Below are 57671 nucleotides of genomic sequence, written 5' to 3'. Positions count from 1 at the left end.
TGGTGATAGCCCCGCTGGCGATCCCTTCAATAATTGATCTCATTTAGATTCCCTCCAGCATTCTTTCGACTTCGTCAATTCCAGCCTCTCCCTCCAGCAGCCTGGTCAGCATCTGATCCAGGAGATCATAGGTGCCTGCGGCAGCTCCCGGGTTCACCGCCGGGCGGCCGGTTTGGGCTCCGGCCAGGTCCCTGCCCGACAGACACTGGAAGCGGATCGCGGGCTTGCCTGCTTCATCCATAAGCAGAAGGTCAAACTGCATGCCTTCTTCAGTGGAGACAGGGCTCACATGGCAGTAACTGACCGGTGTCAAAGGGCCATACACGGTCACTGACTCCAAGGAGAATGGAACGAAGGTTCCTTTTTGCCCGCCATCACCTAGCACCGAATACAGCGCGGTTTGCATCGCTCCGTCGGCAAAGCCCGGATGAATTACAAACTCCCCGAGGGGGAGCTGTGAAGGCTCCGGAAGATGCAGCCTGGAAAGCGTTCCGGATTTTCCGCTGTAGAGCATGTCGATTACTCTAAGATTTGCGCCGTAATCCATGCCATGCTCCGCAAAGGTCCGGTAACACTCCTCCTGCAGGTGGCTGGCCTCTGCCAATGAGATCAGCCGGCCGATATCCAGCGCCTCCGGTGTGTTCTCCTCCGGCTTTTCCTGTTCGCCGCTGCTATAGCGAAGTGTGCAAGTGCAGTATTCCGTCCGCAGACCCGCGGCGTTCACAGAATAAATGCTTGCGCCAATCCCCTCTTCTTCCGGAACCAGCCCTACATACACTTCCTGCGCTTCACTGCCCTGCGGAAGCTCCAGTGTTCTCCGCCATTTCACATCGGTTAGAGATTGCAGGGTCCACTCACGGGTCGCCAGCTTAGCTGCCCGCCAGGCCATTTCCAGATAGACCACCCCGGGAAGCACCATGCGCCCCTGAACCACATGATCGCGGAGATACGCGTCCTGTGCAGTCAGTGTCTTTTTGTAGCATTGCTCCTCGAATACAGATTCATTGGAATCGATAACGGCATTCAGCGCCTCCGCTTTTGCACCCGGACCGCCAGGGAGCGCCTCCGTCCTATCGAACCAGTAGCGGGTGCGGTCGAACGGATAGGTCGGCAGCGAGATTTTTGCCGGTGAGGCTCCGGGATAGAGCTGCTTCCAGTTGAAAGGGACGCCGGAGGTCCATAGCCTGCAGAGCTGGTTCAGCTTGCCGGAATGCGCGAGCGACAGTAGAAAGGCTTCGCCTTCCTCATTCTCCGCGAACACGTCGCGGATTTCGCCGCCGGTGCCGACATTTCCGGTAAATATGTCGGAAGCGCCCTTTTTGCCAGCCAGGAATTGCTCCAGCTTCTTTTTCAGATCAGCAGTGTCCGATACAATAATCGCCAGACGCTCCTCCATCGTCTCCCGTCCGGTCTGAAGCGTGTAAATCAGGTCCTTCAAATTCATGAAGGATTCTTCCTCCCCGGTTTCTTGAAGGAGGGTTTCCGGCTGCCGGTAATTGCGGGCAATTTCGCTGCCAAGCTGTTCCAGCAGGTAACCGGCAATATCATCAATCGTCCCGCCGTCTGTGAGCAGTGCCGCAGGCAGCCTGACCGGATAAAGATCAAAGATCTTCTCGGTTGCAGCAATCCATTCTTCGATGGAAAGACCGTACTCTTCAATGCTCTCCATGGTGCTGATCTGCTGCGGCAGGACGGCGGATTCCAGCAGGCACGCGGTGATATCGGCGGTCACATATTTTTTGAGGTCTGCCGGACTCTTTGCAGCCGCCGTTTGGCTGCGGCCGGTACGTTCTTCGATATACCGGAGCATCTGCCTGGCGTAAGCGTTCAGACGGTCCTTGTTTTTGGCCGATAGGATGAACATTTGCTTTCCGGCTTCCCGGTCCGATACTGGCGCGGCTGCACGCTCTTCGCGCACATACTCTTCCAGGATAAGATGCACATTCGTTCCTCCGGCGCCAAAGGAGCTGACCGATGCATATCTCGGCTCCTCCCTCCGGGCCGTCCCTTCTCCGGTCACCGCAGGTTTCCATGCTTCCAGCTTGCGCTGAACGTAGAACGGCGTATCCTCGAATGCGATATTCGGGTTCAGCACCTCGGAATGCAGGGAGGGCACGAGCTGCTTGTGCTTCATTTGAAGCAGCACTTTGATAATGGAAACGACGCCTGCGGCGGATTCCAAATGCCCCACATTGCTTTTGACCGAGCCGATCGCGCAATACTGTTTGTCCGCAGTGTAGCTTCTGAACGCTTTGGTCAGCCCGCTGATTTCAATCGGATCGCCCAGCGAGGTTCCCGTTCCATGTGCCTCAATGTAGCTGATGGACCGGGGATGAATCCCCGATTTGCGCAAGGCCTCGGCAATAATACCGGATTGCGCATTCGGGTTGGGGACGGTATAGCCGTTGGTTTTCCCCCCATGGTTGATGGATGAAGCCCGGATGATGCCATGAATATTATCTCCGTCCGCAATCGCCTTGCTGAGCGGCTTGAGCAGCAGCGCCCCAACCCCTTCGCCCGGCACATAACCGTCTCCCCCGCTGCCGAAAGCGCGGCATTTGCCTTCACTGGAAGCAAAACGCTGGTTGCAGAGAAACAGATATTTATCGGGATGGATGGTTACATTCACTCCGCCTGCGATGGCCAGCTCGCTGTCCCCGCGGTAAATGCTCTCACAGGCCAGATGCAGCGCAGTCAGCGACGAGGAGCACATGGTATCAAGTGCAATACTCGGGCCGCCAAAGTTGAAGAAATAGGACACCCTGTTAGCGATGGAAGCGTAGGAGGAGCTGAGGGTCATCGTATTGCCTTTAGCCGTTTCCTCTGCGCCGAACAGCTGGTAATGACCGTACATTACGCCGACAAACACGCCTGTCTTGGTATTCCACAACGATTGGCGGGTGTAGCCGCCGTCTTCGATGGCGCTGTGTGCGCATTCCAGGAACAGCCGCTCCTGCGGGTCAAGCTGCTCGGCATCCCTTGGCGTCAGCTGAAAAAACAAAGGGTCAAAACAGTTGTATTCATCCATGAAGCCGCCCCATTTGCTGTAGACCTTCCCTTTCTTGCCCTTCTCCGGGTCGTAATAACGGCTGTGATCCCAGCGTTCCGCCGGAATCTCCGAAATGCAATCCACGCCATTCTTCAGATTGCTCCAGAACTCGTCCAGATTCCTGGCATTGGGAAAAGCGCCGCTGATGCCGATTATGGCAATGCCGTCATCCTTTTTCGCAGCAGTTCGCCCTTCCACTGGACGCCCATCCTCAGGAATCCGTTTTTTGGCCGGCTCGGTAAAGGTTCTGAACCGCTTTGGCTCTTCAGTCTTTACTTGTACCGGGGGGCTCTCAGACACAGAAGCGGCAAGCTTCTCCGGCTGCTGTCCGCCGGTACCGGACATATCCTCCAGCTGCTCCCGGTGATTGTGTACAAAGTACACGGCGAGGTCATGAAGGTTTCCGTATTCAAACATCAGCGTTTTAGGCAGGCTGGCAAAATCCTTATCGAGCAGCGCGTTGATCTCCATAATGGCTACGGAGTCCACGCCGTAATCCTCCAGACTCTGTTTGGCCTTGATCCTGTCCGGGTCCAGACCAATTACCTCTGAGAGCAGTCGCTTCAAATAATGGACGGTATAGCTCATCAGCCCTTGTTCATTCCCGGTGCCGGCTTCGCCGGACTGCTTCGAATCAGACGCAGTTGAATCAGACTGTGCAGAGGCTCCGTTTCTCAGCTTCTGAATCAATGAATAGCCCTCTTCCGGATTCATTTCCCCTTGCTTGATCATCTTCAGGATGCTGCTTATCTCAAGGTCGGCGCCTTTCATCGTATCCCTCCCATCCACTGTTGCACCTCTGCTTCGCTCAGCTCTCCAGCCTGCAGCCGGGCCAGCATATTCACAATGGCGTCTTTATTCTCCAGATCCGCCGCCAGCCCCGGCCGGCTTGCTTCCAGCTTAAAGGCTTGGCCAATTTTCTTCTTGTTGCCGGCGGCAACAATGACACTGCCGGCTTCCGTTAAGCCGCACATTAATACTTCGAAAGCGGCAACACCGGCCTCTTCTTCCATCGTCTTCATTCCTAAATAGGTGCTGTAGAATGCCGATTCACTCTCCGGAATTTCAAATCCGCCCCCGCTCCATAGCGGCCAGTTAATGGAAAGGGTCCGGCCGTTCACTTTTCCTTGGGCAGCAAGACTATTCCGGATGCGCGCATAGCGGTCCATAAAGCTGTTCGCCATGGCATAGTAGCCGATGCCCAGATCGCCAAGCTCGACGGAGATGGAAGAGAATAAGACCAGGAGAGACGGATCAAATACTCTGCTCAAAAGATCCAAGTTCAGCAGACCCTGCACTTTGGCACTCATTACGCTATGGGCTGTCTCTCTGTCAGATTCCGTCACCGGAAGCGAAGCGCCTGTTCCCGCACAGTGGATAATGCCGTCGAGTCTGCCAAAACGGCCTGCAATCTGCTTCATTACCGCCTCAACCTCCGTAGTGCTGGAGATATCTGCCTGCAGGTATAGGCCTGTACCGCCCAGCTGCCCCAGTTCATTCATAAAAGCCTCGGTCCGCGGGTTTGCCGGCTGTCTGCCTGCGCATATCACGTTCGCTCTATAGCGGCGCGCCAGATATTTGGCAAAAATCATGCCCAATGCGCCGGTTCCGCCGGGAATCAGATAAACCCCCCGCTCTTTCAGAGGCAGCGGCTCTAAGCTGTCCGTTTCAGGCACCAACGGCTTGATTTTTCTAACCAGCCGCTTTCCGTCTTCATAGCGGATTTCCGTCTGGCCTGTGCCCATGGATGAGAAAAGCTCCTGGTAGAACACTCCGTTTTGGTGGTTGCCGGTCCATGCGGCATGATCCGCCGAAACGGAAATAATCTGAAATTTATGGTGGAGCGTAATAATGGACTTCGCAAAGCCGCCCACCATTTCATGCAACGCAGTAAAGCTGCCAGGTTCCCCGTTATAGGCGAACAGCAGCTTCAGCGGCTGCTGGCCGTACACATGCATATAGGCTTTGAACAGATAAACGACGGACAACGCGCCATACTGCAGCATCTTTTCCACCATTCCGTCCATTTGGCCGGCGTTCAGGTCCTCAGCAGACACTGGCGCTTCTGCATATGCCCAGCGGTGCAGCACATGGGTCGGGTAAAAGCCGATATCCCGAAGCTCCTTCAGCATCCTGCCGTAATCTTCTTCATTGGAGGGATTAATCACCAGGCTGTTTCCGTCGCAGCCCCGGTATTCCCCGCCGGGCGTAACCCAGATGCAGGCGTCGGCACCGTCCGGCAGCTTCCCGCCGGGCAGGATATCCGTCTTCCGCTCCGCGAACACAAGCAAGTTGCGCGGCCCGGCAGCCGTTCCGGGGACAAGAGGTTCTTGTTCATATAACGGTGTGTAATATAGCAGTTCTTCCGGCTGTGTGCGTTCTGTCTTGCCTCCGAATGGACGGACGATGAAATCCTCCAGCCGCACCAGTTCCCTGCCCTCCAGATCCGTAATTGAAATATCAAAAATATTAAGTCCCTGGTTGTTATCCCCCGGCTGTTCCTTCACCCGGGTATACACGTAGCATTCGGAAGGAATCGCGGCAAAAATCCGCGTGCTGCCCAGAGAAAACGGAATATGTGTGGCTCTGCCGTCCTCATCTCTTCCTGCAGCGACCGAGCGTACTGCCCCGTCCAGCAGAGCCGGATGAAGAACGAACTCATGCAGAGTGTCTCTGTAGGTTTCATTTAAGGAGAGCCGGGCCAGGGTCTCCAGTTCTCCGCTCAGCACCTCATCGGTAACCTGGAAGGACGGGCCGTAGTCAAAGCCGATGTTTTTAAAAATACGCCCGTAGCATTCCTGTCTGTTTCTGCGGGTGAGGCAACGCCTTCTAATGGCATCCAGGTCAAACCGGCGCTCCGCCTCAGTCAAAGCATCCTCTTCAAACGCCAGAGTTCCTCTGGAATGCACGACAGCCTCTTCGCCGCCGCTGCTAATTTCATAGCGGACACCGTTGCCTGCCGGCTCCAGCACGATTTCAAGCTCCTTGAAATCTTCCGCCATGACCACCGGCTTCAGCCAGACGATATCCTTAACGGCAGTCACCTGCGCTTCACCGGCAATCTCCCCGGCAGCTCTCGCCATTTCAATATAAGCGACCCCCGGCAGCAGAATTTGCCCATTGACCACATGATCCCGCAAAAAGAACTCACTCACCGCAAGCCGCTTGCGGAATTTCTGCTCTCGCAGTGTGGACACATTGCTGTCGAGCAGGGGATGCAGCGCGGAGACCGCCTGCTTCTCTGCTGCGCCGCCGGCAGCTCCAGGTCTACCGCTGTTTGCAGATTCCAGCCAATATCTTTCTTTGGCGAACGGATACAGCGGGAGCGAGACTCTGCGCAGGCGATGATCGCCATAAATTAAGCCCCAATCCAGCGGAGCACCGAGCACCCATAGTCTTGCGATCCGCTCCAGCCGGTTCTTTGCAGCCAAAGACGCAATATAGGCCTGATCCTCCGGCGTGTTGCCGATAAAGGCCGCGCCGCTCTCCAGCGCTGCAAAAGTGTTGTTCTTATACACATTTTCAAGGCTGACGCCATCCAGAACGGATTGCAGCGCCGCTTTCAGCTCGTCCGGCGATTCGGCGACAATGGCCAGGCGTTCCTCCATCTCCTCACGGCCTGTGCCTAGAGTAAAGGCGATGTTGGACAACGTATATTCCTTGTCCAGAGGCTGACTAAGGAAGCGGTGTAAATCCCGCACCTTTTCCGTTAGGCGGTCAGCATTTTTGGCAGACAGTACAATTAACTGCTTGCCGCCAAGCTCTATTGGAGCCTGTCCGGGCACGAACTCCTCGGCAATCAGATGGACATTTGCGCCTCCGGCCCCGAAGGAGCTGATACCCGCCCGCCTTGCTCCAAGGCCGGGAGATTCTTCCCAGCGCTCAAGAGAACGCTGCACATAAAACGGTGTATCCTCAAAGCGGATGCCGCTGTTTAACTCGTCCGTATGGATGGATGGCGCGAGCATTTTGTGCTTCATTTGCAGCATCACCTTCGCTACAGACGCGATCCCTGCCGCCGATTCCAGATGCCCGATATTGGACTTGACCGAGCTGATTGAACAGAACTGCCTGTCCTCTGTGTAATGGCCGAATGCTTTGGACAGTCCGGCTATTTCAATCGGATCGCCTAGGGAGGTTCCTGTTCCATGAGCCTCAAGACTGGTAATTGTGCGCGGATGGACGCCCGATTTGCGGAGCGCCTCGGCGATTGCTGCTGCCTGGGCGTTGGGATTCGGCACAGTATAGCCGCTTGTTTTGCCGCCGGAATTCACCGCAGTCCCTTTGATGACGCCATATATGTGGTCGCCGTCCTCGATGGCTTTATGGAGCGGCTTCAGCAGCACCGCCCCGACGCCTTCACTCGCTACGTAACCGTCGCCGCCTTCGCCGAAGGCGCGGCATTTGCCTTCGCTGGAAGCAAAACGCTGGCTGCATAGGAAGACGTATTTGTTGCGGTGTATGGTCACATTCACGCCGCCCGCAATGGCCGCATCGCTCTCTCCGCTGCGGATGCTTTCACATGCCAGATGGATGGCGGTGAGCGAAGAAGAACACATGGTATCCACGGCCATGCTTGGCCCCTGAAAATTAAACAGATACGATACCCGGTTCGCAATGGAGGCGAAGGAAGAGTTCGGCGCGACAAGATTGCCCGCGGCATAGCCTTCCGTCCCGATGAGCTGGTAATGCCCGTACATGACGCCTACGAACACACCGACCTTGGAGCGCGCCAGCCGCTCACGCGTATACCCGGCGTCTTCCACCGTGTGGTAGGCGCATTCCAGGAACAACCGCTCCTGCGGATCGGTAAGCTCGGCATCTCGGGGCGTCATCTGGAAGAACAATGGATCAAATTTATCTACATCGTCTATAAAGCCGCCGTATTTCGTATAGATTTTGCCTTTCTTACCCTTCTCTGCATCATAGTCGCGGGTATAATCCCAGCGGTCCGGAGGAATTTCCGTAATGCAGTCCCGGCCGTCCTTCAGATTCTCCCACAGCTCGGATACGCTGCCCGCCATCGGGAACCGTCCATCCATGCCGATTACCGCGATATCCATTTGCTGATTGGCTAGAGAGGCACGCTCTGCAGAGAGCGGCGCGGCCGGTTTAGGCCGGAACCGCCCGACGGGGAGCGCCTCGGGTGCTTTGTCTGCCACAGCCGCCGTTTGATTGACTGCTGCGGCTGTAGTAGCATAGGCTTGAACCGGTTGGAACATCGCTGCCAGCTGCGCCGGATAATGCTTCATGAAGTACCCGGCCAGTGCTGCAACCGTATTGAATTCATAGAACAAGGTGTTCGGCAGACCTGCAAACTCCTGCTGCAAAGCTTCATTCAGCTCCAGAATCATAATGGAATCCAGCCCGAACGCATCCAGCAGGGAATCCGCGTTGAATCTTTCCTTGGAAATACCGAGCGTTTTGGCGAGCAGCGTGGTCAGATAGTCCTGCAGAGGCTCCTCCAGCGCAATACTTTCACCGGCTGCTGTTTCCATAAACGAAGTGTGATTCTCCACCACAGCGGTAACATGGGCTGTGATGCCCAGCGTGCGGGCGATTTTGCGCTGGTCGCCGTAGCCGATAAAGATCTGGGCAGCCTGCTGCTTCAGGGCCGACTCCAATATCGAGAAGGCGGTATCGCTGTCCAGCGGAAGCATGCCGTAGTAGCTGGCCAGCGCCTGTTCCTGCGCCGCCTCCATCCGGTACCGCCCGTCCTTCCATAAAGGCCAGTTGATGGAAACGGTATGGCCGGAGCGCCGGTGCTCCGCCGCAAGCCGGTTCCGGTATAATGCATAGCGGTCCATATATGCATTGGCCGCAGCATAGCTGCCTGCGCCCGTATCTCCGATCTCGGCCGAAGTAGAGGAGAAGAGTATAAAGAGATCAAGCGTCTCCCCGCTGCTGGCCAGATCCAGATTCAGCGTTCCGTCTACCTTCGGCGCCAAAATTCGCGAAAAGCCTTCCGTACTGCTGCCGGCAGCCTTAAGCGTCTCTCCGATTCCTGCACAATGAATGATGCCGTTAATTCTGCCGAAGCTTGCTTTTGCTTGCGTAATCAGCCGTTCGGCATCGCCGCTGTCGGCGGCATCTGCCCGGACATAGACTGCTTCCGCTCCCAGATCGCGCAGCTGTTTCAGCTTAGTACGCACACTTTCGTCGGCCTCCTGCCTTCCGGCAAGCACAAGCCTAGCCCCGTATCGGGCCGCCAGCTTCGAGGCGACAATCATGCCAAGCGCGCCTGTTCCGCCTGTGATGATGTACACTCCGCCCGGTACTAAACGGCTTTCTTCACCGTCGTGAAGCGGAGCCTGCACTGTAAGCTTCCTTGTCCACCTGCCTGTCCCGTCCAGTTTAATTTCTGTGCCGTTTGCCGGCTGCGGCAGGAGCAACTCCTTGAGCAGCAGCTCCCCTTCCCGCTTCTCTGTCCCGGAGTCCATGCGGATAAGGCTAAGCTGAAACAACGGGTGATCCGCCGCTATGGAGCGGGCAAAGCCGGCTGCCATTTCATGCAGCGGCAGCTGCTGTGAATCAGCACCACTGAAGGCGTAGAGGCAGCGGATTCGGGAATTGTCCTTCTGCGGCGCTGCTTTAAGCAGATTTAGAAGCGAATAAAGCCCGTGATTCAGCATTTCTTTGTTTTCAACACTGCTGTGCTGTGCGGCATGCTTCCCGGACTGCACATTCCAGGCGTGCAGGATATGGCTGACGGACAAGCCCCGGCGTGTCACGGCATTAAGCACCTGACGGTAATCCTCTTCGCTTCCCGGATGTATCGTGAAATCGCCATTATCGGCCTCGGCGTATCCGGTTCCGCTGTGAACCAGAATGCAGCGGTTCTCTTGTATACCTATCGCAGCCGCCTGCCGGCGAAGCTGCACCGCCAGAGCCGGGGAGCCGAGGATGAGCAGCGCTTCCGGTACTGCCGTAGCTTCTGCGACCGGTGTTTCAACCCACTCCGGAGCGTACAGCCTCAACTCCGGCTGCGATTGATCGCCTGTGCTAATGGAATTGAACTGCTTAATGGAAAAGCCCAGCAGCCGGACAACCACCTGGCCGTCTATCCCGGCAATTTGGATATCGTATTTGCGAGTGCCCTCATCGTCGGTTCCGGCCGTCCCTTCGGACGGTCTGGCGTAGGCGTAGCACTGCTTCGGCACGGTGCCCAGCAGCTCCATGCGGTCAAGGGCGAAAGGAACCCGCAGCGTCAGATCCCCGTCCGTCCGGTTACCGACCCAGGAAACAGACCGGACCGCCCCGTCAATCAGGGAAGGATGCAGCTCATAATCACCGTATTCCGGCTCCAGATATCCGGGAAGCGATAATTCCGACAATCCCTCAAGCTCGGAACAGTAGGCCTGCTGCGTAACCTTGAAGGCCGGGCCGTAAGCAAACCCGACATTTTTAAAAATATGGTCATAGCATTCGGCATGTCCCAGCACGGAAGTGCTTCTGGCTTTAATTGAATCAGGATCGATGCAGCCTCCTGCCGCCGGAGCCTCTTTCAGCACTTTACCCGTGGAATGAAGAATGCGTGCGCTGCCGGACTCGCTGAACACTTGAAACTCCACTTCATGTTGATCCGTCAGCTCGAATGTAATAAACACGTCCTTGCGGTCGCTCTCCAGTTCAATCGCCTTGATCCAGCGGATTTTGCTCAGTCCGGTTACCGGTACAATGCCGGCTGACGCTGCTGCAGCCCGCACCATCTCCAGATAAGCAACCCCCGGCAGCAGGACTTTGCCGCCCACAATATGATCCTTCAGGAAAAATTGCTCCAGGCGCAGCGTTTTGCGGAACTTCTCCTCTTCCATTGTGGATACATTGCTGTCCACCATCGGATGCAGCGCGGTAACAGCTTCGGCAGGTGCCAGCTTTGGTGCGATGAGGCGGTTCTCCTTGCGGGCCCAGCAGATTTCCCTGGCAAAGGGGTACACCGGCAGCGGGATGCGCTGCCCTTTCTGTCTCACATACAACGGGCTCCAGTCCACATTTATGCCGGTTAGCCAGCGCTCCATAAGCATTTCAAGATTTTCGGTATCTCCAGGCTGTGCTGATTCCGACCCATTAGCTGCGACGTCCAAGGCTTGCACGGAGGCGTTTGCTCCGGATACGGGCACATGTCCATGGAATACCGGAGCCTGCTCGGGATGATCCGCATAGCCGGCAAGCTGGCGCACCAGCTCTTTAGTATCCGATACGGCAAATGCTATACGCTCAGCCATATCCTCCCGCCCGGTTTGCAGCGTGTAGGCAATGTTATGTAGCGTCAGCGCCCTCTTCTCGCCGTTTATTGCTACATAGGCAGCAAGCCGGCGGGCTTTTTCCCGAAGCTGTACTTTTGTTTTGGCCGAGAGCACGATTACATTGCGGCTTCCGTTACCGGGCGCGCCAGCAAATTCAGGATTGTAATCTTCCAGCACGACATGTGCATTGACGCCGCCGAATCCGAACGAGCTGATCCCCGCACGCCTTGGCGCATCACCGATCTGATTCCATTCCTGAGTATGCTCCATGATATAAAACGGCGAATCCTCAAGCTCGATGTACGGATTAAGCGCATTGAAATGCACATTTCCGGGGAGCGTCCTGTGCTTCATTGCCAGTACAACCTTCAATATGCCGGCGATACCCGCAGCGGCTTCCAGATGCCCTATGTTAGTCTTGACTGCGCCAAGTCCGCAGTACTGTTTCCGTGTCATGGGCATTCCGTGCTGCTGGTGCAGCTCCTTGAACGCGCTTTTCAGGGCGTTGATTTCAACAGGATCACCAAGACTCGTCCCCGTACCGTGCGCTTCAATATATCCGATCGTATCCGGCGAAAAGCCCGCTTTGCCATACGCTTCAACAAGCACCTCGGTCTGGGCTTTCGGATTCGGCACCGTTAGGGAGCTTACCTTGCCGCCGTGATTGATCGCGGTCCCCTTGATGACCGCATAAATATAATCACCGTCCGCCTCCGCCTGGCTCAGCGTCTTGAGCAGCACAGCTCCGGTTCCTTCGCCCCGCACATACCCGTTGGCGCTTTGGTCGAAGGTCTTGCACCTACCATCCGGCGAGAGCATCCCGGCCCGGCTGAAGGAAATATGCAGTGTCGGTGCGGCAATTACATTGACCCCTCCGGCAATCGCCTGGTCGCAGTCGCCGCTGAGGATACTCTCCACCGCACGGTGCACCGCTACAAGACTGCTTGAGCAGGCCGTGTCAATCGGCTCGCTGGGCCCGCGGAAATTGAACAGATATGAAATCCGGTTGGCAAGCACACAGTGCGAGCTGCCGGTAGATGAATAGGCTTCAATTTCAATATCGTTGTCCTGCAAAATCGTACTGTAATCATTGGTGGAAACACCGACGAACAGCCCAACCTTCTTGCCGGACAGGGCCGATGCTTTATAGCCGGCGTCCTCAATCGTGGACCATACCGTTTCCAGAAAAATCCGCTGCTGCGGGTCCATCAGGTCGGCTTCGCGCGGATTGATATTGAAAAAGCCCGGGTCGAACCGGTCCGCTTCTTCCATAAACCCGCCCCAGCTTGAGACCGGCTTATTTCCGCCAAGCAGACGGTTCAGCTCGCGGTAATCCCAGCGGCTGCCGGGAATTTCCGTAATCAGATCCTTTTGCCGGCTTAAATGCTCCCAGAATGTGTCCAGATCCTTCGAACCCGGCATAGCCCCGCTGACGCCGATAATGGCGATAGGCTCACGCTTTCGTGCTGAGGTATGGCCTGCCTCCGGACTTTTCCAGCTCCGCTTGGCATGGACAGCCTCTTCCTCTTTAGCCGGCCAGTAATCAATAGCGGGTTCCACGGCAGGTATGTCCGTCCGGCTTTTGCCGAAATAATCTGTCAGCTCGGCCGTGTAGCCCTCGCACAAATACCCCGCCAGCGCCCGGACAGTCGGATATTCAAAAAAGACCGCAGGTGTGATTCTAACCTTAAATGTATCGTTGACCGCATTGGCGGCATCTGTGAATGTGATGGAGTTGAAGCCGTATTCGCTCAGATCCTGATCCGGATGAATGGCAGAAGAAGCCAGCTTCATGAGCCTGCAGAACAAATCGGCTACCGTTTCCTGAACTTTGCGGGGCAAGTCGCCGTCCGCTTTACTCGCTTCTGCTGTTCTCTCCGCATTTTGGCCTTCCAGCCCAAGAATGCCCCGGATCTTCTTGCGGTTGCCTTGAAGCATAAGCAGCTGTCCGCAGCCGCTGTTCAGTGCAGCCTCAAAGCAGGCCAGTCCGTCCGCCGATTCCAGAGGCTTCAGCCCGATTGTATTTTTGAAAAAAAGCAGCGTCTGATCATCGACCGACATGCCTCCTTCCTTCCACAAGGGCCAGTTGATGGAAACTGTACGTCCGAATCTTTGCCCGGTATCCGCAAGGCTGTTGCGGCTGGCGGCGTAATAATCCATGAACGCATTGGCAAAGCCGTAATCGCTTTGTCCGGTGTTTCCTGTAATAGCCGCAATGGATGAGAAGATAGCAAGGAACTCAAGCCGGTCGTCCCGGGTCGCCTCATCCAGGTGAACAAGCCCGGAAATTTTGGCTGCCAGCACCTCTGCAGAGGCAGCGGCATCTTTAACGCCGATTAAGGCATCGCGCGTTACCCCCGCCGTATGGATAATGCCGTGAATGGCGCCGTATGCTTCTCTGATCCTGGAAAAGGCCGACTGTACTTCATGCTCCTGCGACACATCCGCCCGCACATACAGCACCTCGGCACCGAGTGACCGCAGCAGATCAAGCTGCCGCTCCTGTTCGGGGTGAAGCACGGACCGGCCAATCAGCGCCAGCTTTGCCGCGAACTTTCCGGCCAGATGCCGCGCCACCAGCATTCCCAGCTTGCCGGTTCCTCCGGTGATGACATATACAGCTCCCCGGCGCAGAACGCCGGTGGATACCTGCTGCCCGGCTTGGGCCGGCAAAACGAACTCTGACGGTCTGCGGACATACCGGGTTCCTTGCAGGTAGCGGACCTCTGCCGCCTTTGAGCCAAGCTCCCCCGCAACGTGCCGGTAAAGCTCAGACGTACGTTCCTTTTCCATAAACAGCGTGCTGAATTGGAGCCTGGAGTTCTCAAGTGAGAGCGTCCGGTTGAATCCGCTGAGTGCGCCGAGCTCAGGAGGAATGAGATCCTCTGTTAATCCGGTTTGAATCACGCGCACCGGCTGCTTCGGTAGAGCTTCCATAAGCGCCTGTGCCAGGAATAATTGGCTCAGATAAGTTCCCGCCGCCAAACTCTTCATGTCCCCGGAATCCCCGTGTCTATCGCAAAGGATCGTCTGCAAGGTGCAGCCCGCCAGCTTCAGCTCGTTCAGCAGACGTGTGTAATCCGCCTTTTCCCCGGGGTTGATGCAATAATGCCTATCATTGTCCCGGCGGTATCCCGTTCCGGGCTCCACCACATACACTTTACCGGGATGCTGATTAATGATCGTCTGGTACAGCTGCTCCTGCCCCGTGATGATTACAATATCTCCTTCAACCGCAGTGTGCCCCTCCGTTACTTCTTCCTGCCACTCGAAACCGAAACAGAGCTCTTCCGCGCGCTGCTGCTTCCCCTGGTAGAACACCTTCAGTACGAATCGGGAGAATTTCAGCAGTACCTGCCCGCGCTCATCCGCCAGCAGCACATCAAACGCCTGCTCCCCGTTGGCGGAATCCAGCTTACGCACATAAGATACGCAGTTGGCGGGCAGCTCGCCGTAGATTTCCATTTTCTCAAAAGAGTACGGAAGCGCCACCTCCCCCTCCATCTTCTCATTGGAGCTTACAAGACCGATAACCGCCTCCAGTATGCCGTCAACAATCGTTGGATGGAGTGTAAATTCCGTGAAGCTGCCCTGCAGATGCGGGGGAAGTTCAATAAAAGCGACAGCTTCAGCCTCACCTGCAAGCAGCTCGGTCATGGATTGGAACGAAGGCCCCAGATCCAGCTGATGCTGCCTGAATTTTCTGTAGACCTGTGATCCGCTGAGCTTCATTTTGCCGCGGCTAAGTTTGTCGATATCTAACGTTAGCCTGGAAGCGGAGCAAGGTTCCGGGGAATAAGCAATCCTTCCCCGGCTATGGATAACCGTTGCATCACCAGCCCGGCTGGTAATTTCGTAGCTTAACTCCTGCTCCTCCTCTCCGGGATACAAATGGATCTGGACGGTTTGAGAGGCTTGTCCTTTATCAAGCTGGATAGGATAGCTCCAGACTACATCGCTGATACTGCGGACATGGACACCAGGCAGCGACGCTGCTGCGGCAGATAAGGCCATTTCCAGCTGGACGACGCCGGGAAGAAGCTTGTGTCCGGAAACGATATGGTCGTTCAGATAAAATTCTTCACCGGTCAGCTTTTTCTGAAAAAACTGTTCATGCACCGTTGAGCAATTGCTGTCGAGCACCGGTCCGAGCGGCAATACGCCTGCATTTGCGACAGCTGCCTGCTCCGGCTGAGCCGCCTTCAGCTCCAGCCAGTATTTGTCCCTGCGGAAAGGATAAGTCGGCAGCGGAATCCGGAAATAAGGCCGGTCGCGGTAAAGCACACTCCAATCGCAGACACAGCCCTCCAGATATAAACCGGCGATAGCTTCAAGCTCCGTCCGAAAGGCTTCCTTTGTATGGCCGGATTCCGCCTCAAGCCGGATCACCCGCTCATCGAGTCTGCGCTGATCTTCCGGACCGCCGCGTTTTTTTCCTGTACCGATTGTGGCGGAATGGCTCCCGCTGCTCAGCTCATCCGTTTTTTGCTGCAGGCCTGCCGCCAGCCCCGGAAGATCGGGAGCGATCACAGCTGCCCTTTCGGCAAAGTGGCTTCTGCCGGCGGATAGCGTGTAGGCGATATCTCCCGCATTGGCGCTGCCTGCTTCGGCGATCCAAGCCTGCAAATCCGTCAGCCTCTGAATCAGGCCCTCCCGGGTCTTCGCCGAAAAGAGAAACAGATAAAAAGGGCGTTCACTGCTATGTATGCCGTTCTTGCTCATGCGTTTAGCCTCCACTTCTCTTCCTTGTCGCTGTTACCGTTCGATGGCGTGCATGCCGCCGCTGTATTCTTCAATTACGATGTGGCAGTTCGTTCCGCTGAAGCCAAAGCTGCTTACGGCCGCCATTCTGGAGCCTTTTTTGTTTACAGGCCATTCGACAAGCTCTGTATTGATATAAAAGGGGCTGCCTTGCAGCCGGATTTTCTCATTCAGTTCACGGTAATGAAGCAGCGGCGGAATTTTCCGGCTCTGGAGCGACAGCAGCACTTTGATTATGCCGGCTACGCCTGCCGCCATAGTGGTGTGGCCAATATTGGCCTTAATTGAGCCCAGCGCGCAGTAGTGGGAGTCGGATGTAAATGACCGGAATGCCTCCGTCAATGCTTTCACTTCTATCGGATCACCGAGCGAAGTGCCGGTGCCGTGCGACTCAACGTAATTAATTTCGCCCGGATCAATGGCAAATTTCCCGTATACCGCCTTTTCGAGCTGGATTTGCGAGTTCACGCTCGGTGCGGTGATACCGTTCGTTCTTCCGTCCTGGTTGACGCCCGAGCCACGGATAATGCCGTAAATATGGTCCCTGTCTCGAATGGCCCTTCCGAGCGGCTTGAGCACAATTACGCCTGCGCCCTCGCTGAGCAGCGTGCCGTCCGCACCATTGTCAAACGGGCGGCACACGCCCTCCTCCGACAAAATCTCCATCTGGCTGCTCTGGACGATGCTGTCCGCAGTGAACATCAACCGGATGCCTCCGGCGAGAGCCATTTCGCATTCCCCGCTCCACAGGCTGGAGCACGCCTGATGCACGGCAACCAGCGAAGAAGAGCAGGCGGTGTCGATGGAAATGCTGGGTCCCTTCAAATTGAGAAAATAAGAAATTCTGGCTGCCAGAATCGAAGAGGATGTTCCGGTAAAAGCCTCGGCCGTGTTGCCAAGCCTGTTAGCCTCCAGATGCTTCGTGTAATCGCTGGGCGCGCTACCGACGAATACACCGCAGCGGGTATCCTGCATGGCCTGATCCGGATATCCGGCATCCTCCAGCGCCTTCCACGCCTCCTCCAGAAAAATCCGCTGCTGCGGGTCCATCATTTCCGCTTCACGTGGAGAGATATTAAAGAACAGCGGATCAAATTCGTCCACACTGTCCAAAAGCCCGGCCACTTTGCAGTAGGTTTTCTGGAAGGCTTTCCGGTCCCCGTCGTACAAGGAATGAATATCGAAGCGTTCCGCCGGAACCTCACTGATGCTGCACACGCCATCGCGCAGATTCCGCCATAGCTCCCGGGTATTGGAGGCTCCGGGAAACCTCCCGGACATCCCGATTATCGCAATGCCTTCTTTCGCATCAGCAGGGGCTACATGAGCGGCCTGTACGGTTTGCACTGTATTTGCAGCCATCTTTCCGGCAAAACCGAGCTTGACCTTTCCCGCCGTCTCCGGCTGCTTTACTGTTTCCGCTGATGCTGCTTTTGCAGCAGCGTCTGCATCAAGGGTATTTAAACGGAGCTGCAGTTTTGGCACCGGTGCGGAAGCTTCCCGGACCGGCTCCGCCCTGTTTGCTGCATGAAGCGGCTTCAGGGGTAGCGGCACTGCCCGCTCCAATAACTGCTCCTCCGCTGCAGCCGCTTTCTTGTCCTGCAGCGGAACCTCATAATGCGCAGAAGCCTCTGCGGTATAGTCATTCCCGCTGCTGGAAGGGGAGGCCGCAGGCCCCGGCTTGCTTTTGGAAAATTGATCAATGAGGTCGTTCATATATTCATACCGGTGGTTAAGCCGCTGCCTGGTACCGGGTTCCGGGGCTGTTGAAGCCTGCTCTTGGGCAGCCTCTGCAGGGATCGGCCCGTTCTTCCGCACCTCATTCCATATATATCGCGTAAGCTCCGGAATTGTCGGATAATCGTAGAGCTGGATGCCATCCATCTGAATATGCAGGGCATCGTTCAGATCACGGACAATTTCGACGCTGCTGATCGAATCAATCCCCATCTCCTTGAAGGAAAGCTCCGCCAGCAGCTCATCCGGCTGGAGCTTGACGATACGGCACAGCACATCCTTGATCATCTGCTCCACGGCTTCTTCCGATATTTGGGCTTTTGCCGCCGCAGATGGAGCTTGCTGCTTCAGCTCATTAATCCGCTTTAGCCCTTCCCGGGCATCTATCCGGTTTTCCTTGATCTGCTGTAAAATCTCCTTGATCATCTCACCGTTACCCATAGTACACCTCCAGGAACTGGGCTACTTCATTAACGTCCAGCTCATCCTCGTTCATCCGCGCCAGCAGCTCCAGCAAGTCACGCTCCTCTTTGCTCTCAGGCGCAGCTTGCGTCTCTGCACCAGACTTCTCCGGCATCCGCTTGCTCCCGATATAAGCCGAAAGAAGCTGTATAGTCGGATAATCATAAATATCGATGGAATCCATATGCAGCCCGAACAGCTCATTGATGTCCCGTACAATTTCCACGCCGCTGATGGAATCCACACCCAGATCCTTAAAGTTCACCGCTTCATCCAGCTGGTCTTCGGCCAGTTGAATCCGCCGGGAAATGATCCGGGCTAGCTGGTCTTTGATATCCTTGCCCGTATCTGAATCCGTTGCTGCTTTTTTTGCCGCAAGTACAGGTTCCTTCCGGAATTCCTTCTGCTCCCGGGAATCCTTATGTTCCGCAGCCCGGTATAAATGAAGGATTTTCTCCTTCACCTCCGGCGTTGTAAAAGTAATCCGGTGCATTTCGTTCTCACGCTCCACGCAGCGCTGCAATGCATCCAGCACCCTCCCGGATAGCTCTCGCTTTAACACGCTGACTGTCGTCCGCGGCTTCTCGGCAATCTGCCTGGCGATGGAAACGGCCTCCTGAAGCACCTCGCTTTTGGTTCTGAAAATAACCGATGCCGATCTGCTCTTCAGCTGCGCGCCGGTGTACATTTTGGCCGTAAACATCATTTCGGTAGCCAGATTCTTGCCCAGCTTGTCCTCCAGAATGAACGTTGCCCCCATACCGGGTGTAAATCCGTATTTGGCAAAAGCGGCGGAATAAACGCTCTCCTCGGCCATCACTACAACATCCGCATAGAGCCCGAACAGCATACCGCCGCCTGAGGCATGTCCCTCCATCGCCGAAATGACCGGCACGGGGCATTCCAGCATTCCCCTGTAGAGGATAGGAGCATCGGTAAAGCTCAGCTTGGAATCGGAAATATCCAGCAGCTGTTCCTGGGTTCCGCCCATTGAGAAAATCCGCTCATTGCCCGCAACTACAATTGCCTTGACCCGCTCATCATTTTGGATCTGCTGAAAGCAGTGGGTTATGCCTTGGATAACCTCATGGGTAAAGGTGTTGTTATGCTGCGAATCCTGGATGCGGATCAGGGCAACATTGCCGTCAATATACTCAAGTGCCACCTCGCTGCCCGCATATTGCACCGCTTCTTTTTGATGTGAAATAGCTGGTGCTGGTGCCTGCTCCGCGGGATCAATCCAGTACCGCTTCCGGGCAAAGGGATAATGCGGCAGCGAAAGGAGGACAGGCAAACTCGGTCCGTGCATGGGTCTCCATTCAATTACTGCGCCTCTCGTCCACGCCTTGGCTAATGTACCAGCCTGTTTAAGCGAATACGGGTTTTTCTGAGAGGGTAAAACAGCATTTTTTTCGGCTTCGCCCGTAAACAGCCGCCCGGATTTTCCGCCGCTAAAATAAAGATTCAGCTGACCGATCAGCTCTTCAAGTGAGTAATATACGATTGCCATCCTGTGCTTCATAGGCTCTCTGGCGGTCTGCAGCGTATAGGCCAGCGATCTCAGTGATAATTCAAGTTCGCCTTCCCCTGCTATTGCGGCATTGGTCTGCCCCTGTCCATTTAATTCGGAATCAATGGACGCGGCCACCTGCTGTACGGTGAAATCCCCGTCCAGACCCGAAGCGTTCAAGCGCATGCCGCCGATCTCCTCCAGCCTGCTGCTAAGCTGTACAAATTCCACATGTCCAAGCCCCAGCTCGCCCAGAGAGCTGTCTTCTCCGATTTCAAGCACCGGGATGTTCTGCATATCTGCAATAGCCGCCTTTACTTGCGCTGCCATACCGTAAAGCGGCTTGGTATCCTTCCCGTTTACGCTGTTCAGATATTGCAGCATCCGGCCGGCATAGGCCTGCAGCCGTTCTCCGGTCTGGGCAGAGAGTACAAAGATATGCGGACCCTCTTCTTCCCTGCCGGGCTTGCCGTGTCCCCTCTTTTCTTGCTGACCGTCTGCCTGTTCCAAAATCAGATGCGCATTGGAGCCCCCCGCGCCAAAAGCGCTGATCCCGGCCCGCAAAGGGTGTACCGTTGTTATGCTGTTTGCCGTTATCGTTACCGGCTTCCATTCCTCCAGCCTGCGCTGGACATGGAACCCTGAATGCTCAAAACGGATATGCGGATTCAGCGTTTCCGAATGGATGGATGGAACAAGCTGTCTGTGCTGCATTTGCAGGAGCACCTTCGCAATGGCAGAGAGGCCCGCGGCCGCTTCCGCATGGCCGATATTAGATTTAACCGAGCCCAGCGCGCAGCGGAACTCATCCGTGCGGTATGGCTTAAAAGCATTCATCAGCGCCTTTACCTCAATCGGATCGCCCAGCGAGGTTCCTGTCCCGTGCGCCTCAATATAATTGATTGTGCCTGCATCCACGCCGCTGCGGGCGATGGCTTCGCTTATGGCTTCCTCCTGCGCCTTCTGGTTGGGAACCGTGAAGCCGCTGGCTTCGCCGCCGTGGTTGATTGCGCTCCCTTTGATGACCGCATATATACGGTCCTGATCCCGTTTCGCTTGCTCCAGCGGCTTGATCAGGACTGCCCCTGCCGCCTCTGCAGGCACATAGCCGTCTCCGCCGTCGCCGAAGCTGCGGCATCTGCCGTCGGAAGAAGCGAAATTTCCTTGTGCGAGCAGTAAATATTTATCAGGATGAACGGAAAGATTGATCCCCCCGGCCAGTGCCATAGTGCAATCTCCGCTTCTTACGCTTTGGCAGGCCAGATGCAGCGCGGTCAGTGACGAGGAGCACATGGTGTCGACTCCGAGTGAAGGCCCGGTCAAGCCGAAATAATAAGAAACCCGGTTGGCGATGGACGAGATCGTGGAGGTGGATACGTTCCGGCTGTTGTTGTACAGCTGATACTGCATCCACATGGCTCCGGTGAACACGCCGACCTTCCGTCCCTTCAGCTCCGACTTTGCATAACCGCCATCCTCAAAAGCTTCCCATGCAAGCTCCAGAAACACCCGTTCATGCGGGTCCATAAGCACAGCCTGATAAGGTGCGACATTGAACAGCAGCGAATCGAATTTGTCCACATCGCGGAGGAAACCGCCCCATTTCGAAGCATCCTTGTTCCAGCTCTCCCTCGCGCTGCGCCGTACCTCCTCATGGCTCCAGCGCTGCGGATCGACTTCCGAAATGCAATCCTTCCCTTCCTTCAGCAGCTCCCAGTATTCAAACAGATTATCAGCTCCCGGAAACCGGCCGCTTATACCGATAATCGCCAAGTCGTTGTCCGGCGTCGGGCTTTCGGTTATCGCAGTTCGGACAAAAGCCGGTTGTGCAGGCAGCCCGTCTGATTGCCCTGCAAGTGGTATTGTCTTCACCGTCGTTGGAGCAGCCCGCTCTTCGGTTTCCTGCGGCCGTCCAGCTGCAACGGCTTTGCCTGAAGCGTACAATTCCGTACCTTCCCGCATTAAAATAACCCTGTCAATCCGGCTTTCATCGCCAGGCAAAATCAGCAGCTCCGCTTCCTCCTGCCGGAGCGCCCATTCCAGCGCCTCCAGGCCTGCCGCCGTTTCCAGCAGGCTGATGCCGAACCGGTGCTTTAACGTGTGCTCGGTATGGCTGTCTCCCGGCATGCCGCCTTCGCGCCATAACGGCCAGTTGACGGACAGGGACTTTCCGCTGCGCTCCTGTTGCGTCCGCAGTTTTTCCCGCACACGCATATAAGCATCCATGTAGCCGTTCGCGTAAGCGTAATCGCTTTGGCCCGGATTTCCCAATATGCCTGCCACGGAAGAGAATGCGGCAAAGAACGCCAGCGGTTCATCCTTAAATACTTCATCAACATGGATGGTTCCCTCTGCTTTTACACGGAGTACTTGTGACAGCTCCCCGCTTTCTTTATGGACGAGGTAAGCATCCCGGGTAATGCCCGCACAGTGGAAGATTCCATTCAGTTGCCCATAGGCTTTCTTTACATAATAATGAAGGCGTTCAACCGCAGCCCGGTCAGTCACGTCACAGCTCACATATTCCAGATCGCCGGATTCTGCCCTCGTATCCTGGAGAGCTTCCGGCGCTTCCACAGCCCTCCCGCATAGAATCGCCCGTCCGCCCCGACTTATGATATGCTGCGCCAGATGCAGTCCGATCCCCCCGGCCCCGCCGGTAACCAGATAGGCATGTCCGCTGCGGATGATTGTTTCGTTATTGGCCTGTACAGGCAGTCCGGCTTTGCGGTATCCTCTGACCTTGCGGCCATTTCGCCCATACCAGATGCTGTGCTCCCCATTCCAGGCACCATAAGCTTCTTCCAGAACAATCTGAACCTTCCGCTTGCGGCTTTCGGCATCCATTGCAATGCACTTATAGGAAACTTTATCCGTTTCCGACTGGACGCAGTTCAGAAAATGCACCATGGCAGCATCTGCGGGATTTGCCGCCTCCCCTTCCCGGTCATAAAGATACAGCACCTTGACTGCCGATTTGACCTTGCTCCGCAGCAGTTCCCTCAGCATGAAAAATACCGGATCAAGACTGTTCCCGGTCCAAGCGGGAACGCCGGATTCCAAAGCCCCGGAAGTCAGGCTGCAGACAAGGATCCGGGGAAGGCAGTTCGAACGTTTCAACTCTGAGCCCAGCCATTCATAATCCTCACCGGCCGACAGATCCATGTGGTAGACCCGCTCCCCGGCCACACGGCGATCACCAGGCATTACATAGGTGAAGTACCTTGCGGCTGCTGTTCCTTTAAGGGCATACAGTTCATCGTTGGTGCTGCAAAATACCAGCACCTGCTCCGTCCGTGCCGTCTGCCGTTCACGTGCAAGCGGACGCTCGAACCAATGAGGCGCATACGCATGCACTGACGGAACATTGGAGCCCTGCTCAGCGGAAGCTGCGTTGCCTCCGCCGTTTAACCGGGCGCTTCCGCCCGCTGACTGTAAGAAAGCTCTACCGTGCTCCGCCAGAATATACTGGCCCAGCTCCTCAATATTGGCATATTCAAACAGCAATGTCGGGTACAGGCTCGTCCCGAGCCTCTCTTCCAGCCGTTTGACGATTTCCAGCAGGTGCTGCGAATTCAGGCCCTGGCTGTAAAAGCCTTCCGCCACTTGAAGCCCTTCTCCACCGATCCCGGACAAGCTGCCGATCAGCTCCTTCAGATAGGCAGTTACTGCTTCCTTCCCGCTGTCGGGCGGTACATGGTCTTCTGCTGGAGTTAACGCCGTATTAACGGCAGTTACCATGCCCTGTAAAGCAGCAGCAGGAACCGGCTCAGGGGCTTCCGTCAGGTCCGCCCTTTGCAGCCTGCTGATTAAATCCCTGGAGCGGATTTTCTTGAGCCCCCATTGCTTAAAGGCGGCGATTTCCTGGCCCTGCGCATTGTAAACCTCAATGTCAAAGTACATTAAATCCTTGATTGCACCGTCGGGATAACCTTCATCCCTTATATAGACATAGATTTGCTCCTTCATCGGCTCATAGGAACGGAAGGACTCAATGAACATCGGAATGGAAGCATGAACCTCCTGCGAGAAATCAATGTCCTGAAGCACTACAAAACCCTGCACCAGCGTAGCCGCATCCAGATAGCAGGGATGCATGTAATAATGGTTCAGGTATTCACCGGCCAGCTCCCCTAACGTAATCTCAGCCAGTATCCGGCTGTTGCCATAATAGAGCTTGCCCTGACCTTTCATGAAATCGCTGTGCCGGATATCAATTTTGCGCACATAGCTGTAAGCGTGATCCATGTCCTCCACGCGGCGGCTTTCGCCCTTAATCGCCGGAATATCAATGGTTTTGCGGCCAGAGGCGGAGCCGGGATGAATATGCAGCTCGCACCGCAGATTCTCATCCCAGTCGCTGCCCGGGGCAGCGCCGTCCTTTACTTTTTGGCTCTGCGCCAAAACCTCATGAAAGCCGTCCTTCTCCGTAAAGCTGATACGGATTTTTTTATCGTAATGCTCGCTTGTGGATACGGGCTCGCTGAACAGAACCTTCCGCAGCTCGACATCCCGCAGCGTAATGCCCTTGGATTGCAGGAACCGGTAGATCATGTCAAGCAGGGTGACGCCAGGCATAATTCTGACGCCATGCACTCTGTGATCCCTGACGATATAATTGCTGTTTTTAATTACTGTACTGAACCGCACACCGCTTAACGCGTCCATCACCAGCACACCTCTCCGCTCTCCCGTATTCAAATTCACTCTTCCACGAATTGCAAAAATGACAATTGCTCCTGATCCGCCCCGGCAGGCCTGCGGGAAGCCTGCCGGCCGTCTGTCCAGGCTCGCGTCCGGTGGAACTGCGCCGCCGGGAGCGGCTTTCTGTGCTCCGTCCGGCCTTGCAGCAGCTCATCTCCGCATTCGCTGATAATGGTATGGACATTCGTACCGCCGAAGCCGAAGGAGCTGATGCCCGCCCGCCGCGCATCTCCGTGCTTGCGCCAGTCGGCGGCCTCCATTACGGGGTAAAACGGCGAATGTCCGAAATCAAACCGCGGATTTGGCCTGCTGCAGTTCAGCGTTGGAACCAGCGTTTTGTGATACACACACAGCGAGGCCTTGATAAAGCTGGCGATGCCCGCCGCGCTGAGGCAGTGGCCGATATTGGTCTTCACGCTGCCGACGCCGCAGAATCCGGTGTCGGCGGTATATTGTTTATAGACGGTGGACAGTGCCTTTAATTCGATTGGGTCACCGATCATCGTTCCGGTGCCGTGAGTCTCGACATACCCGATGGTGCGCGGATCAATACCGGCCCGCCGGATGGCCTCGGCAATCACTTCTTCCTGCGCCTGCTTGCTCGGAGTGGTAATGCCCATCGTCCGGCCGTCATTGTTCGCTGCCGACGCTTCAATGACTGCGTATATGCGGTCGCCGTCGGCCAGTGCCTGCTCAAGCGGCTTCAGCAATACTGCGCCGCAGCCTTCGCCGGGCACAATCCCGTTTGCATCGACATCGAAGGTATGGCATTTACCGTCGGGCGACATGGCTTTGGAGGCGCTGAACACCAGGTAAGGCCGCTCATCGAGGATCAGATCCACGCCGCCGGCAACTGCCATTTCTGATTCGCCGCTGTTTATGCTCTGGCAGGCCAGATGCAGGCTCATCAGCGAGGAGGAGCAGGCGCTGTCTACCGTCAGGCTCGGACCTTTTAGATTAAAAAAGTGCGAGGCATAGGAAGCGATGAAATTCTGCCCGATGCCGACAATCGTATTCTTGTTGAAATCCTGCACCCAGCCCGGATATGAGCCGGGATGCGCGCCGATGAATACACCCACCTTGCGTCCGCTGATCTCCGCTTTTTCATAGCCTGCATCCAGGAACACCTCGGCGGTTACTTCTAAGCTCTGTCTCATCAGCGGGCTGATTTGCTCGGGATTTTCTTTGATTTCGAAATAACCGGCATCAAACAGCTCAATATCTTCAAGGAAGCCGCCCCATTTGCTGATGCTCTTGCCTTCAGCCGGAGCAGGCGAATATAGCTCCTCCGTATCCCATCTGCTGTCCGGCACCTCAGTTACACTGTCCAGCCCCTGCCGCAGATTGTTCCAGAATGCGTCCTTATCCGGTGCTCCGGGAAAATGGCAGCCCATTCCGATGACGGCGATCCGGTTATCCCTTTTCCCTGCTTCGGCTTGGCCGTTCCGCTTACCGCGCAAAAACGTTCCAAACTCCGGAATACGGCAGAACGCCTCCCCAAGCCTTAGTTCATTAAACGTTGTCCCGATGTCCGGCCCGCCTGTTAGATCGATTCCTTCTCCGGTGATGACATTGTCAGCAAGCAAATGCCCGGCCAATGCCTTTATATCACGCAGTTCAAAGAATAGGGCAGGATCGATGCGTATATGGAAAGCTTCATCCAGCTTTTTGATGACGGCAATGAGCAGAATGGAATCCACCCCGATTTCGGCAAAAGGAAGATCTTCCCGCAAACGGTCAGACGGCAGCTTAAGCTCCTCACAAAAGATCGTTTTAATCAGCCGGACGGCCTCGGCCTCCTGCCGAGCATTTGCAGAAAATGGATGAATGCTGATGTCCTCGTTCATCCCGCTGTTAACCGGAGGTACATTTTTTGGCGCAGCCGCAGTGTTCGTCCGTAAGAGGGCGTCAGGATTATACGCATCGCTGCGCACAATTGCCGGCATAGCGCTTTTGTGTTTGCCGGATATGGCGGCTTCGAGCATAAACAAGCCGTCTGCCAGACTGTGTGCGGTAAATCCGGCAGCCGTATAAAGCGGGCTTAATTGGAAGCCGGTATCGACCAGCATGCCTACTTCCGACCAGCTCGGCCAAATAATAGATTGAAAATATTCCTCGCCCTGTTCCCGCCGGAGGCGGATATAAGAATCCAGGTAGCTGTTGGCGGCGCTGTAATCACTAAGTCCCGCAGACAGCACGGGCGATGCCGCCGAAATGGAGGAGAAGGCAACAAAGAATTCAAGCCTGTCCTCGGCCAGCAGACTGCTTAAATGTTCCAGTCCTTCGGCTTTGGGCTCGAAGACCTGCCGGATATCGCCGGTTTTTTTATGGATAAAGGCCGGATGATTGTTCAGGTTGGAGCCCGCACAGTGGATAACGCCGCCGATCTCCCCGCACCGCTGCCGGATATCTGCAAAAAACGGGCCAAGCCGCTCTGAATCAGCCAATGATCCGCAGTATAACTCTACTTGGACGCCCGCCGACTCCAGCTCCAGTATTCGTTTCACTGCAGCCCCGGCTGATGCATCGGAGCCTGAAGCGAGAATACGGTCCCAGTCGGGTCTTGGAGGAAACGGCCGGACACCCATCAGCACAAGCTTTCTTGCGCCTCTCCGGGCCAGTAGCCTGGCAGCTTCCGCTCCAATGCCCCGGGTTCCCCCGGTTACGACATACACCTTGCCGGAGTCAAGCGCCAGAGTACCTTCACCTTGGCGGGCAGCCCATTTATTGCGCTGCTTCAAGGTCTTAAATACAGGCTCATAGCGGATGCCGCCGGTATAAGAAACCTCGGCTTCACCTGATGACAGGCTTAGTTCAGCTCGGGCGGTTTGGACAGCATCTTGAATTAGTGAAAACGAACGGCCGATATCCACCGTCTGGGCCAGCACTTCCTTGTACTCTGCGCGGATCGTCCGGATAAGTCCCGCGATCTCGGCTCCGGCCAATGTCTCCGTCCGTTTATGCGCACCTTGCAGGCCGCTGGTCATATGCAGGATGCGCAATCCTCTGGAATACTTTTTCACCAGTGCTTGCAGCAGCTTAATCTTTCCATAGCTTAGTTTGGAGCGGTGCAGCGGCCCGGAATAAAGATCGGAGAAATCAAGGACTCCGCTAATTTCCGTCTTCAGGCCAAGAACAGCCTCAATCGCCTTGTCGCATCCCGCCTCTTCCCTGAAATCCGCGTTTAGAATGGCACCATCCAGATCGAGCAGCTGGCCGTCGCCAATGAACAAGGCAGTATTAAATCCAGCGCGGATTGCATTCAGCGCCCCCGCATCCGTTTCACTGTTCACGAGGACAATGAACCGTCCAGCCGGCACCGCTGGCTGCAGCTGCGGTTGAGCGTCCGCTTTCCGCCACTCTTTTTGCAACAGAACGTATTGCTCTTCCCCGGACAAATGCTCTGTGGCAAGCGGAGCCATCTGCATCCGGCTCAGCATCAGCACGGCTGCACCCCGTTCATCCATCACCGCAGCTTCATAACCCGCTTCACTGTTCTTAACATGGACATAACATCCGGCTTCCAAATTTCCGGCGAGTCTGATTTCACCGATTGAATAAGCAGTGGAGAGCGGCCCGCCCCGTCGGATTATATCCATGTTTACAACTTGAAGAATGGCTTCCGTCAGCAGCGGCGGCAGGATATAACCGCCACGGCAGGAACACGCGGAGGGAACAACCGCAGCCACATGTTCGGTTAAACTGCTGTATAGCTTTTCGACCATCTGCGCTTGCTGATCATATTTCAGCCCTTGATTTTCCAGTGCGCTGTAGAACTCCCCGGCGTCCCGGCGCTGCGCTGTTCTTCCAATGAAGCCCGCAACATCAAATGCAGCTTGCACAGGCTCTGTGACTGGAAGCCCTTCTGCTGTCCACGCCCTGGCTGTTCCGGCGGCAACGATCCTCCGCTCCGCCCCTTCATGGAAAACACCAAACCGCAGTGACTCCGCTTCCCCTTCAAGCTCAACACTGAGATTGTGCGTATCTAAACCTGTAGTGAGCGGATGTGTAAGCTGGATTTCGTTAAGCAGGCTTATAGAACCGCCGCCGCCAAGCACAGCTGCCTTCGCAGCCATTTCAAGCAGCACCGCTTCGCTGACCATACGGGTGTTATACATTGCCTTGTAATTAAAATCGGGTTGATTGTGTCCAGCCTCGCTCGTAAAACGTATAGCCTGCATAGTGGAAACATTACGGTGCAGCAGCGGATGAAGCTGCGCTTCAGTGGCAGCAACAGCAGTAGAAGACGGGAGTGAATCCCCGCGCTCTTGCTCCGCGATCCAGCAGCGTATGTATTCAAATGGATAGGCAGGTAGTGACACTCTCCGGCGGTTTTCCGGAGCAAACATGGCCTTAAATTCCGCTTCAAAACCTTTAATATAATAGTTAGCGATCAGCCTTAACGCTTTCTCCCTTTCTGCGGGCAGAAGACTGCCTTGCTGAAGCTGGTTCAGCAGCCCGTTCATCTGGGCTTTCAGGGCCGGATTTACACGCTTGTTCCCGTTAGCTCCTCCCCCTCTGTACCAGCCCGCGCTTGGCCGCTGTTCCAGAAAAGCCTCCAGTTCACGGATTAGTTCATGGCGGCCTGCAGCCATGAATATGCTGCGGTAAGCGTAATGATCTCTGCCGGCCAGCAGAGTAAAGGAGATATCCTCCGGCTGCGCAACCGCTCCGTGCCGCAGATAGGCGAGCAAATTGTGAGCCTGCGCTTCCAATGCTGCATCGCTTTTGGCGGACAGCGCGAACAGATGCATATCGGCCGTAGCTGTCGTCGTCTCATTCACCGGGGATTCAACATGCTCTGCAATGACCAGATGGCAATTGGTTCCGCTCATGCCGAAAGAGCTGACGGCGGCCATTCTAGGCCGTCCGTCTGTCCGGGGCCAGTCCTCGGTTCGGGTTCCCACATAAAATGGACTGTTCTTGAAATCAATGAGCCGGTTTTCCCGGCTGCAATGCAGTGTTGCGGGAATTTTATCGTGCTTCAGGCTCAGCAGCACCTTGAACAGGCTTGCCATGCCGGAAGCAGACAGAGTATGGCCGATATTGCCTTTTACCGAACCCAAATGACAGTATTGCTTATTCCCGGTGAACGGACGGAAGGCTTCCGTCAGAGCGCCAACTTCAATCGGATCGCCAAGGCGGGTTCCTGTTCCATGCGCTTCCACGTAAGTAATTCCGGCGGGATCGATACCGTATTTCTCGTAGACCTCACGTTCCAGCGAAGCCTGTGATAAACCGTTCGGAGCCGTTATTCCGTTGGTCTTACCGTCCTGGTTCACCCCGATGCCCTTGATAATTCCGTATATATGATCACCATCGCGCAGTGCGGCGGAGTATTTCTTCAAAACGGCGGCACCCACGCCTTCACCGAGCCCGATGCCGTCGGCCCCATCGGCGAACGGCTTGCAAATTCCATCGGTGTTCAGCATGCCGAGCCTGCCCAGCGACATATAAATCCACGGCGTCAGCATGATTTGAATGCCGCCGGCAATCGCCATGTCACTGCTGCCGTTTAACAGGCTGTCACACGCCAGTGAGAGTGCAACGAGAGACGAGGAGCAGGCTGTGTCAAGGGCCACACTGGGCCCTTTCAAATTGAGCAGATAGGATATTCGCGCCGGAATGACTGAAAGACTGTTGCCTGTAGGCACATGCTCATTGGCTTCTCCCCGGAAACGCTCCAGGTACTCACCTTGCTGAATTCCGACAAATACCCCGCATTTCGTACCCGACAATTCCTGCAGGGAATAACCTGCATCCTCTATAGCCTTCCAGGATTCTTCCAGAAACAGCCGCTGCCGCGGGTCCATGTGCTCCGCTTCCTTGGGAGAGATATGGAAGAACAACGGGTCGAACTGCTCGACATCCGGGATGAATCCTCCGAAGCCGATATGCTCCTTCTCTTCCGGCGTCAAACGGAATAATTCGGGCCGTTCAGGCGGAAGCTCTTGCAGACTGCTCTGTTCATGAATGAGGCCTTCCCAAAACTGGTTCACATCGCGGCTGCCCGAAAATTTGCCCGAAATGCCGACAATGGCAATCTCATCTGCTGCGGAAGCCCGCTGCTTGGCGGTTTCAGTGGTGTTCAGCATGCTTTCAGCTCTCCTCCAGTAAAAGTTCCAGCGCATTCAGGTCGATCGTTCCGGCGTTTATGGATGGGCGGCCGGGTGTATTAGCCTTCATATCAGGCCTCAAAGCGGCGGCCAGCCCTTTAATATCTTCCCTGTGTGATTCCAAGCCCGGCTTTACGGGGTAAGTCATCAGGATATGCTCCGCCAGCATCTGCACCGTATTAAAATTGAAAACATCATTGGAATGCAGAGCGATGCCTAGCTTCTCATTAACCTTGTCCACAAGCTCCAGAGTCAGCACCGAATTCACGCCAAGCTCCGAAAAAGGAATGCTGCCGTCAATGCCTCCGGCTTCGGCATATATGACCTCTCCGAGCACCTGATACAGACATTGCTCTATCCCCTGCCCGGCATTATCGTCTTCAGCCTCTGCAGAGTCTTGAAGAAGAACAGCTCCTAAGACTGCGCTGTCAGGCAGCTTGTCTATAACAGCCTCCAAGCGGACAGGGATATATTCAGGTTCCGGCTCACTTGGTGCAGAAGCAGTTTCGTATTGCGCAGATGCCTGCGGTGTAAAACCTTTGCCGATCCAGTATCTTTTCTTGTTGAAGCTGTAGTTCGGCAGCGTAATCAGCTGCGGGCTGCTTCCTTCATGCAGCTGCTTCCACGGGATATCCACTTTCAGCAGCCACAGCTGGGCAATCTGCGGTAAATTTCTGCTGCTTACAATACGTTCGATAAACTGGTTGCCCGGGTCATTATGGAATAGAATGGAGGTCATCTCCCCCTGCATCCCCGGTCCGCCCGTATAAACATCCGGCATATTCGATTCGCCTGCGGCAAACCGGCTAAGCGCTTGACGGAGTTCTCCGGCAGTACGGCATACAAAAGCCGTGCGCTCATCGAACATTTCCCGGCCAGTCTGCAGCGTATACGCGATGTCCTCAAGGCGCAGAGTGTAATTCCCTTCACCGGCATCCGCCTGAGGCTGCTTCCGCTGCTTCTGTCCTGCTTCTGCATAACGGTTCATCAGCTCCCGCAGAGAGCGGCTGTTCCAGAAGGCTTCTTCGTCATATTCGCCCTGGAAAATCTCGCGCAGCTGAGCCGCGATTGCAACACGGTGCACCGCATCTGCACTCAGGGTGGCCAAATCCTCATCCCAGTCGATAAGCTCCGGATTTACGCCCAGTACCTCCGCGATGATCTCCACGCATCTGCCGTAAACGTCCCCGGGCTCAGCAATGGACTCCTCCTGTGCAGCCGCCGCTTCACTTGCCGCAACAGCAACCGGCTGTCCTCCGGCACGGTGCCGTCCGATAAATTCGGCAAGCATGCCCGCCTGCTCCTTCAGCTTGTCCGGCGTCTTCGCGGAAAGCAGAATTAATTGTTCTCTGTCCGGCAACGATTGGCTGTCCGTCACAGCCGCGGAGATGTCCGGCTCATATGATTCGATAATGAGATGCGCGTTGGTTCCACCTGCTCCAAAGGAGCTGATCCCAGCCGTCAAAGGCAGATATTGCGTCCCTGAAGGAGTCTCCTCTTCGAGCTGCTCCCATTGCCGGAGTTCACGCTGCACGAAAAACGGCGTTTTTTCAAAGTCGATATTGCTATTCAATGTATCCGCCAGAATCGAAGGCGCCAGCTGCTTGTGCCGCATTTGCAGCAGCACTTTGGTCAGCGAAGCCATTCCCGCCGCCGATTCCAGATGACCGATGTTGCTTTTGACCGATCCGATAGCGCAGAAGCCGGTTTTCTCGGTCGATTTCCTGAACGCTTTGGTCAATCCGGCAATTTCAATAGGATCACCAAGCGCTGTGCCTGTACCGTGTGCTTCAATATAATTGATCCGCTCTGGATGGACTCCCGACTTCCGGAGCGCTTCCTCAATCAGCTCCGCCTGCGCATTCGGATTGGGCACCGTGTACGAGCTGACCTTTCCTCCATGATTGACGGCACTGCCCTTAATCACGCCGTAAATCCGGTCCCCGTCGCGCTGCGCGGCTTCCAGCGGCTTCAGCAGAACGGCGCCGACGCCCTCACCTGGAACATAGCCGTCTCCGCCTTGCCCGAAGGCCCGGCATTTGCCCTCTGAAGAGCCAAAGCGCTGATCGGACAGAAAAATATACTTCGCCGGATGGACAATCGTATTTACACTTCCGGCCATCGCAAGCTCACTTTCGCCTCGGCGGATGCTTTCGCAGGCCATATGGATAGCTACCAGCGCGGACGAGCACATGGTGTCTACAGCCAGGCTGGGACCCTTGAAATTGAAATAATAAGAAATACGGTTCGCAATGGAGGCGAAGGATGAACGCACATCCTGCAGCTTACCCTTCGCATATTGTTCAGCGCCGAGCATTTGGTAGTGAGAGTTCATGACGCCGACGAATACTCCAACCTTTTTCCCGGATACCTTGCCTCCGGCATAACCTGCATCCTCCAGCGTATGGTAAGCAGACTGCAGCATCAGCCGCTCCTGAGGGTCCATAAGCTCCGCTTCTCTTGGTGAGATATGAAAAAATCCGGCATCGAATTTCTCCACATTGTTCATGAAGGCACCCCACTTGGTATAGACTTTGTTGCTTTTGCCTTTTTCCGGGTTATAATCCTTGTGGTAATCCCAGCGTTCTGCCGGAATTTCAGTGACGCAGTCTTTACCCAGGCGGAGGATCTCCCAGAATTGCTCCAGCGTATCCGCCATCGGATATTGACCGCTTAGACCGATAATAGCGATGTCGCCACCTTGTACTTCTGCAACCCCTTGGCGAGTTTCGGGGAGAATCTGCACCTCTTTCGGCAATTCAGGCTCCGGCAGCTTATGCGGAACCCGGCTTTCTTCCGATTGCACCTTCTGCCGGAAAAACTCTGCATAGGTATCCAGGAAAAAGGCGGTCAATTGTCCGATGGTACTGTATTCAAAAAACAGGGTGCTGGGCAGATCGCTGAAATCACCTTCAAGCATGGAATTCAGATCCATTATCATGATTGAATCTATTCCATATTTCGAGAACTCTGCATCTCTCTGCAGTTGTCCCGGCGGAATCCCCGTCGCCTTGGATACAATTCCCTTCAGATACTTAACAATTTCCTGTTCTATTAAAACCGTCGGTATTGGCCCGCCGGATGGGCTTTGTTTTAACGTGTCTATCGTCAAGCTACGCGCCCCTTCCCGGGTTTGAACCCGTTCTTTAACATCCAGCACACGGTTGATCATCCTGGCGTTGCCGCAGGCGACAATCACCCGCGTCAGATCCGACCCGGTCAGCCGTTCAAGCAGTTCAAGGCCGGCGTGCGTTTCAAGCTGATCCATGCCCGCATGCTGGCGGTATTGCACGTCTTCCTGAGGCGACAGCTGCATCGCCCCCTCATTCCATACCGGCCAGTTGATCGACAGGGAGATGCCCGAACGAAGTCCGGCTTTAACCTGCTCAGCGCGCCGTTCGGCAAAATGATCAAGGAAGCTGTTAGCCGCCGCATACGTGCCTCTTGCAAAATCGCCGATCAGCGCAGAAATAGAGGAGAAGAGAATAAAAAAGTCAAGCTGTTCATTGCGCGTCGCTTCATCCAGACCGATGGCACCGTGGATTTTGGGCAGCAGCACTTCCGTCAGCTCCCCGGGCACGGCTTCGGCCAGCGTCTTGCTGCCAAGTACGCCCGCACAATGGATCACACCGTTTATAGTGCCGAAAGCTTCCTTCGCCTGCTTAACGATCTCCTCGGCCGAGCTCAGGGCAGATAAATCTCCAGCCACGTAAATGACTTGCCCCGGAAGGCTCTCCAGCCGTGACAATTGCTCCTGCCGTTGCTTATCCAGCGCCGATCTTCCTGTTAGGACAATGTTTGCCTTGTAATTTACAAGGACAAATTCCGCCACAGCCAATCCCAGCTTGCCCATGCCGCCGGTAATGAGGTAAGTTCCTCCGCTGCGGAAGCCGCTTGACTCCCTGCTAGGCAACAGCAGCATATCCAGTGCAGCAATGGCTCTTATAGTTCGCACTCCCTCACGGTAAGAAACAACCTCGCAGGAAGCGGTTTTACCGCCTAGCAGCTCCTTTGCTGCCAGCAGCGGCAGTTCATTGGCATCATCGGCATGCAGGATGGAGGGCAGGAACGTCCGACTTAACGTTTGAAAAGCTTTACATAGTCCTTTGAACATGCCCGCTCCAGCTCCGTCCCCAGAGGAAGCGTAAACCAGACGCACAGGCTGTTTAGGATTTACTTGAACAAAGGCTTGGAACAAGAAATAGATTGCACAGAACGCTTCGATAATCCGGGGTTCATCCCATTCAAATACGATAGAATCGATGCGCAGCCCTTGGTCGGCCAGCTCCTGGAACATACGGAGGAAATCTTCCTGCTGCGCCGGGTTCAGCGTGTACTCCTCCCCGTCGCTTTCCGCACTGTAGGCTGGCCCTTGTTGTACAAAGACAAGCTGTTCTACAGCTTTTCCCTGACCGTTCCCCAGCGCTTCAGCCAATCTTTGCCCGCTCATCCGGTTCTTCCCGAAATAGAGCACATGGACGGCTTCATTTCTGCCGCTTTCCGGTAACGTCGCTTCCAGCCAGCTTTCGGTATATAAATGAACGTTGTCCGCTGCAGCCGTCTTTGGCTGAATTGCCCGGATCGTAAAGTCGCGCGCTTCCACAAGCACCTCGCCGGCTTCACTCAGAATGAAAATGTGAAACCGCTGCATGCCCGCAGCCTTGCCCGCTGTTTCCGGTTCAATCCTGGCGTACGAATAGCAGTTTGGCGTCAGTTTGCCGTAAATGCTCAATTCACCGAGCGCAAACGGAATATGCAGCTGAAGCTGCCGGTATGCCTCTGCTCCTCCAATCCAGGTGACCGCACGCAGCGCGGCATCGACAAGGGATGGATGCAGATCATATTCATCAAAGGTTCCCAGCAGATGTGCGGGCAGCTCCAGCTTCTCCAGCGATTCGCCATCTCCCCCAAAGGCTTCCTGCGTGGCCTGAAATCCCGGGCCATACTGAAAGCCTATAAAGCGCCCGAATACTTCCTTATAGCAAAAATCCTTCGAAATGCGCGCCCCGCAGCGTCCCTTAATTTCCGGAATATTGAACCGAACCGGCTTCACGCGGCCCTTCTCTGAGATGCTGAGCTTGCCTTGGCAATGCCGGATCTTCTCTCCGCCGCGCCAGGTAAATACTTGAAACCTCATAAAATCCGCTTCGTTCTGAATCTGAACATACGCATCAAGCAAATCTTCAATCTCCATCCGGTTCACCCACATTACATCCCGGAGAGCCTGCACCGGCTGTCCTGCAGCAAGCTCTCCGGCGGCCCGGGCGATTTCCAGATAGGCAACGCCGGGTAGAATAACCCGATTATCCACGATGTGGTCGCCCACATAGAAATCACTGATCTTCAGCGTCTTCACGAACAATCCCGTCTCAGGACTGGATTTATCCAGATCAAGCATCGGATGGAATTTCCGTGTTGCGGCAGCCGGATTGCCATTAATATTGCCTCCCGGTGTTTCTACTCCCGGTTCTCTGAGCGGTATCCAGTGGGAAGACCTCTCGAAGCAATACCCGGGCAGCTGTTGTTTACGGTAGCTGCCCGCCGGATAAAGCAGCTGCCAGCTGATATCCGCTCCGGCAGCCCAGAGCTTGAGCAGCAGCTCGTTCAGCCCGGATAAACCGCTGGCCAGCGAAAATGAAGCATGCTGGATGCCTGCTTGCCGTAAGCTGACCGCTTCGGTCTGAAGTGACGGGAGCTCGCGAAGCTGCTGCTTGAGCTGATCCTTCCAGCCGGCAAGCTCGGGGATTTCTGCCAGATGGCTGCTGGCCGCATAGAGATGTTCGAAAGGCGCAGATGCATCCAGTAAATCTTGACGTCTATTAATCTGTGCGCCTATTTCTTCAAGATCCCCGTCTTCGGAGAGAAACAGGGCCGCTGCCGATTCACGGGTTAGCACCTCGTCCACAACCAGCTGTATCAGTTCCTTCAGCCAATCGCTTTCCAAGCCGATTCGGTCAGTAAGTTCCCATTTCCGGTTCAGCTTCAGGAGCGAACCGTAAGCAATCATCAGCAGCAGAACACGCTGCTTTTCTAGAAGGGGGTTATTTCCGGTAAGCAGCTCCTCATCGTTCAGAAGAGCTTCTGCCGTCAGCTTCCAAGGCTGGAGGGCCTGGTCCCAGTCCTTCAAATATTTCTTAAATGTATATTGAGTCCGGCTGAGAATACGCGCCTTCTCTGTGAAATGGCGCAGGGAGCGGCTGTCTTCCCCTTCAATCCGCAGCTCTCTCAGGCTGGCCGGATAAGCTGCGTTAATGTTCAGTCGGCAAATCTTCACCGGGGTGATGCTGTCCGCAAAAGCCAGCTCTGGACGCTGTAAGCTCCAGCCGTCAACTGCCGTTTCATCAATCAGTGCAGTGTAAGCTTCTGCAGGAGACAGCATTCCGCTTACCGCCAGTGCCAGCAGCTCGCCCTGATGTTCACCGCCGATTTCGCTTATTCGGACACCAAGTCCGATCAATGCTCTCGCCATGGCATAGTTAACGATAAAGGAGTAAGCCGCAGCACGCTCTTTCTTCCATCTGGCAATCCGGATGCCACTGCGGGGTGAATATTCAGAGGCGGCAGCTTCAATCTCCGACAATACCGATTCAAAGTGCTGCGAGATGTACTCCTGCTTCAACAGCTGTCTGATATCCGAGTAACCCCGGTACAAGATATTGGTTAAATATAGCTCCCAGCCATCCCGCCGTTTCTCTGCTCCGGCATCAGCCGGGTCAGGAGCTAGCGCCAGAAAGCTCTTTAAATCTTCCTTGCTGCGTATAACGGCTCCAATCCGATAATCCGCGCAATGCCTTCTTCCTGCCAAGAGTGTCTTGCTCATATCGCCAATGGATTCATATGTAAAGGCAGAACTGTCCACAAGCAGCTTCCAAGCGCCTATTTGCTTATTTAAACTGTTCTCATTTAAAGCGGATAAAGCAAAAACATGGCTATCCTCTGTCCGTTTACGGCCCTTCACCGGAGCAGGCGCATAGCTTTCCACGATTACATGCGCATTCACTCCTCCGAAGCCGAAGCCGCTGACGCCCGCTCTGAGCGGGGTGCGTTCATTGACAGGCTCCCAGTCGGTATTCTCCGCAGTCACCTTAAACGGTGTATGCTCCCATTCCAGCAGAGGATTCAGGCCGGATAAATTGAGCAGGGCCGGAATTTTTTTGTGCTTCATCATCAGAAGTACACGGATGAGGCCAGCCATTCCTGCGGCACTGGCGAGATGCCCGATGTTGGTCTTTACCGATCCGATCGTGCAGAATTGATTCTCATCGGTATATTGCCTGAATACCCTGGTCAATGCCTCTACTTCAATCGGATCACCGAGAGCGGTTCCTGTACCGTGCGCCTCAATATAGTTCACCGTTGCAGCATCTATGCCAGCCTGCTGCAGAGCCGCGCCGACTACCTCCATTTGCGCCTTCATGCTCGGGGCGGCAATGGTCTGCGAAGCACCGCAGTGGTTGACTGCCGATCCCCGGATCACCCCGTAAATATGGTTTCCTTCCGTAACGGCATCCTCCAGGCGCTGCAGCAGCAGAACGCCGACGCCTTCCCCTTGTACAAATCCGTCTGCATTCTCGTCAAACGCCTTGCACTGCCCGTCCCGGCTCATCATATTCGATTTGGAGAAGGTGACGTAACGCCACGGATGGTAAGACAGGCACACGCCGGCTGCAATGGCGTATTTCGATTCGCCGGACTGAAGGTTCTGCCTGGCTTTATGTACGGCCACCAGGGATGAGGAGCAGGCAGTATCCAGCGAAAGGCTTTCACCGCTTAGTCCGAGGTAATGGGAAATCCGGTTAGCGGCGATGCACTCGAAATTGCCAAGACCTGCGTAATGGTCCACATGCTCCCCCCCGGTCAGCGCCAGCAGGCTGTAGTCGTTTCCGGTCACCCCGACATATACGGAAGTGACCTTCCGTTGCAGGTCCTCCAGCGGTATGCCGGAATCCTCAAGACAATGCCATGTTTCCTCCAGCAGCATCCGCTGCTGGGGATCCATGCTGTTCACCTCGCGAGGCGACAGATTGAAGAAGCCATGGTCAAATTGATCCAGATCGTTTAATGAAGCGCAATATTTCACAAACTGTCCGTTGTTCCAGCCGAGATCGGCTTCATTCTTTAATCCGTAGCGTCCGCTCTCCCAGCGCTCACGGCTGATTGCACGCACGGAATTGATATGATTCATCATGTTATCCCAGTACTGGCTGTAATCGTCTGCATCGGGGAAGCGGCAGCCGATTCCGACAATCGCCACATCGGAGGGCGCCAAGGCCTCCTGCGTTTTCATGGAGCTGCCCGCTGCTTTAGAGACCATACACGATCTCCTTTTCTTCCACAGCAAGCTGTTCACTCATGCCTCGGAGCAGCGAGAGAATACTGCCCTCCTGGAATTGCTTCTTGATGTACTTTTCCATCGTGGACTGCCAGGTATCAAAGCCGAACCCCAGTGACTGCAGCAGTGCTCCGAGCATGACGAAATTCTCATTGCGGATATTGCCTGTTTCTTTGGCGATAGCGGAAGCCTGAATAAAGCTGACATTCCGGTACTGCTTGAAACTGCCTTCGTCTGTTCCTTTATATGTATCTTCCTTTAGCTCCGCCATATTGACGAGCATCCGGCCTTCCTGTTTCAAAAAGCTGCCCCAGCGCAGCGCTTCAATCTGGTCGAAGCCGACAACATAATCCGTAGTTCCCTTCTCGATAAGGGGGGAATAAATCGTTGTACCAAAGCGGACCTGGGCGTGCACGCTGCCTCCGCGCTGCGACATGCCGTATACTTCGGATACTTTTACGTCATAGCCGTGCGCTACCAGGCCGTGGGAAAGCACATTTGTTATCGTGATAACGCCTTTTCCGCCGACGCCGGCCAATATAATACTGGTGGACTCTGTCATTGCTTCTCACGCCTCCTTGATGCAGTCATAGGGACATACCTGCGGGCATATGCTGCAGCCCCTGCATTCCAGCCGGTCGATTATGATTTTCTGATCAACGATTTTAATGGCTGAACAGCCGAGTCTTGTGCATTTTTTACAGTTCACACAGTCTTCCGTGATGTAGTACTTGCTTTTGGCTTCAATTTCAGCTTTGGGTTTGAGAAGTTCGCATGGATGTCTGGAGATGATGACAAATGGATCAGTGCTTGCTTTGGCTAATTCAATACACTGCTGCGTTTCTGAGAGGTTAGTGGGGTCAATAATCTTGAGGTTGTCCGGCTTGATGCCCAGTGCCAGCACGATATCTTCGATGCGGATCTCATCTGACATTTCTCCCTGGAGCGTCCGTCCCGTGCCCGGATTCTCCTGGTTGCCGGTCATTGAAGTAGAGCGGTTATCCAGAATACAGATGACAATCGGTGTTTTGTTATATACGGCATTAAGAAGTCCAGTCATTCCCGAGTGAAAAAACGTGGAGTCCCCGATAAAAGAAAACACCTTCTTGCCCATCGGCTTGAAATCCTGGGTCCGCTGCATGCCTGTAGCCATAGAGATGGAAGCTCCCATGCAGAGCACGGTATCGAGCGCCATGATCGGCTCTGTGCCTCCAAGCGTGTAGCAGCCGATGTCGCCTGCGGCGATCACATCCCGCTGGCTCTTGACGGCGCTGTACAATCCAAGATAGCCGCAGCCCGCACACAAGCGGGGGGGTCTTCCCGGTACGGCGACTGGTTCGTAGGTAGCGTATTCCTCCAGCGTTATTGCTTTACGGATAATTTCCGGGTTCAATTCGCCGCATATAGGAATAATCTCTTTGCCTACGCAATCGATGCCAAGCGTCTTGAGCGCATTTTCGATAAAAGGCTCGCCTTCCTCGACCACGAAGATCCGTTTGACACGCGAAGCAAATTCTTTCGCCTTCTTGTCCGGAAACGGGTAGCTCATTCCGAGCTTCAGATAGGATACGGTATCTCCAAATACTTCTTTGGCATATTGATAAGAGATTCCGTTGGCTGCAATCCCGATGTCTGGTGAGTGGTATTCGATTTCATTCAGCGGCGAATGGTTAGAATACTCCTGGATATCGAGCAGATTCTCTTCGATTTCAAGATGCCGTTTGCGTGAAACCGCGGGCAGAAGCAGCCGGTCCAGTTTGTTTTTCCTGTAGGGCTTGGCCTTCTCTTCCACCTCCGCATCTTCATCGAAATGAACGATGCTCTTGGAGTGTGACACTCTGGTGGTTGTGCGGAACATGACGGGCGTGTTGAAGCGTTCGCTGATCTCGTAGGCCTCCACTATCATGTCTTTGCACTCCTGAGAATTGCTTGGTTCCAGCAGGGGCATCTTGGCATGGCTGGCATAAATGCGGTTATCCTGTTCGTTCTGTGAGGAGTGGATACCCGGATCATCCGCTGAAATAATGACCATGCCGGCATTGACACCTTCGTAGGTCATGTTAAACAGCGGGTCAGCCGCCACATTGAGTCCGACATGCTTCATGGTAGTCAGGCTGCGCAGACCGGCGATGCAGGCGCCAGCAGCAACTTCCAGAGCGACCTTCTCATTCGGAGCCCATTCCGCGTATACTCCTTCATACATGCTGATGCTCTCGACAATTTCCGTGCTCGGTGTTCCCGGATAGGACGAAATGATTTTACAATTCGCTTCATAAGCGCCTCTGGCAATTGCTTCATTTCCTATCATTAGAGCTTTCATCGGATCGTCCCTTCAACTTGTCTGGAATTAATAGAAAATATAGTCTTTTAGACCTTATATCTAGGTTAATGTCTATATTATAGTGTTTCTATTAAATTTGTTACGTAATTTTAATATAATCTCTTAATTTCCATGGTTAATTATGTAATATTCACAAAATTGAAAAAATTAAAAAGCTACAAATATAGTAGGAATTGATATTTTTACCCTTCTAAAGTAGTATTATGTCACCTTTTGACGCCTATCTTTCCATGAAATCTTATCTTTCAACATAGCCGAATCTTCCATTATAGCTCTTAATGCAAAAAAACAGTACGCCTTCGAATTCGAAAGCGTACTGCCTGATTTCCAATTTTAAACCTGGTTTACAATCAGATTGAACGTGCTTTACAAATAAGAAAAGTCTGATTATGCCAGGTCATCGATTTAATAATGCCAAGACCCGTTTAATATCTGCTCAAGCCGGTCGAGGTCAATTGCCGTTTCCAGTCCGCTGTCCGGATGCCAATGCTGGACGCAGCCTGACTGGTTCAGCAATACGCATTGGGGCTGATAGCCCATGCGTCTGGCCTGATAGCCCCCTGAAATCAGATTCAGTACACAAGCGATCCCGATAATTCCTTTGTCCCCTTCGGATGCTTTCTCCTTGCCAAATGCTGTTGAAGCATGGGGAATAATAAGTACCTTTGCGTCATACTTGCGAGAGAGCGCCGTAATGATGTGCACCCGGCAATCCCGGGTACAGCTCCGGCATCTGTAACCTGCGCCTTCCGGCACAGCCTTGCAGGCATTGCCCTGTTTTTTGCGCATGCATACAGGCAGAAAGATGCTCTTATCCTGGGCGGCCATAAAGGCTCCGCGAAACTCACGGTTCATGATTTCCGCGCCAACCATGTTCAGATGGTATTCAACCCGCTCCCTGCTGCAAAAAATCCGGTTCTCCCTCCACCTTAGTCTCGGGCCGTTATGTTCAATATACCGCTCCACGTTGGGTGTGTAGCAGCCAAGCACCTCAAGACTCCGCCTGTCAAACCAGGCAGCCAGACGAACGGCGCGTGACAAATATTCGGCTGCGGCGGCTTTGGGCAAGCCTTGAAATAAATCACTCCAGTGTTCAAGCCGTATGCACTCCTCCCTGAACTCTCCGCTTGCCTGCAGCCACCCGGTCAGCCTGGAGAATGATACCGTATCGAGCTTGCCGCACCCGCCGGGGTTCCGCGACAGAACCAGCGTCCCAGCAATTCCCTTAACACGGTCTACCGGCCGCCGCCACCGTACATTCCGGCTTCTCAGGCTGTATAAGGAAGACAGCAATTTGCCTGCATACACGCTTCCCGCTCCCGCGTTATGTCCATAGACCCGCCACAATACGCCGATCATAAGAAATTCCAGACCATATATAGAGGAGGAATACGATTCCAGCTTTTTATCCCGGGCATAATCGCCCATTTGTTCAATGATTTCCTTTTCCTTTAGCAAGCTGTTGAGTACTTCGTCGGTAAACCTGGCCACCTCTGTATAATATGGCTTGGTTTTGCCGCCGCTGCCGTATAAAGAATAGGTCAAGGGCTCGTTGTCTGTCCATGTCATTGCCGGATCTCCTCCCGCCGAATGTGGCTTTATCTTTCCTGGCCTCATTATTAAATAAATTAACAGGTTGAAGTGCAGCTGTCAGTGATAAAAAAAAATAAACCGATCCCCAAAAAAGGAGCGGCTTATTTGATGGCTGCGATAGTAATCGCGTTTGTTCTCAACTGATTTCATGCGGTTTTGATCGTCTAATCGGTTCCATAGAGATGAAAACCAAAGAATTCCTGTCCCTTAAAGTTGAAGGTGCGCTAATGAAATAAATTTTATTAGTTCATTTGACTACAGTTTTTCTATTTACTTAGTATCGATCTGGAAGAATAATCCTATAGCCTTTCCCTTCTCCTATAAAAGTCTAATTCTCGTTGTTATGCGACATATTTATCCATCAAATCATTTTCCTGATTACTCAGGACACCCTCCTCCTAATTGCTTATGCAGTAATTCTATTAAGACAAAGCCTGTAAAGTTCTCTGAATTCGTCATTCTGCTCATATTCAATCAATTGAACCAGCCGTTGTACTAATAATTCTCTAACCCAATGTTTCATTAAACTCACTCCTTAACTAATTTGTAGTAGTGTCTTTAGTTCAATGTTAATCCTATGGTCAGAGAAAATATATAGATTTTCTGATTCTGTCGGTAGTAACAAGGATTGATATTTGTTACACCTAAGAAACACTGTGTTTTATAATAATCATAAAGTGTGTATAATAAAAAACGATTAATGCCTACCTACGAAAAAGGACTGATGCCCATGTTCTCGAACGAACAAATTTCCTCATTTAATGACTTGGAATTATCAATTTATAATTATATATCCCAAAACCTGGAGAAGGTTGCCTACATGCGTATTCGAGAATTAGCGGATGAAACGCATGTTTCAACAGCGACGATTCTTCGTTTTTGCCGAAAAAATCAATGCGAAGGTTTCTCTGAATTCAAAGTGAAAATAAAATTGCATCTAACTCAAAATAAAAAGCTTGTATTAAAAAGCCCTCACCATTCAATCTATGAATTCTTTGAACGATCACAAAGTCCGGAATGGCAGAATAAAATCCAAAAAGCAACTCAACTGTTATCTAAAGCTAGCTATGTCATCTTTATTGGTGTGGGTAGTTCAGGTATTTTAGCGGAGTATGGTGCAAGATATTTTTCGAGTCTCGGTATTTTTTCGATGTATATTAAAGATCCTGAATTTCGTGTGCATGCCAGAGTAAGAGAAAATAGTATCACCATTGCACTCTCGGCGTCAGGTGAGAACCCGTTTACTATCAGCCATCTAAAGCAAATAAAGGAAGGGAAAAGCAAAATAATTAGTATAACCAATAATCGTCAATCAACTATTGCTAAAATTTCAGATATTAATATTCCTTATTATGTTACTGAAGAAATTTATGAAACATCTAACATCACTACACAGGTTCCCGTTTTATTTCTATTGGAATGGCTTGCTCGCGAGGTCTACAAACAAAACGAAACCAGTTAATACTTAATTGTATTTATAAATGGTTTGCGGTGAACCTACCTGTCCAAAACTGGTTGAACCTCTGAAAGTGTCACTTCCTGCAAACCGATCTACTTCACCCTCGCTCACCCATAAAAATACAAATCTTCCTTGTTCATTAGTGAATAAGCTGTTCCAAAATGCTACATAACCTATGTAACAGAATAGTTTAACTCCAACAAGAAATTAACGATTTTTTTGCAAAAAAATGTATTTCCAACTATGGAATTATATTATATAATCTTAAAGAAATTAATTACTGGGGGGCATATTGGTGACTAGTTCAAGAACTTTAAAATGGATCACAGGGGCATTCGAGATTATTTTGGCCATTCCGATTCTCGGTGCTGCAATTGTTATGGGAAGCTGGTACACTGTATTGGGATTAACCTTTATCCTCCATTTGGTGACTCTTATCCTGTCATCTAAGAACAAAGAAGCGTATTATGGTTCTGTGCTTGGGATTATCACTTCGCTTCTCGCTTGGATACCTTTTGTAGGATGGGTTCTGCATTTGATTACAGGTATTCTGCTTATGGTAACTGCGTCGCAAAGATCGCGCCGGGTAACCGATCCTAATACATATCAGGCTTAAGTACCGGCCATAGCCGGGTTTAGCCTCAACACACAGCCCGATCTGGAGGACATCAGATCGGGCTGTGTTCGTGTTATTTGCCTCAAGAAATTGAATCGTGCTATGGGGATTGATGAAGATCAAACTCAAGTCAGAAAATACAGCTGTGACATCGGAACGGTGTCTACCGGCTTACATTGGAGTGCCTCACCGTTAACAGAGACGGAATAGCTGCGCGGGTCAAACCAAATCTCCGGGGTTTCGCCATTGTGGATCAAGGATTTTTTGGTAACCGTCCGGCATCCCAGAACGGGCTTCAGCATTTTCGTCAAATGCAGCTTATCCAGCATTCCGAAATCAAGTGAGGCTTGTGACACAAAGGTCGCACTTGTCGCAGCTCTCGCCTGGCCGTAGCTGCCGAACATCGGTCTGTACATATAGGGCTGCGGAGTCGATATGGAGGCATTGGGGTCTCCCATTAATGCATGGGCGATCATTCCGCCCTTCAAGACCAATTTTCACCGCGTATTCAAAGCCTTAACAGGAGTAATCCCCCATAAATACAGACAAAACCAGTCCCGTATATAAAAGAAGCCTGAGGAGTATCCAGTGACTAAGCCGTACTGCTCCCCGGGCTTTTTTTTGTCCACTTTAGATCATCCTTCAGAATATCTTCAGAATTCTCCCCGTAATTTCTTCAGTTCTGTTCACTAAGATGACTACATCAGCTCTACGGCTCTCATATCTAATTTTGAATTACGGGGGAATAATGAATGAATCAGCATCTATTGTTTTTAGAGAGGTTCCTGAAGAGTCCGAGGAATGTGGGGAGTGTTGCACCGAGCTCACGTTATCTGGCCCAAAAGATGGTCAAGCAGGTGAACTGGAGTGAAATAAGAGCCGTTGCAGAGCTCGGATCCGGAACAGGACCTATTACCCGTTACATTCAATCTAATGTGAACCCGGATACGAAGGTCTTTTTATTTGAAATGGACCATTTGATGAGGACAAGATTGCGGCTGGATTATCCCGGGTTCTCTTGTCACGCTAATGCAGCCCGTTTAGTGAATACCATTCATCAAAAAGACACCCGCCATCTGGACTGTATTTTCAGCGGCCTGCCTTTTTTCAACTTTGAACGCGGGCTAAGGGATACTTTGATGGACCAGATTGTTCATGCACTCAAGCCGGGCGGGATGTTTATTGCCTTTCAATACTCCCTTCAGATGAAGAAACAGCTCTCGGAACACTTTATTATTGAGGACATTAAATTAGTGCCTTTGAATCTCCCCCCTGCGTTTGTGTACGTCTGCCGGAAAAAGATAACAATCTGATGTATAATAAGCTACCAATATCATTAAAGTGAGGGCAACTGCAGATGAATACCATTCTTGTTGTGGATGACGAATCCGAAATCCGTGATATTATCCACGTTTATTTACGCAATGAAGGATACCGTGTTATTGAAGCGTCTGACGGTGAGGAGGCTCTGCAGGTTATACAGGCTTCACCTGTTGGGCTGGTCATTCTCGATGTGATGATGCCCCGGATGGACGGAATTACGGCCTGCCTGAAAATAAGAGAAATCTCTGACACGCCAATTATCATGCTGTCTGCCAAAGAAGAAGATATTGATAAAATTACGGGCCTTACAACAGGTGCGGATGATTACATGACCAAGCCCTTTAACCCTTTAGAGCTGCTGGCCCGGGTAAAAGCCCAAATGCGGCGGCAAACATTGCTGGGGAAAGCAGAGAACAACTCCATTATTCTGATTAAGGACCTTGTCATTGATCAGAGTAAGCATTCGGCAAGGCTGAAGGAACAGGATATTGGACTTACTCCTCTTGAATTCGGCATTCTGGTATTGCTGGCCAGCCATCCGGGACAAGTCTTTAGTTCAGAGCATATCTATGAAAGGGTCTGGAAAGAACCCTTTGGTTATTCGGATAATACGGTTATGGTCCATGTCCGCAACCTGCGGGAGAAATTGGAGGATAATCCCCGGAGTCCTCAGTATATCAAAACGGTTTGGGGAGTTGGCTATAAAATTGACTGAAGCTGCAAAGCAATCCAAAAGAAAACAAAAGATTCAGGTGAATATTCTCTTAAGCATGCTGCTGAGTTTAATTCTTGCTGTGACGCTGAATAATGTACTGATCTACTTCGTTTTTCAGGTTGGAACAGGCCTCGACTGGCTGGAAAAGATTTTTCCCTATCTGATTACTCCCTTCTTTATCATTGTATTTATCATCACGTTCCTTATGTCCACACGCCGCATCGTTAAGGACCTTATGACACTGGAGCAGGGTCTGCAGACCATTACCGAAGGAGACCTGAGCTACCGTGTGCCCGTTAACCGGCAGGATGAGCTTGGGCGGGTAGCCTTTAATATTAACCGGATGACGGAGCGCCTGGAGCAGCAAATTGCCAAGGAACGGGCAGCCGAGCAATCGAAGATGGAATTGATTACCGGCCTTTCGCATGATCTGCGCACGCCTCTTACCAGTATTATCGGGTATATTGAGCTTTTGAGATCCAATTCCTTTCAGGATCAGGAAGAATACGTCCGTTTTGTGCAAAACACCTATAATAAAGCTGCACACTTAAAAAAGCTCCTTGACGATCTTTTTGAATACACCAGGCTTAGCTCGGTTGACCCTCATCTGAATGCACACCAGATTGACCTCTGCCAGCTCCTGAACCAGCTGCTGTTTGAATTTGAACCGATCGCTTGTGAAAATGAGCTTCATATCATTAAAGAACTCGGCAGCTCGCCGGTGTTGTCGGTAGTGGACAGTGATAAAATTGCCAGGGCAATTGATAACCTGCTGATGAACGCTCTTAAATACTCCTTCAAGCCGGGAGCCATCCGCATTCGGATGGTGACAGATTCTAAACAGGTAACAATTGAGGTTGAAAACCGGGGAACTCCTCTGACAAGGGAGCAGCAGGATAAGCTGTTTGAACGTTTTTATAAGGCTGACCACTCCCGGAGCAGCGAAGGCCTCCAGACCGGGGCCGGCCTGGGCCTTTCTATAGCCAGAAACATAGCTGAGCTGCACGGGGGTTCACTTACACTTAATCACTTAGAAGACTTGTTTAACTTTAAGCTTAAGCTGCCGTTAGAAGCTGATGGATGAAGCCGGCACTCAGACAATATTGACCGTTACAACCACATCTCTATGTTGCGGTGCCAATTCATCTTCCTTTGTCATATTCAGAATTAGCGTACCGTCCTTGGCAATATGGACCGGCCGGACCATTGTATGCCTGCAAGGATCGTGTAAGCCGCCTGCCCCGGCACCTTCATGCGGCTCCGGAACCGGCCTGGCATGATAGACGTTAATTGGATTACCATATTCATCGATTACAAAGGAGTTGTGGCCGGGTCCGCAGTGCGGATTAATGCCTTCAACATTCAGTACGTCTTCTGTACTTAGTGCCGCATAAGCAGGGTGTGTCCAGCTGTCAGGGTCCATGATGTCTGTGTGCAGATCTGCCGTCATAACGGCAGTACAGTAATACTTATCTACGGTAGCACCGGCATAGCTTAAGTATATTTTACCCCCGTATTGCAGCACCGCAGCTCCTTCAACGATTCCCTGGTCTGTATTGTGCAGGTTGTGCCTGCCATATTCAAAAGGCCATTCGATCCCTTTTATGACAGCCGGCTCGCCAATCAGTCTGCCCGGATCAGCCGGATCAGCCTTCTGGATATGCAGCTTGCAGTCACGAGGCCAAATGTAATATCCGGTACCGTTAATTTCTGCGAAGGTCATATCAAAGCCGCACGGAGAATTCCGGAGAGCGCGTGGCTTCCAATTGTTACGATTGAGCATGCCTCCCTGCCGCATTTCGGCTAACGTGCTGGTGTATTTCACGAGTACCATTGTACTGCACATTTGTCTGCCGTGCTCAGCCTGACCGGCTCCGGTGAGAATGTACCATTCCCCGTTTATTTTGTGGATTTCCGGGGCCCACAGCACCGGGACGAAGCCGTCTTCACCCCGGGGTACCCATACATCGTGCTCTTCAGCCAAGCGCAGATCCGCGAGCGTTTTGGCCCGGCGTAACGTTATCCGGTCATAATCAATATCCTTCATCAGGAACTCAGTCCACACGGAAGGATCGGATTCAGGAAAATAAGAGCCTGTCGCATAATAATAACCGTCATCCGCATTAAAGGTTATAAACGGATCGGCCCGCTCTTCTATAAAAGGGTAATCGAAGAAGGACTGAACAACGGTTCCTCTTACGGTATAGCTTCCGGCCCGATAGGTGTTGATTGCCAGGATGTCGTCACTGCTCCAATCCACACCTAAATCTTTTGACGACCCGTCACTGTAAAATAGCTTCACACGGTCCATCAACAGAGGCAGAGGTTCACCTGCTTTTAGATGGATTGCTTCAAATGGTACTATGCCTGTATTCCGTACCGGCGCATATTTGCTGACAACCCGCTCGTATTCCGCTTGCGTAACCTCGAACACCGCAGCTTCATCCGGCTTCGCATTGGAGGGCAGAAAGCCGTTGATTTCGCGAGCTGGATATTCAAACCCAACCTGTAATGTGAACGAGTGTAATTCATCATAGGACACGGAAGAAAAGGAAGAGCTGCCTGTTCTGCTTTTCCAGAATAGCCGGTATCCTTTCAACTGCTCATCATACACAATCTGCGGGTCTTCAACCTCCAGGCCAGCCCCATTGACTGGGACCCGTCTTTGATTAGAGAACGAAATCAGGTCTGGTGAATCCCACAGATAGATACCGCTGCCCGTATTGTTTTCGGAGGCAACTAATCCGTAAGTGCCATCCGGCTTACGAAACAGTGCAGGCGAGCCCATCTGGGCGTTAGGACAGTTCCGGACGGAATCCTCCCATTTTACGTACAGCACCGGTTTACCTTTGTTCAAACAGCTGTACTCTGCTTCGTGTTTTTCTTTTGCAGCGATATATAAAGCACCGGTCCTTCTCGAATCAGCGGGTGACAGATATCCCCCATCCCCTTTACTTACATAAGTAAGTATGGAACCAAATGTGTGTAATATGTCCTTCACCCTCTATCTTATTTCTGTTCAGAGATTGTGGAATTGTGAGCCTGGAAGGTCTGCTGTCAGCCCACAGTCACTTCTACGCGCACCTTTTTTAACGCAGGGTTCAGATCCTTATCCTCTGTTAAATCCAGAACCGGAACGCCATCAATGTCAAAATGCACACGGCGCAGGCCTGAGCTTCTTGGCCCGTCAATACCCGGTCTTGCGTGATAGGCATTCCAGAGCAGCCCATCCTCATCTGTGACATAGGAGGTATGTCCCGGACCATACTCCCCAGGCACGCTTCTTGAGGTTAGCAGCGGATAGTTGCCTTTCGACCAGCTGCTGCTGTCCAGCAGATCACTATCCTTTTCGGCAGTCAGCAGACCCACAACATAGGTTGCATCGACCGCTGCACTGGAATAGGTCAGATACAGCTTGTCCTCCGTATAGATGGCAAAAGGCCCTTCATCCACAAAGGTATGATTGTTGGCCCAGCCGTAATTAGGCTTTGTCAAAAGCACCGGATCACTGGTCAGCTTCCATGGCTCCTGCGGGTCAATTTCAGCGATGTAGATCCAGGCACCGAGATCGACCGGAACGAACTGGCGCTCCGACCATGCAGCGTAATAGGCCCCGTTCCAATGGATCAGAGTCATATCAAGGGAAATGGTTGAACCTGCTTCGCACAAAAAGGTACCGTCCTTCTTCACTACACGCTCAGGCCTCGACCAGTCAGCAGCGCTCATCGGGTCTCCGCCTGCCCGCAGCTTCATGACATGCGCTTCTTCGTGCAGGAACTCTCCCGGAGTAGCCGCATGAAAGAGGTACAGCTCATCGCCAATGCTATGCAGCTCCGGCGCCCACAGCAGTGCTCCGATATGCTCATAGGTATCTGAATCCAGAATCAGGGACTCTTCGGCATGTACCAGCCCGGGGATGGTATCGGCTTGCCGGATATATAACGTATGATTCTGGTCTGCGTCGTTGGTAGCAATGAAGTAATACTTGTCCTTCCATTTGGCAATACAGGGGTCCGCACGCTCAGATATAAGAGGAAAAGAGTAATGCTCCTGATGGACTTCACCCAAAACAGTATAGGTTCCCGCCTTGTTCCAATCGATTTCTTCTGTATTCCAATCCACTCGTTTGAGGGCTCGGGTACCGTCACTGTAGAGCGCTGTGGCCCTGAGGGACTGTAAATCCTCCAGCTTAGCCGCTGAGATGCGTTCCGGGATTTCAATGGCAATGTTGGCTGGAACAGTGAGCTTGCTGAACAGCCTGTTCGCTATTTCTCTGGAGACTGTAATGCTGTTCCGCGGCAAGATCCCTTCGATGTCGGCAGAAGCAGTTACCAATCTAAAAGGCAGGGCTGCTTCGGGGCCCGAAATTCCCTCCAGGCTCATAATATCCGCTATCTCATTCTGATAGCCGTTCCCCAGCCCGTCGGTCCAGCGGATCAGATAACCGTCCCGGTCAGCATAATATTCGCAGGAAACATCGCTTACAAATGTATCCGCCTTAAGCTCCAGCAGTCCAACCTCCCTGTATTGCAGTAAATCGGCGGAAGCGAATATGAGCACTTTCCCTTTACTCTCTGCATCAGGTTCGCCGTCTGCCTCTGTCCGTACCGCAATTACCCCGAAATTCCCTTCTAAGGTATGGAAAAGATAAGGATTCTTGAGGCTCTTAGCGTTTAATGTACCATTCTCATTCTCAGTAGCCCTGGCGAATAAAACACCCGAATTATGGTTTAAGGCCTGATAGGGGAGCCCGGCGCTGCTGCAGGCCAGATGCATGCTGTGCGCCAGCTTCGGCGCATACACCATCTCTTCCTGCGGTAAGCGGGTGTAGCACAGGATAGAATGTCGAGCATCATTGTGTAGTGGTTTCATTAGCAAACAACGCTCCTTCTATAGTGAAAATAACCGAAATCCGCATAACCGCCAGACTGCCGGGTCGCATAATTAAAAAGCCCGATTCTGTAGCCCATAAAATGATCCAGTGTGTACTTCATATGCAGGGTGCGGCCAATTTGGGTCCATGCTATCCCGTCTTTTGAATAGAAGAAGGCTGCCTCGTCAATGCTGTCCTCGAAATTGAATTCAATTTTGAGATAAACGTGCTTACCCGTCAATTCAACGCTTTCCAGCTGTTTTTCGAGGCCGTCGCCGCCGTTGACGCACATGTCGATAGTGTACTGTCCCTGCTCCGCAGCTGTGATCCGTATAACGCCGAATTCATTCTGCAGCGCTGTCATCCCTGCCCGGTCACCCGGCTGCATGCCTGAAAGCTCTACAACCGTGTCCGCACTGCAAGCCGGACCTTCCGTCCGTTGTGTTAATGTATTGCGCGCCGTTAAAATACTGTCTGCCGGTTGACCGGTACGAAGGCGCAGAAAGCTTGGCCGCTCTGTAACAGACCATAGGCTGTTGTCAGGATTGTGATTCCACTGCCAGTTCAGGGCCAGCTTATCCGTTTCGTAATCGAATTCATCGCTGATGACCAGCGGCTTGGATTCCGCAGCTGGCAGCCCGGTCTCAAATTGGCGGGGAACCTTGCCGTTAACCCCGATAACCGGCCAGTCCTTATCCCAGCTCACAGGCAGCACACAGGGGATTCGCCCGACAGCATCATGATCCTGGAACAATACGGCATACCAGCCGTTATCCGGAGTATCGACGATACCGCCCTGGACCACCCCTTTATTGTGGTAGCCCAGGTCATCATCCAGAATGATCTTAAGCTCGTAGGGACCAAAAAGCTCGCGGGAACGGTAGCATACCTGACGTCTGCGTTTATTTCCGGTTTGCGGCCATTCAATAAAGAATAAATAGTAGTAACCGTTCAGCTTGTAGGCATGACAGCCTTCAATCCGCAGCCCCATGCCTGTCCGTTCGCCCTCAAGCAGCAGCTGATCAGCCCCGCCCGGCTTCACGGCGGCAAGGTCCTCCGTCAGCTCCCTGATCCGGATATCGCCATTGCCGTAAAGGACATAATTGCGGCCGTCGTCATCCAGCAGCAGGGCGGGATCATGGTAAAGCCCGGGTATAACCGAACGCTCCCAGATTCCATGCTCAATGTCTTCCGTTCTGTACACATAGAGCTGGTTCATATCGTTGGATGAGAAGCAAACATAGAATATCCCGTCTTTATACTTGAGAGAGGCTGCCCAGGAGCCCCGGCCATAAATCCCTTTCCCGTCCTGCAGCCGGTGTGCCTCGTTGTCTTCAAAGGTGTCATACACATAATTTACAATTTCCCAATCTCTGAGATTGACCGACTTCATAATCGGGCAGCCCGGCATGGAATGCATGCTGGTGCTGACCATATAAAATACTGGTCCAACGCGTATAACATCCACATCCGGCACGTCTGCCCACATTACAGGATTGGTTATGATAGCGGTATTCACTTAGAGGCCCTCCTTAGGATGTATGGATCCGGTTAGAAAATTGCCAGGATACAAGCTCGAACAGTTTAGCCTCCTCTGGGCCTGTAAACACCAGATAGAGATCATGGACCCCTTCTGCTCCGCTGACCTCTGTCCTCCACTGACTTTGCAGCTCAGATTCGTTAGAGGCCGGAACCGTCAGTACCCCTATGAGCGGGCCGGCCGGATGATCCAGATGCAGTTTAATTGATCCGCCCCCGAGACATATGACAGTTGCAAGGAATGCTGCTGCAGGGACATCTCCAAATTCAACACCGGACAATCCGATCCAGTCGCCGTTATGAATATCTGTGACTATCTGATCCTGCGAGCCCGGCTTTCGTTCTGTCTTAATCCCTGCACTCCACCCTAACGTTACAGCCTGGACATTTTGATACGGATTGAAGCGGCTGATCTGCTGCACACCGGAATAATCCGCTTCAACATGAGGAATGGAGCCATCCTTCTCATGGAACAGGCGGTTGAGGTGCGTTGAACGGTAGCCATTGGCTATTCCCTGTGCCTTGGACAAGGTTTGTGCATGATAGGCGATATACCACTCTCCGTGAAACTGGAAAATCGCATGGTGGTTATTCCCGGATACTCCGAAGAAATGCCCCGGATTTCGCAGCATCGTACCCTGATAGGTCCAGGGCCCCATCGGTGTGCTGCCCGTCATATATGCAATCTCTCCCGCAGGAGGGCTGCCTTCCGGGCGTTCCCCGTCATAAAAGTTGGAGCAATAGGTGAAATAATAGAGGCCATCCCGTTTATGGATACCGGCATCTTCGAACATGAACGGCGCAGCTATAACCTCTGCCGTACCGGTAACGCTGATCATGTCATCACCAAGCCTCATCATCCGGGCAGTTCCGGGCTCTGCGTATTCTCCCTCCGGCACCCCGCCTCCGAAATAAATGTAACCGTTACCGTCATCATCGACCAGAACAGCCGGATCGAACAGCCAGGTTACCTCCTCAACCCCGGGAGTAGAACGCAAAATGAGCGCTTCCCCGATAGGGTCAATCCAGGGACCGACGGGACTGTCACTTGAGAGAACACCGATACCGCTGGCATTATTAGCGAAATACAGGAAAAAGGTATCCTTACCGCCGATCACCTTATGCGCTGCCGCCGGCGCCCAGGACTGGGTTGCCCACTTAGCTGCACCATTCGGTCCGGCAACCGCAATTTCGCCGTGATCGGTCCAGTTGACCAGGTCAGCTGAAGAAATCACCGCAATTTTATTGATGCTGCTGTAAGTATTTTCTTTTATCACGCCGTTCTCATCATATTCCAGTGCGTCATTGGTCATATACAGATAGACACGGTCACCGAATACAAGGGCATAAGGGTCAGCACCATAACGGTGCGCAACCAGCGGATTACCGGCAGGAGGTAGCTTTCCGGTGGCTTGCTTCAATAGATTTTCCATTTTATCTGCTCCATTTCGTGAATGATTCATATCGATTATAGTCAGACCTTTTTAGCGAAGTCCATGACAGATAAACACTCAGAATTGATCTATCCTCACAATCTGCTGGTGCACAATAACTCCTATACTTTTTAAAGAAAACGCTTTAATTTCTTCACCGTGGCTTATGTTATACTTTTTGAAAATAATAGCTGACGGGGGATTGTTATGAAAAATCTTAATGAAGGCTCCTTTTATACCGGAGAATACAGAAGCTTGTTTAGAGAGATAGGAGTACCGGAAGAGCTCATCCGTAAAAGGCTGGAGGATACCTGGAACGAGCTGTTTTACGGAGCCGGTGATGTCCGCTTCTACCATACTATGGGCGAAGACAAGGGCTACATCGTAGATACAGGCAATACGGATGTGCGTACAGAGGGCATGTCTTACGGAATGATGATGGCTGTCCAGATGAATAAAAAAAAGGAATTCGACCGGCTCTGGAAATTTGCCAAGGTTCACATGCAGCATACGGAAGGCCGTTACAAGGACTATTTCGCCTGGCACTGCAAACTGGACGGAACCCGGCTGTCACCAGGCCCGGCGCCGGACGGAGAAGAGTTTTTTGCAATGGCCCTGTTCTTTGCTTCTAACCGCTGGGGTGACGGTGCCGAGCCGTTCAACTATTCCGAGCAGGCCAGAATCATACTGCGGGCTTGTATTCATAAAGGAGAAGACGGTGAAGGCGACCCGATGTGGGATCCGGCAACCCGGCTGATTAAATTTGTTCCGGAAACCCCGTTTAGCGATCCTTCTTATCATCTGCCGCATTTCTATGACTTGTTTGCCCTGCAAGCGGATGAACAGGACCGGGCTTTCTGGAAAGAAGCTGCAGCCACCAGCAGAGCTTATCTGCACAGGGCATGTCATCCTGAAACGGGGCTGTCACCCGAATACGCCAACTTCGACGGAACTCCGGCTGAGCCTCAGCCGCACGGGGACTTCCGCCATTTCTTCAGTGATGCTTACCGGGTGGCGGCGAATATCGGGCTGGACTATGAATGGTACCGCTGTGATCCTTGGCAGGTGGAGCAATCCAACCGGATTCAGGCCTTCTTCCGGGACATCGAGGTTGCCGATTACCGCCGCTACACCATAGACGGGCAGCCTTTTGAGGAGAAGTCCCTGCATCCGGTCGGCCTGCTGGCAACACTGGCTATGGCTTCACTCGCTGCCGACGGGTCTGATGCAGAATACTTTGTTAAACTATTCTGGGATACACCGCTGCGCACCGGGGACCGCCGGTATTACGACAATTGCCTGTACTTTTTCAGCCTGCTGGCTCTTAGCGGACACTATCGCATCTATCTGTAAAGGGGAGGTGTCAAGATGGCCCATATTCACTTTGTTGAGTGCGACACCTCGCACCCGGGTAATTTTGTTATAGATGTTCCGGAGGGCCATCATTGGCTACTGGTAATCACCAGGACACCGGCAATGTTCTGGGTTAACGGCGTGCTTAAGGAATACCCTGCCCACAGCGCAATCCTTTATCGTCCGCAGCAAAAGGTCTATTACCGGGCCAGTACCGGTCAATTCGTTAATGACTGGCTCCGCTTCGAGGCAACTGAAGCTTATATCACGGAATCCCCGCTGCCGTTCGGCGTTCCCTTTGGCCTCAGTAATCCGGAATACTGCCGGAAGCTGCTGGAGCTGCTTATCATTGAGCAGAATTTCAGTCTGGACTGCAAGGAATCCTCTGTCGATCTTCTGCTGAGGGCATTATTTAACAAGCTTATGGAGTCCTACTTCCAGGATAATATTACACCCCAATACTACAAGCTGCTGAAATTGCGTACCGCCATCCAAAATAATCCCGGAGAATACTGGACGGTCTCCATGATGGCTGAATTTCTCCGGATCAGTCCGGGCTATCTCCAAAGCATCTACAAAAAAACCTTCGGCATCTCCTGCATTGATGATGTCATCAACAGCCGGGTCCGTATGGCAAAGGAATATTTGATTCACAATGCCCAGAGTATCGGCGAGGTTGCCTCCCGGTGCGGATATCAGAATGTAGAGCATTTTTGCAGGCAATTTAAGCGGATAACCGGACACACCCCTAAAAATTTTCAAAAGCATATAGGTGTCAGCCCTATCAAAGAAACTTAAAATGATTTATGCATTAAACGAAGATCAACTCCGATAAAAGAATTCTATTAGCTTGAAACATCAGCAACACAGGAAATCCCCTCCGGCCAGCGCCGTGAGGGGATTTCTTGTGCTGTGTATTTCAACTGCTTACTTTTTGAGGATACGGTAGATCAATACAGCGGCTTCAGCCCTGGTGGCTGTTCCGGCCGGGTTGATGAATTTCCCGTCTCCCTGGACGATCTCTTCCTTAATCAGAGCTGCCACGCTGTCAACAGCGTATTTCGCGACCTTCGCTCCATCTGTGAAGCTGCTCAACTCCCCGGCACTGCCGCTGGCGGATAATTTGTTCACTGCTTTCAACGCTCTGGCTGCAATGACCATCATATCCTGCCTGGAGATTTCGCCTTTCGGATTAAAGCTGTTGCCGTCTGTTCCATTAATGATTCCCAGCTTCTTGGCAATCCCGAGCGCTTCATAATAGTAGGTGCCTTGACTAACATCTGCGAAATTGGAGCCGGCTTCGGCTTCGAGGCCGAGAGCGCGTACCAGCAGCACTACAAAATCCGCTCTTGTGATATTAATCCCCGGACTAAACGTTGTATCGGACGTGCCTTTAATGATTCCCTCCGCATACAACTCGTTTATAGCCTCGGTAGCCCAGCTATACTTACTATCCAAGTCTTGAAAGCCGCTTGATGATGCAGGTGTCTTCGTTGCTGCCGGCGGCGG

At 53.0% G+C, this 57671-nt stretch carries 23 protein-coding genes (2 of these 23 only partly in view); 7 read left to right on the top strand and 16 right to left on the bottom strand.

Annotated elements, in window-relative coordinates; genetic code table 11:
- The 10 genes from R70723_RS32120 to R70723_RS16425 all read right to left on the bottom strand — a co-directional run.
- On the bottom strand, positions 1–43 hold the 5' portion of the coding sequence (locus R70723_RS32120; RefSeq protein WP_052421344.1) for an SDR family NAD(P)-dependent oxidoreductase. The gene continues 9170 nt to the left of window position 1, outside the view; the window shows 43 of its 9213 coding nt (coding positions 1–43); it begins with the start codon at positions 41–43; its stop codon lies beyond the left edge, outside the window.
- Positions 44–3820, bottom strand: coding sequence for a beta-ketoacyl synthase N-terminal-like domain-containing protein (locus R70723_RS16465; protein ID WP_052421343.1), 3777 nt, complete (start codon positions 3818–3820; stop codon positions 44–46).
- Entirely contained in the window at positions 3817–16017 is a 12201-nt protein-coding gene (locus R70723_RS16460) for an SDR family NAD(P)-dependent oxidoreductase (RefSeq protein ID WP_039873509.1), read from the bottom strand. Before R70723_RS16460 ends, R70723_RS16465 begins: the two co-directional genes overlap by 4 nt.
- A gap of 33 nt (positions 16018–16050) precedes the next feature.
- Positions 16051–18234: a type I polyketide synthase gene (locus tag R70723_RS16455; RefSeq protein WP_039873508.1), complete on the bottom strand. Its 2184-nt coding sequence runs from the start codon at positions 18232–18234 to the stop codon at positions 16051–16053.
- Positions 18227–24466 carry an SDR family NAD(P)-dependent oxidoreductase gene (locus R70723_RS16450; RefSeq protein ID WP_039873506.1) on the bottom strand — a complete coding sequence of 2080 codons (6240 nt, stop codon included), beginning with the start codon at positions 24464–24466 and terminating at the stop codon, positions 18227–18229. The genes R70723_RS16455 and R70723_RS16450 overlap by 8 nt, the downstream gene beginning before the upstream one ends.
- Positions 24467–24468: 2 nt before the next feature.
- A complete protein-coding gene (locus tag R70723_RS32115) occupies positions 24469–30564 on the bottom strand; it encodes a beta-ketoacyl synthase N-terminal-like domain-containing protein (RefSeq protein ID WP_052421342.1) in 6096 nt (2031 codons plus the stop codon).
- A gap of 4 nt (positions 30565–30568) precedes the next feature.
- Positions 30569–38899 carry an SDR family NAD(P)-dependent oxidoreductase gene (locus R70723_RS32110; protein WP_052421341.1) on the bottom strand — a complete coding sequence of 2777 codons (8331 nt, stop codon included), beginning with the start codon at positions 38897–38899 and terminating at the stop codon, positions 30569–30571.
- Positions 38889–39479, bottom strand: coding sequence for an indolepyruvate oxidoreductase subunit beta (locus tag R70723_RS16435; protein ID WP_039873504.1), 591 nt, complete (start codon positions 39477–39479; stop codon positions 38889–38891). Before R70723_RS16435 ends, R70723_RS32110 begins: the two co-directional genes overlap by 11 nt.
- 6 nt (positions 39480–39485) lie before the next feature.
- Positions 39486–41237, bottom strand: a complete 1752-nt coding sequence (gene iorA, locus R70723_RS16430) for an indolepyruvate ferredoxin oxidoreductase subunit alpha (RefSeq protein ID WP_039873503.1) — start codon at positions 41235–41237, stop codon at positions 39486–39488.
- 426 nt (positions 41238–41663) lie between these two features.
- Positions 41664–42827 carry a DUF116 domain-containing protein gene (locus R70723_RS16425; RefSeq protein WP_039873502.1) on the bottom strand — a complete coding sequence of 388 codons (1164 nt, stop codon included), beginning with the start codon at positions 42825–42827 and terminating at the stop codon, positions 41664–41666.
- Between the two features lie 754 nt (positions 42828–43581).
- On the opposite strand from R70723_RS16425, the gene R70723_RS16420 reads away from it, so the two are divergent.
- Positions 43582–44313: a MurR/RpiR family transcriptional regulator gene (locus R70723_RS16420; RefSeq protein ID WP_039873500.1), complete on the top strand. Its 732-nt coding sequence runs from the start codon at positions 43582–43584 to the stop codon at positions 44311–44313.
- A 292-nt stretch (positions 44314–44605) separates the two neighbouring features.
- A complete protein-coding gene (locus tag R70723_RS16415; protein ID WP_039873498.1) occupies positions 44606–44926 on the top strand; it encodes a hypothetical protein in 321 nt (106 codons plus the stop codon).
- A 125-nt stretch (positions 44927–45051) separates the two neighbouring features.
- Here R70723_RS16415 and R70723_RS16410 read toward each other — a convergent pair whose 3' ends face one another.
- Positions 45052–45414, bottom strand: coding sequence for a hypothetical protein (locus R70723_RS16410; protein WP_144027006.1), 363 nt, complete (start codon positions 45412–45414; stop codon positions 45052–45054).
- A gap of 264 nt (positions 45415–45678) precedes the next feature.
- Between R70723_RS16410 and R70723_RS16405 the strand changes: the two genes are divergently transcribed.
- Genes R70723_RS16405 through R70723_RS16395 form a run of 3 tightly spaced genes read left to right on the top strand, consistent with a single transcriptional unit; the run spans position 45679 to position 48048 of the window.
- The gene (locus tag R70723_RS16405) at positions 45679–46239 is read left to right on the top strand and encodes a class I SAM-dependent methyltransferase (RefSeq protein WP_039873493.1); all 561 of its coding nucleotides are present in this window, start codon (positions 45679–45681) and stop codon (positions 46237–46239) included.
- A gap of 44 nt (positions 46240–46283) precedes the next feature.
- Complete coding sequence (locus tag R70723_RS16400) at positions 46284–46964, top strand: response regulator transcription factor (RefSeq protein ID WP_039873490.1); 681 nt, start codon at positions 46284–46286, stop codon at positions 46962–46964.
- Positions 46957–48048 carry a sensor histidine kinase gene (locus R70723_RS16395; protein ID WP_039873487.1) on the top strand — a complete coding sequence of 364 codons (1092 nt, stop codon included), beginning with the start codon at positions 46957–46959 and terminating at the stop codon, positions 48046–48048. The genes R70723_RS16400 and R70723_RS16395 overlap by 8 nt, the downstream gene beginning before the upstream one ends.
- A 9-nt stretch (positions 48049–48057) precedes the next feature.
- Here the strand turns inward: R70723_RS16395 and R70723_RS16390 are convergent, their stop codons facing one another.
- From R70723_RS16390 to R70723_RS16375, 4 genes are all read right to left on the bottom strand, one after another.
- Positions 48058–49821 (bottom strand): family 43 glycosylhydrolase, encoded by a 1764-nt coding sequence (locus R70723_RS16390; RefSeq protein ID WP_039873486.1) that lies wholly within the window; start codon positions 49819–49821, stop codon positions 48058–48060.
- Positions 49822–50021: 200 nt separating this feature from the next.
- Positions 50022–51836: a family 43 glycosylhydrolase gene (locus tag R70723_RS16385; RefSeq protein WP_039873485.1), complete on the bottom strand. Its 1815-nt coding sequence runs from the start codon at positions 51834–51836 to the stop codon at positions 50022–50024.
- Positions 51836–53356: a glycoside hydrolase family 43 protein gene (locus tag R70723_RS16380; protein WP_039873483.1), complete on the bottom strand. Its 1521-nt coding sequence runs from the start codon at positions 53354–53356 to the stop codon at positions 51836–51838. The genes R70723_RS16385 and R70723_RS16380 overlap by 1 nt, the downstream gene beginning before the upstream one ends.
- A gap of 13 nt (positions 53357–53369) precedes the next feature.
- Positions 53370–54809 (bottom strand): glycoside hydrolase family 43 protein, encoded by a 1440-nt coding sequence (locus R70723_RS16375; protein WP_039873481.1) that lies wholly within the window; start codon positions 54807–54809, stop codon positions 53370–53372.
- 207 nt (positions 54810–55016) lie between these two features.
- On the opposite strand from R70723_RS16375, the gene R70723_RS16370 reads away from it, so the two are divergent.
- Entirely contained in the window at positions 55017–56162 is a 1146-nt protein-coding gene (locus tag R70723_RS16370) for a family 8 glycosyl hydrolase (protein ID WP_039873479.1), read from the top strand.
- A 15-nt stretch (positions 56163–56177) separates the two neighbouring features.
- The gene (locus R70723_RS16365) at positions 56178–56960 is read left to right on the top strand and encodes a helix-turn-helix transcriptional regulator (protein ID WP_039873478.1); all 783 of its coding nucleotides are present in this window, start codon (positions 56178–56180) and stop codon (positions 56958–56960) included.
- A 129-nt stretch (positions 56961–57089) separates the two neighbouring features.
- Here the strand turns inward: R70723_RS16365 and R70723_RS16360 are convergent, their stop codons facing one another.
- Positions 57090–57671 carry the final stretch of an S-layer homology domain-containing protein gene (locus tag R70723_RS16360; protein ID WP_039873476.1) on the bottom strand. 5787 nt of this gene lie beyond the right edge of the window, so the window shows 582 of its 6369 coding nt (coding positions 5788–6369); its start codon lies off the right edge, out of view — the gene reads right to left on this strand; its stop codon occupies positions 57090–57092.

Source organism: Paenibacillus sp. FSL R7-0273 (assembly GCF_000758625.1).
In the GTDB taxonomy this organism is placed as follows: Bacteria; Bacillota; Bacilli; order Paenibacillales; family Paenibacillaceae; genus Paenibacillus_AQ.
The sequence above is the reverse complement of the archived record's forward strand: the minus strand, read 5'-3'. Positions and strand labels throughout refer to the sequence as shown.

Coding starts and splice junctions, on each gene's coding strand:
- R70723_RS16465 (WP_052421343.1), bottom strand. CDS start 3,820: ATGAAAGGCGCCGACCTTGAGATAAGCAGCATCCTGAAGATGATCAAG.
- R70723_RS16460 (WP_039873509.1), bottom strand. CDS start 16,017: ATGAGCAAGAACGGCATACATAGCAGTGAACGCCCTTTTTATCTGTTT.
- R70723_RS16455 (WP_039873508.1), bottom strand. CDS start 18,234: ATGGGTAACGGTGAGATGATCAAGGAGATTTTACAGCAGATCAAGGAA.
- R70723_RS32115 (WP_052421342.1), bottom strand. CDS start 30,564: ATGCTGAACACCACTGAAACCGCCAAGCAGCGGGCTTCCGCAGCAGAT.
- R70723_RS32110 (WP_052421341.1), bottom strand. CDS start 38,899: ATGGTCTCTAAAGCAGCGGGCAGCTCCATGAAAACGCAGGAGGCCTTG.
- R70723_RS16435 (WP_039873504.1), bottom strand. CDS start 39,479: ATGACAGAGTCCACCAGTATTATATTGGCCGGCGTCGGCGGAAAAGGC.
- iorA (WP_039873503.1), bottom strand. CDS start 41,237: ATGAAAGCTCTAATGATAGGAAATGAAGCAATTGCCAGAGGCGCTTAT.
- R70723_RS16425 (WP_039873502.1), bottom strand. CDS start 42,827: ATGACATGGACAGACAACGAGCCCTTGACCTATTCTTTATACGGCAGC.
- R70723_RS16420 (WP_039873500.1), top strand. CDS start 43,582: ATGTTCTCGAACGAACAAATTTCCTCATTTAATGACTTGGAATTATCA.
- R70723_RS16405 (WP_039873493.1), top strand. CDS start 45,679: ATGAATCAGCATCTATTGTTTTTAGAGAGGTTCCTGAAGAGTCCGAGG.
- R70723_RS16400 (WP_039873490.1), top strand. CDS start 46,284: ATGAATACCATTCTTGTTGTGGATGACGAATCCGAAATCCGTGATATT.
- R70723_RS16385 (WP_039873485.1), bottom strand. CDS start 51,836: ATGAAACCACTACACAATGATGCTCGACATTCTATCCTGTGCTACACC.
- R70723_RS16375 (WP_039873481.1), bottom strand. CDS start 54,809: ATGGAAAATCTATTGAAGCAAGCCACCGGAAAGCTACCTCCTGCCGGT.
- R70723_RS16370 (WP_039873479.1), top strand. CDS start 55,017: ATGAAAAATCTTAATGAAGGCTCCTTTTATACCGGAGAATACAGAAGC.
- R70723_RS16365 (WP_039873478.1), top strand. CDS start 56,178: ATGGCCCATATTCACTTTGTTGAGTGCGACACCTCGCACCCGGGTAAT.